Source organism: Thioalkalivibrio sp., from assembly GCF_041690275.1.
Lineage (GTDB): Bacteria > Pseudomonadota > Gammaproteobacteria > Ectothiorhodospirales > Ectothiorhodospiraceae > Thioalkalivibrio.
The window spans coordinates 22,785-68,277 of the sequence record NZ_JAWLHP010000005.1 but is presented as its reverse complement, the minus strand read 5'-3'; the positions used below and the strand labels follow the sequence as shown (position 1 = coordinate 68,277).

Annotated in this window: 44 protein-coding genes and 2 tRNA genes; 26 read left to right on the top strand and 20 right to left on the bottom strand. The window is 66.1% G+C overall.

Annotated elements, in window-relative coordinates:
- Positions 1 to 256: 256 nt before the first annotated feature.
- Entirely contained in the window at positions 257 to 1,012 is a 756-nt protein-coding gene (locus ACESMN_RS01740) for a class I SAM-dependent methyltransferase (RefSeq protein WP_373051861.1), read from the top strand.
- Between the two features lie 96 nt (positions 1,013 to 1,108).
- On the opposite strand, the gene ACESMN_RS01735 is transcribed toward ACESMN_RS01740, so the two are convergent.
- Both ACESMN_RS01735 and ACESMN_RS01730 read right to left on the bottom strand, forming a co-directional pair.
- Complete coding sequence (locus ACESMN_RS01735; protein WP_373051864.1) at positions 1,109 to 1,336, bottom strand: VIT1/CCC1 transporter family protein; 228 nt, start codon at positions 1,334 to 1,336, stop codon at positions 1,109 to 1,111.
- A gap of 3 nt (positions 1,337 to 1,339) precedes the next feature.
- On the bottom strand, positions 1,340 to 2,110 hold the full coding sequence (locus ACESMN_RS01730; RefSeq protein WP_373051860.1) for an SDR family NAD(P)-dependent oxidoreductase: 771 nt from the start codon (positions 2,108 to 2,110) through the stop codon (positions 1,340 to 1,342).
- Between the two features lie 390 nt (positions 2,111 to 2,500).
- Here ACESMN_RS01730 and ACESMN_RS01725 point away from each other — a divergent pair, with 390 nt between their 5' ends.
- The 4 genes from ACESMN_RS01725 to ligD (ACESMN_RS01710) all read left to right on the top strand — a co-directional run bounded on the left by ACESMN_RS01725 (position 2,501) and on the right by ligD (ACESMN_RS01710) (position 6,291).
- Positions 2,501 to 3,346: a ribonuclease HII gene (locus tag ACESMN_RS01725; RefSeq protein ID WP_373051859.1), complete on the top strand. Its 846-nt coding sequence runs from the start codon at positions 2,501 to 2,503 to the stop codon at positions 3,344 to 3,346.
- Positions 3,347 to 3,707: 361 nt separating this feature from the next.
- Complete coding sequence (locus ACESMN_RS01720) at positions 3,708 to 4,331, top strand: DNA polymerase ligase N-terminal domain-containing protein (RefSeq protein ID WP_373051858.1); 624 nt, start codon at positions 3,708 to 3,710, stop codon at positions 4,329 to 4,331.
- Positions 4,324 to 5,349, top strand: a complete 1,026-nt coding sequence (ligD, locus tag ACESMN_RS01715; protein WP_373051857.1) for a non-homologous end-joining DNA ligase — start codon at positions 4,324 to 4,326, stop codon at positions 5,347 to 5,349. Before ACESMN_RS01720 ends, ligD (ACESMN_RS01715) begins: the two co-directional genes overlap by 8 nt.
- A gap of 12 nt (positions 5,350 to 5,361) precedes the next feature.
- Positions 5,362 to 6,291, top strand: a complete 930-nt coding sequence (gene ligD, locus ACESMN_RS01710) for a non-homologous end-joining DNA ligase (RefSeq protein WP_373051856.1) — start codon at positions 5,362 to 5,364, stop codon at positions 6,289 to 6,291.
- A gap of 86 nt (positions 6,292 to 6,377) precedes the next feature.
- Here the strand turns inward: ligD (ACESMN_RS01710) and ACESMN_RS01705 are convergent, their stop codons facing one another.
- Entirely contained in the window at positions 6,378 to 7,541 is a 1,164-nt protein-coding gene (locus ACESMN_RS01705) for an acyl-CoA desaturase (protein WP_373051855.1), read from the bottom strand.
- Between ACESMN_RS01705 and ACESMN_RS01700 the strand changes: the two genes are divergently transcribed.
- From ACESMN_RS01700 to ilvD, 3 genes are all read left to right on the top strand, one after another.
- The gene (locus tag ACESMN_RS01700) at positions 7,528 to 8,544 is read left to right on the top strand and encodes an MBL fold metallo-hydrolase (RefSeq protein WP_373051854.1); all 1,017 of its coding nucleotides are present in this window, start codon (positions 7,528 to 7,530) and stop codon (positions 8,542 to 8,544) included. The two genes, ACESMN_RS01705 and ACESMN_RS01700, sit on opposite strands and share 14 nt — an antisense overlap.
- Positions 8,545 to 8,616: 72 nt before the next feature.
- Entirely contained in the window at positions 8,617 to 8,937 is a 321-nt protein-coding gene (gene hspQ, locus ACESMN_RS01695) for a heat shock protein HspQ (protein ID WP_373051853.1), read from the top strand.
- Between the two features lie 36 nt (positions 8,938 to 8,973).
- Positions 8,974 to 10,659, top strand: coding sequence for a dihydroxy-acid dehydratase (gene ilvD, locus ACESMN_RS01690; RefSeq protein WP_373051852.1), 1,686 nt, complete (start codon positions 8,974 to 8,976; stop codon positions 10,657 to 10,659).
- A gap of 48 nt (positions 10,660 to 10,707) precedes the next feature.
- On the opposite strand, the gene ACESMN_RS01685 is transcribed toward ilvD, so the two are convergent.
- The 10 genes from ACESMN_RS01685 to ACESMN_RS01640 all read right to left on the bottom strand — a co-directional run bounded on the left by ACESMN_RS01685 (position 10,708) and on the right by ACESMN_RS01640 (position 19,131).
- A complete protein-coding gene (locus ACESMN_RS01685) occupies positions 10,708 to 11,424 on the bottom strand; it encodes a DUF1461 domain-containing protein (protein WP_373051851.1) in 717 nt (238 codons plus the stop codon).
- A 35-nt stretch (positions 11,425 to 11,459) separates the two neighbouring features.
- Complete coding sequence (locus ACESMN_RS01680; RefSeq protein WP_373051850.1) at positions 11,460 to 12,416, bottom strand: transporter; 957 nt, start codon at positions 12,414 to 12,416, stop codon at positions 11,460 to 11,462.
- A 466-nt stretch (positions 12,417 to 12,882) separates the two neighbouring features.
- Positions 12,883 to 13,080, bottom strand: coding sequence for a hypothetical protein (locus ACESMN_RS01675; RefSeq protein WP_373051849.1), 198 nt, complete (start codon positions 13,078 to 13,080; stop codon positions 12,883 to 12,885).
- A gap of 239 nt (positions 13,081 to 13,319) precedes the next feature.
- Positions 13,320 to 14,387, bottom strand: coding sequence for a molybdenum ABC transporter ATP-binding protein (gene modC, locus ACESMN_RS01670; protein WP_373051848.1), 1,068 nt, complete (start codon positions 14,385 to 14,387; stop codon positions 13,320 to 13,322).
- Positions 14,388 to 14,400: 13 nt separating this feature from the next.
- Positions 14,401 to 15,081, bottom strand: coding sequence for a molybdate ABC transporter permease subunit (gene modB, locus ACESMN_RS01665; RefSeq protein ID WP_373051847.1), 681 nt, complete (start codon positions 15,079 to 15,081; stop codon positions 14,401 to 14,403).
- A gap of 38 nt (positions 15,082 to 15,119) precedes the next feature.
- A complete protein-coding gene (gene modA / locus ACESMN_RS01660; RefSeq protein WP_373051846.1) occupies positions 15,120 to 15,872 on the bottom strand; it encodes a molybdate ABC transporter substrate-binding protein in 753 nt (250 codons plus the stop codon).
- A gap of 44 nt (positions 15,873 to 15,916) precedes the next feature.
- Positions 15,917 to 16,738, bottom strand: a complete 822-nt coding sequence (locus tag ACESMN_RS01655; protein WP_373051845.1) for a TOBE domain-containing protein — start codon at positions 16,736 to 16,738, stop codon at positions 15,917 to 15,919.
- Between the two features lie 199 nt (positions 16,739 to 16,937).
- Positions 16,938 to 18,239 (bottom strand): MFS transporter, encoded by a 1,302-nt coding sequence (locus ACESMN_RS01650; RefSeq protein WP_373051863.1) that lies wholly within the window; start codon positions 18,237 to 18,239, stop codon positions 16,938 to 16,940.
- 230 nt (positions 18,240 to 18,469) lie between these two features.
- Positions 18,470 to 18,706 (bottom strand): hypothetical protein, encoded by a 237-nt coding sequence (locus ACESMN_RS01645; protein WP_373051844.1) that lies wholly within the window; start codon positions 18,704 to 18,706, stop codon positions 18,470 to 18,472.
- A gap of 348 nt (positions 18,707 to 19,054) precedes the next feature.
- Positions 19,055 to 19,131 (bottom strand) — tRNA-Val (locus ACESMN_RS01640).
- Positions 19,132 to 19,271: 140 nt separating this feature from the next.
- Here ACESMN_RS01640 and ACESMN_RS01635 point away from each other — a divergent pair.
- The 3 genes from ACESMN_RS01635 to ACESMN_RS01625 all read left to right on the top strand — a co-directional run bounded on the left by ACESMN_RS01635 (position 19,272) and on the right by ACESMN_RS01625 (position 23,285).
- On the top strand, positions 19,272 to 19,739 hold the full coding sequence (locus ACESMN_RS01635; protein ID WP_373051843.1) for a DUF2721 domain-containing protein: 468 nt from the start codon (positions 19,272 to 19,274) through the stop codon (positions 19,737 to 19,739).
- Between the two features lie 410 nt (positions 19,740 to 20,149).
- On the top strand, positions 20,150 to 21,307 hold the full coding sequence (locus tag ACESMN_RS01630; protein WP_373051842.1) for a ChaN family lipoprotein: 1,158 nt from the start codon (positions 20,150 to 20,152) through the stop codon (positions 21,305 to 21,307).
- Positions 21,308 to 21,311: 4 nt separating this feature from the next.
- Positions 21,312 to 23,285, top strand: a complete 1,974-nt coding sequence (locus ACESMN_RS01625) for a M1 family metallopeptidase (protein WP_373051841.1) — start codon at positions 21,312 to 21,314, stop codon at positions 23,283 to 23,285.
- Between the two features lie 79 nt (positions 23,286 to 23,364).
- On the opposite strand, the gene ACESMN_RS01620 is transcribed toward ACESMN_RS01625, so the two are convergent.
- Positions 23,365 to 24,294: a hypothetical protein gene (locus tag ACESMN_RS01620; protein WP_373051840.1), complete on the bottom strand. Its 930-nt coding sequence runs from the start codon at positions 24,292 to 24,294 to the stop codon at positions 23,365 to 23,367.
- 334 nt (positions 24,295 to 24,628) lie between these two features.
- Between ACESMN_RS01620 and ACESMN_RS01615 the strand changes: the two genes are divergently transcribed.
- From ACESMN_RS01615 to ACESMN_RS01590, 6 genes are all read left to right on the top strand, one after another.
- Positions 24,629 to 25,306, top strand: a complete 678-nt coding sequence (locus ACESMN_RS01615) for a cysteine hydrolase family protein (protein WP_373051839.1) — start codon at positions 24,629 to 24,631, stop codon at positions 25,304 to 25,306.
- A 93-nt stretch (positions 25,307 to 25,399) separates the two neighbouring features.
- Positions 25,400 to 26,701 (top strand): citrate synthase, encoded by a 1,302-nt coding sequence (locus ACESMN_RS01610; RefSeq protein WP_373051838.1) that lies wholly within the window; start codon positions 25,400 to 25,402, stop codon positions 26,699 to 26,701.
- A 90-nt stretch (positions 26,702 to 26,791) separates the two neighbouring features.
- A complete protein-coding gene (locus ACESMN_RS01605; RefSeq protein WP_373051837.1) occupies positions 26,792 to 26,995 on the top strand; it encodes a DUF2892 domain-containing protein in 204 nt (67 codons plus the stop codon).
- A gap of 165 nt (positions 26,996 to 27,160) precedes the next feature.
- Positions 27,161 to 27,883, top strand: a complete 723-nt coding sequence (locus tag ACESMN_RS01600) for an MBL fold metallo-hydrolase (protein ID WP_373051836.1) — start codon at positions 27,161 to 27,163, stop codon at positions 27,881 to 27,883.
- A 92-nt stretch (positions 27,884 to 27,975) separates the two neighbouring features.
- Positions 27,976 to 28,052, top strand: a tRNA-Arg gene (locus tag ACESMN_RS01595).
- Between the two features lie 335 nt (positions 28,053 to 28,387).
- Positions 28,388 to 28,807 (top strand): universal stress protein, encoded by a 420-nt coding sequence (locus ACESMN_RS01590; protein WP_373051835.1) that lies wholly within the window; start codon positions 28,388 to 28,390, stop codon positions 28,805 to 28,807.
- On the opposite strand, the gene ACESMN_RS01585 is transcribed toward ACESMN_RS01590, so the two are convergent.
- Positions 28,787 to 29,038: a hypothetical protein gene (locus ACESMN_RS01585; protein ID WP_373051834.1), complete on the bottom strand. Its 252-nt coding sequence runs from the start codon at positions 29,036 to 29,038 to the stop codon at positions 28,787 to 28,789. The genes ACESMN_RS01590 and ACESMN_RS01585 overlap by 21 nt on opposite strands.
- A gap of 295 nt (positions 29,039 to 29,333) precedes the next feature.
- On the opposite strand from ACESMN_RS01585, the gene putA reads away from it, so the two are divergent.
- The 3 genes from putA to ACESMN_RS01570 all read left to right on the top strand — a co-directional run bounded on the left by putA (position 29,334) and on the right by ACESMN_RS01570 (position 35,516).
- Complete coding sequence (putA, locus tag ACESMN_RS01580; protein ID WP_373051833.1) at positions 29,334 to 32,993, top strand: bifunctional proline dehydrogenase/L-glutamate gamma-semialdehyde dehydrogenase PutA; 3,660 nt, start codon at positions 29,334 to 29,336, stop codon at positions 32,991 to 32,993.
- 113 nt (positions 32,994 to 33,106) lie between these two features.
- Complete coding sequence (gene putP / locus ACESMN_RS01575; RefSeq protein ID WP_373051832.1) at positions 33,107 to 34,576, top strand: sodium/proline symporter PutP; 1,470 nt, start codon at positions 33,107 to 33,109, stop codon at positions 34,574 to 34,576.
- A 43-nt stretch (positions 34,577 to 34,619) separates the two neighbouring features.
- Positions 34,620 to 35,516: a DMT family transporter gene (locus ACESMN_RS01570; RefSeq protein ID WP_373051831.1), complete on the top strand. Its 897-nt coding sequence runs from the start codon at positions 34,620 to 34,622 to the stop codon at positions 35,514 to 35,516.
- A 142-nt stretch (positions 35,517 to 35,658) separates the two neighbouring features.
- Here ACESMN_RS01570 and proX read toward each other — a convergent pair whose 3' ends face one another.
- The 4 genes from proX to ACESMN_RS01550 form a co-directional block, all read right to left on the bottom strand.
- Positions 35,659 to 36,699: a glycine betaine/L-proline ABC transporter substrate-binding protein ProX gene (gene proX, locus ACESMN_RS01565; RefSeq protein WP_373051830.1), complete on the bottom strand. Its 1,041-nt coding sequence runs from the start codon at positions 36,697 to 36,699 to the stop codon at positions 35,659 to 35,661.
- 161 nt (positions 36,700 to 36,860) lie between these two features.
- Positions 36,861 to 37,757, bottom strand: coding sequence for an ABC transporter permease (locus ACESMN_RS01560; RefSeq protein ID WP_373051829.1), 897 nt, complete (start codon positions 37,755 to 37,757; stop codon positions 36,861 to 36,863).
- 93 nt (positions 37,758 to 37,850) lie between these two features.
- A complete protein-coding gene (locus ACESMN_RS01555) occupies positions 37,851 to 39,077 on the bottom strand; it encodes a glycine betaine/L-proline ABC transporter ATP-binding protein (RefSeq protein ID WP_373051828.1) in 1,227 nt (408 codons plus the stop codon).
- A 240-nt stretch (positions 39,078 to 39,317) separates the two neighbouring features.
- Entirely contained in the window at positions 39,318 to 39,749 is a 432-nt protein-coding gene (locus tag ACESMN_RS01550; RefSeq protein WP_373051827.1) for a CBS domain-containing protein, read from the bottom strand.
- 279 nt (positions 39,750 to 40,028) lie between these two features.
- Between ACESMN_RS01550 and ACESMN_RS01545 the strand changes: the two genes are divergently transcribed.
- On the top strand, positions 40,029 to 40,496 hold the full coding sequence (locus ACESMN_RS01545; protein WP_373051826.1) for a hemerythrin domain-containing protein: 468 nt from the start codon (positions 40,029 to 40,031) through the stop codon (positions 40,494 to 40,496).
- A 120-nt stretch (positions 40,497 to 40,616) separates the two neighbouring features.
- Here ACESMN_RS01545 and ACESMN_RS01540 read toward each other — a convergent pair whose 3' ends face one another.
- Positions 40,617 to 41,108 carry an LPXTG cell wall surface anchor family - like protein gene (locus ACESMN_RS01540; RefSeq protein ID WP_373051825.1) on the bottom strand — a complete coding sequence of 164 codons (492 nt, stop codon included), beginning with the start codon at positions 41,106 to 41,108 and terminating at the stop codon, positions 40,617 to 40,619.
- A 472-nt stretch (positions 41,109 to 41,580) separates the two neighbouring features.
- Here ACESMN_RS01540 and ACESMN_RS01535 point away from each other — a divergent pair, with 472 nt between their 5' ends.
- The 5 genes from ACESMN_RS01535 to ACESMN_RS01515 all read left to right on the top strand — a co-directional run bounded on the left by ACESMN_RS01535 (position 41,581) and on the right by ACESMN_RS01515 (position 45,375).
- Entirely contained in the window at positions 41,581 to 42,303 is a 723-nt protein-coding gene (locus ACESMN_RS01535) for a MotA/TolQ/ExbB proton channel family protein (RefSeq protein WP_373051824.1), read from the top strand.
- A 252-nt stretch (positions 42,304 to 42,555) separates the two neighbouring features.
- Positions 42,556 to 42,963, top strand: coding sequence for an ExbD/TolR family protein (locus ACESMN_RS01530; protein WP_373051823.1), 408 nt, complete (start codon positions 42,556 to 42,558; stop codon positions 42,961 to 42,963).
- The gene (locus ACESMN_RS01525) at positions 42,960 to 43,382 is read left to right on the top strand and encodes an ExbD/TolR family protein (RefSeq protein WP_373051822.1); all 423 of its coding nucleotides are present in this window, start codon (positions 42,960 to 42,962) and stop codon (positions 43,380 to 43,382) included. The genes ACESMN_RS01530 and ACESMN_RS01525 overlap by 4 nt, the downstream gene beginning before the upstream one ends.
- On the top strand, positions 43,379 to 44,821 hold the full coding sequence (locus ACESMN_RS01520; protein WP_373051821.1) for a TonB family protein: 1,443 nt from the start codon (positions 43,379 to 43,381) through the stop codon (positions 44,819 to 44,821). Before ACESMN_RS01525 ends, ACESMN_RS01520 begins: the two co-directional genes overlap by 4 nt.
- A 92-nt stretch (positions 44,822 to 44,913) precedes the next feature.
- Positions 44,914 to 45,375 (top strand): Tat pathway signal sequence domain protein, encoded by a 462-nt coding sequence (locus ACESMN_RS01515; RefSeq protein ID WP_373051820.1) that lies wholly within the window; start codon positions 44,914 to 44,916, stop codon positions 45,373 to 45,375.
- The last annotated feature ends 118 nt before the right edge of the window (positions 45,376 to 45,493 follow it).

Here is a 45,493-nt window from a genome sequence, read left to right as displayed (position 1 = left end):
CCAGGAACCCGACCACCCGAAAATGGTTGAAACGAAACCGGACCGCCCTCCCCGGCCTGGGCGCGATCGCCTCGTGACTCCCTGCACGGCAACGACCGCCCCAACTAGGGCAGACGAAAACCAATGGAAGCTGCACAATATCCGGCAGATGGGCGCTCGCAGCCACAAGGGGGCATTGGACCGCTTGCGGGGCGTATTGGAGCCTTGATTTCCGGACCAAGCATGGACCCTGATACGCAACAACGGAGGCCAGCGATTGGAGGAGCTCTCCCTTCTCGTCGATTTGCACCGGGACGGCAAACGCCAGGGGCCCGGCGGCGACGATGACACGCGCCTTGCCATCAGGCTGTCCGATCTGAATGCCGGAACAGGCCTAAGGATTGCCGATATCGGCTGCGGGACCGGCGCCTCCTCATTCGTGCTGGCGAGGGAACTCGACGCCTCGGTGACCGCTGTCGATTTCCTGCCGGACTTCCTCCACGACCTCGATATCGCCGCGGCACGGGAGAACCTCGACGAACGGATCCAGACGCTGGCCGCCACGATGCATGCACTTCCGTTCGAAGAACAATCCTTCGACGCGATCTGGTCGGAAGGCGCCATCTACAACATCGGCTTTGCGAACGGCATCAAGGCCTGGCGTCGCTTTCTGAAGCCGGATGGCATACTGGCCGTGTCCGAGCTGACATGGCTGACGCAAGAGAGGCCTGCCGAACTCGAGCAGCATTGGATCCAGGAATACCCCGAGGTGGATACGGCATCGGCCAAGATGGCGATCCTGGAGGCAAGTGGCTTCTCACCGATTGGATACTTCGCTCTTCAGCAACGATGCTGGCTGGACAACTACTATCGCCCCATGCAGGCCCGCTTCGCAGCGTTCCTGGCGCGCAACGGCAACTCGCAGGCTGCGGCAGCCATCGTGGCAGCAGAAGAACGCGAGATCGCACTCTATGAACGAAACTCGACGTTCGTCAGCTATGGCTATTATGTGGCGAGGAGGACCGCCGACTGAGCCGTAAACAACGGATCGACGGCAGACCCGATGATCCGGGTATAGGTGTGAGCATTTCCGGCGTCCAAGGGCCAAGCCCACCAATCCGTGTCCTGATCACAGGCCCGAGACGTCGGCCACCTGGCGGATGAGCGTGCCCACCAGATAGGCCGGCACCGCGGCTCCGCCGCCCACGGCGAGCGTCTCCGCCCCGGACCGCAGCATCCCCTCTCCCAGCACCCTTCCCTTCAGCAGACCGATGGCCAGGAAGGCGGCGGCCGTCGCGGCAATGCTCGCCATGAAGGCCACGCGGGTGGAGATCCCGGGTATCAGGAACGGTGCCAGCGGTTAGCGGGCGGTGTAGCCGCCATCGATTACCAGTTCACTGCCGGTAACGAACTTCGCCTCATCAGAGGCAAGGTAGACAATGCCGGCAGCAATGTCGTCCGGCTCGCCGACGTGGCCGATCGGGTGCTTCTCGTCGAGTTCACGGCGGAACGCCTCGACGCCTTGGGGTGACTCGCGCCCCAGGGCCTCGACCAGCGGTGTCCAGATATACCCCGGGTGCACCGAGTTCACGCGGATACCCTCCTTGGCATAGAGCAGGGCATCGGTCTTCGTCATCAGCCGCACCGCGCCCTTGGAGGCGTGATAGGGAGGCAGATCGGGCGCGCCAACGATACCGTAGATCGAGGACAGATTGACGATGCTCCCGCCGCCGGCGTTGCGCAAGTGCTTGATCCCGTGCTTGGTGCACAGAAAGACACCGCGCACGTTGACGGCGATGACCTGCTCCCATTCCTCCACCGTGACCTCGTCCGTGCCCTTGTTGACCCCGGAGATACCGGCATTGTTGATCACGACGTTGAGCCTGCCGAATTCATCGGCGACCTCGTCGAAGACCCGTTGTACCTCCTGCTCCTCGGCAACATCGAGATGCCAATAGCGGGCCTTGCCACCGGCGGTTGTGATGCGGTCCACAACCGCCGCGCCCTCTTCGTCCTGCAGGTCGGTCACCGCAACCGCAGCCCCTTCGCGGGCCAGCATCTCGCAAGTGGCGGCGCCGATACCCATTGCGCCTCCCGTTACGATCGCCACCTTGTCTTTCAAACGCGCCATATTCCGCACCTCTCCATTGACTGGTGATTTGTAGCCGTCAGGCTCGACCGGTCAGAATGGCGAGCACCGCGAGCTCATGACCCGCCGATGGCAGCCGGTGAGCACCGGGCCTGCAATGCCCCGTCCTCGAAGCCTTGAGCCGCTGCCGGTGCCGCTGCTGCCATAGTCCTGTCCCTGTCGTCATTGCCCTGATGACCTGACCCTGGAGTATAGAAGGCATGAAGAACCGTTTTGCCGGATCCACCCGTTCCTCGGATGCCTCCATGGGGCCCATTTGGCGGACGCCCTCTCAGGAGCCGATAATCCGCTGAAGCCATGCCTACCCGATCTCCCTTGCCTAACTGGCCGACCCTGAACCTCGAACGCAAGCTCGAGGGAAGGGTCTGTGGGGTGGACGAAGCGGGCTGCGCGCCGCTCGCCGGCCCGGTGGTGGCCGCGGCGGTGGTGCTGCCGCGAGGCGCGAAGCCCCGCCTGCTGCGAGGGTTGACCGACTCCAAGCTCCTTTCGGCCGGCGAGCGGGCCCGGTTCTTTGACATCATCCAACGTATAGCGGACGTCGGCGTCGGTCTGGCGAGCGTCGAAGAGATCGATCGGCATAACATCTTCCACGCGGACATGCTCGCGATGCGACGGGCGGTCGAATCGCTGGAAACCGCCCCCGACATCGCATTGGTGGACGGGCGCGGGGCGCCGTCGGTGGCCTGCGCGGCCATTCCGATCGTCAAGGGGGACCGGCGTTCGCTGTCCATCGCAGCCGCATCCGTGATCGCGAAGGTCGTCCGGGATCGTCTGATGCACGAGCTGGCCGGGCGCTATCCGGGCTATGGCTGGCAGAGCAACGTTGGCTACGGGACGGACGCCCATTACCTGGGGTTGCTGCGCAAAGGGCCCACCGAGCATCACCGACGCAGCTTTGCCCCGCTGACAACCCTCTTCGCGCCGGACGCCCCATCCCTTGCCCGGTTTCGTTTCGAGCCCCTCGCCGGGACGCCCGACCTGCGTGGACTTGAACTCCTGGAGCTGCGCCAGGACCTCCACGCCGTTTTCGACGCGAATGGCTACCATGTCGGCCAGGTCAAGAACCTGCGCAGTCGCTGGACATTCCAGGCGGTCGGATACCGCGATGACCGCGAGCCGGTCCACGGCGCCGGACCGTGCGCCGGCTGCCACGGCGAGCGCATGGAAGCGCCCGACCCACGCCTGTTGCAGCGCCTGATCGGGGCACTGTTCGCCTGAGGGGTCGGTCGCGGCGGGACCATCAGGCCCCGGCCGACGGGTCGGCATCGCCATCAAGTGGTCACAGCAACAGTCAGCGCCACGCGGCCAGCCGCGCCGGAAGGACGTTTGCCTTGCCGCCGCCCCGTCCGGAGCCCTGAAAATCCGCCTCGGTTTCCTATACTCCAGACAGGTGCCCGCTTCAGGACGATGCTTATCCGCGCCCTGTTTCCGTGTTGCATGTCCGCTGCCTGCAACGGCCCGATGGCGGTCCGGAATTCGTGAGGCAGTGCCCGGAACACCGCGCGGCGCCTCGCCTCTCACGCCATCGCGTGCACGACCAGGGCGATTCGGCGGCGGCCAACCCACTGGAGGACACGAGATGTCGAAACTCGAGGAGTACGAGAAGAAACGTGACCTCCGCAAGACGCCGGAACCGCGAGGCGCATCCGGCAGGTTCGACTGGGCCGACAAGCGACCGATCTTCGTGATCCAGGAGCACGATGCGTCCAGCCACCACTATGACTTCCGGCTCGAAGTGGAAGGGGTCCTCAAGTCCTGGTCGGTCCCGAAGGGACCCGCAACCGATCCGGACCAGAAACGTCTCGCCGTACCGACCGAAGACCACCCTCTGGATTACGCCGACTTCGAGGGCATCATCCCCGAGGGCGAATACGGGGCCGGCACGGTGATCGTCTGGGATCGCGGAAGCTATGAGAACCTGAAGGCGGGGAATGCGCAGGAGAACGGCAAGCCCGCCTCTGTCGCCGAGCAGATCGCGGATGGTCACGTGACCGTCCGGCTCGAGGGCCGGAAGATCTCGGGAGGCTATGCGCTGATCCGCACCGGCAGCGGCGACGACCTGCGCTGGCTGCTCGTGAAGATGGACGACAAGGAAGCCGACGCGCGGCGCAATCCCACGTCCACCGAGCCGGAGTCGGTCAAGACGGGGCGGACGCTCGCGGAAGTTCGCAAGGAGGCGCAGGAAAGGGACGACGATGACTGACCTCCTCGGGAACCTGTCGCAGGGGGACCGCGGAAGGGCCGCGGCGAAGTCGATGCCGGACTGGATGGATCCCATGCTCGCGAAGCTGACTCACGACCACTTCAGTGACGAGGACTGGATATACGAACGCAAGCTCGATGGCGAACGCGTCATCGCCTATGTGCATGACAACGGCAGGGTCAGCCTCCTGACGCGCAACCGAAAGAAAGCCAACGACAGCTACCCGGAAGTGCAGGAGGCGCTCGAGAAGCATGCGGCGGCTGGCTGCATCCTCGACGGCGAGATCGTCGCCTTCGGCAGCGACAACATCAGCGACTTCCAGCGCCTGCAGCCGCGCATGCATGCCTCGAGCCGCGAGGAGTCCCGCGCCAGCAACGTCAAGGTCCACTACCACGTGTTCGACTGCCTCTATGCCGGCGGCCACGACATCACCGGGTGCAGCCTTCAGGGACGCAAGAAGGTGCTCAAGGCGGCGGTGGACTGGAACGATCCGATCCGCTGGACGCCATACCGCAAGGCAAAGGGCATGGAGTATTACGAGGAATCCTGCGCCAAGGGGTGGGAAGGCCTGATCGCGAAGGACGCCACAGCCAGGTACGTGCACGGGCGCTCGGGCAAGTGGCTCAAGTTCAAGTGCGTCGCCCAGCAGGAGTTCGTGATTGGCGGCTACACGGAGCCGAAGGGCAGTCGCGTCGGCCTCGGCGCATTACTGCTGGGCTTCTACCGTGACGGAAACCTGGTCTACGCGGGTAAGGTCGGCACGGGCTTCGACGATGAGACCCTCGAAGACCTTCACTCCCGGCTGACGAAGCTCGAGCGAAAGACCTCGCCCTACGACGAGGGTGATCCGGAGAGGAAGGGGGTGCATTTCGTCACGCCGAAGCTCGTTTGCGAGGTGGCGTTCACCGAGTGGACGTCCGGCGAGGGACTTCGCCACCCCCGCTACCAGGGACTCAGGCGCGACAAGAAGGCCCGCGACGTCCGCAAGGAGCCCGAGGGCCAGGCGACGGGGCTTTAGGGGAGACGCGACGTGCGGATCGGCGGGCATGACATCGACATCTCGAGCCGGGACAAGGTCTTCTTCCCCGCCACGGGTCTGACCAAGGGCGACCTCGTCGACTATTACGCGACGGTCGCGGAAACGATGGTCCCCCACATGAAGCGCTACGGCGTAAGCATGGAACGTTACCCGGACGGTATCGATGGCAAGAGCTTCTTCCACAAGGACACGCCGGATTATTTCCCGGACTGGATCGAGACCGTGAACGTGCCCAAGCGCGAGGGCGGGAGCTTCAACGCCCCGATCGTGGACAGCAAGGCGGCGCTGGTCTACCTCGCCGACCAGGCCGTCCTGACCCCGCACCTCTACCTGTCCCGGGCGGTCGATCTCGAGCATCCCGACAAGATGATCTACGACCTCGACCCGCCCGAAGGCATCCAGGACTTCGACGCCGTGCGCCAGGCGGCCCTCGACATCCGCGGTGCCCTCAGGGAGGTCGACCTCGATGCCTGGGTCCAGACGACGGGCTCCAAGGGCTTCCATGTGGTGGTGCCGCTGGACCGCAGCGCGGAATTCGACGAGGTGCGCAAGTTCGCGCACGACGTCGCTCTGCTACTCGTGCGCCGCAACGAGCCGGCCTACACGCTGGAGGCCCGCAAGGCCAAGCGCAGGGGCCGGATCTTCCTGGACACGCTGCGAAACGCCTATGGGTCCAGCGCGGTCTCGCCCTACGGCGTGCGGGCCCGTGAGGGTGCGCCGGTGGCCACGCCGGTCACCTGGGACGAGGTTGCGCAGGGGGTCTCGCCGAGGGACTGGACGATCCAGAGCGTGCCCCGCCGGCTGGCACAGAAAGACGACCCCTGGGCCGACCTGCGGCGCCACGCAAGTTCCGTCACCCGTCGTCGCAAGCAACTCGACAAACTCCTCGAACGGGAGAAACCCGCCGAGGAAGAGGACTGAGTGGCGAGGTTGCCGGGGCGCCCGTCAGCCGACGGGCACCAGTCCCCCATCCAAGCCAGCATCCTGCAAACGACGGTGAAGCCGGATCACCCGGACACGGTGGGCGGCGACAGGCTGGAACGAACCCGATCGTTCAGCTCACCGGCCAGTACATGCAGACGGCGGCGCTGCATCTTCAGACGGTACTCGAGTTCCTTGAACGACGTCCGCAGTTCGGTCTTCAGCCAGCGGTCGTTCATTGCCTCACGGCCTGCCCGGACCTTTTGCGCCTGTACCTCCTGCCACTGGTTCACGGTCTCGCAAAAACGCTGATACTCCCGCTCCAGCGCACCGCGCCAGGTCTCGTGCAATCCGGGGGTCTCCGCGAGACGCTGGAGCCGGCGCAGTTCCACCGCGAGCCGCGCCCTCTGGATCCTGAACGCCGGGGTCCTGCGCCGATCGTAGGCCAGTCCGCACCAGGCACAGAGGTTGATCAGCCACTTCGAGGGGTCGTAATGCCACCACGCCACGCCATTGCGGTAGTCGGCCTGGAAGGCGTGGTGATAGTTGTGATACCCCTCGCCCCAGGTCAGCAACGCGACGGCCGGGTTGTCCACGGCCGTGTTCTCGTCGCTGTACGGGCGGCGGCCCCACAGGTGCGCCAGGGAATTGATGAAGAAGGTGAAGTGGTGGCTCAACGCAAGCCGCAGGGCACCGGCAAGCAGCAGCACGCCCACGACATCTCCCACCATCAGCCCCAGCGCCAGGGGCAGACCCAGATTCATCACCCACACCAGCGTCCAGTAATGCCGGTGCTGCCACATCACGATGGGATCCTTCTCCAGATCCTTCACGCGCGAGTAGTCGGCCTCGGTGGTAGGCCATTCGCGGAGCATCCAGCCGATGTGCGCGTGCCAGAACCCGCTCTTGATCGAATGCGGGTCCCGGGTCACATCATCCACGTAGCGATGATGGACGCGATGCCGCGCCACCCAGTTCAGGATGCTGTTCTGCAGCGCCATGCCACCGAAGATCGCCAACAGCCAGCGCAGCGGCGCCCGGGCCTTGAACGAATGGTGGGCCCAAAGCCGGTGATACCCGACCGTGATGCTCATCCCGGTGAGGACCACGAACAGGGCGAAGAAGGACCAGGCCCAGCCGCTGTAGCCATGCATCAGGCCCCACAGCGGCACGAGGATGAACGCGGCGAAATTGGCCAGCGCGAAGAAGATCACGTTGGACCAGACGATTGGGGGCTTGCTGGAAGGCATTTGGAATCCCTGTTGCATAGATGTGTTGACGGGCCGCTTCGCGACTCTCGGCACTGTGTCATTCCACCATATTTTCCTCGCCCGCGTGCAGACGGCGGTCGCGGGGCCACTCATGCGGGCCAAGGGCCCCGGGCCGGGCCCGGATGGTCAACTGGATCGTGACGACCTCCCCGCATTGCAATCCTCGATCGCCACGTGGAAAGCTGGGTGGAACGTGAAGATCGCTCTGCGGCTTCGCCAGGTCGCCGCCCACGTCACCGGCCATCACGGAATCGCCCGCATGAAACTCACCTTCCTCGGCACCCGCGGCTACATCGATGCCGCTACCGATCGGCACCGCCGCCACACTGCCACGCTGGTGGAATACCGCGGCAGACGGGTGATGATCGACTGTGGTGCGGACTGGCGGGACCGGTTCCAGGAGCACCATCCCCAGGCGATCGTCCTGACCCATGCCCATCCGGATCATGCCTGGGGGCTGAAGAGCGGCACGGCCCGCCCGGTTTACGCCTCCGCGCAGACCTGGGAGGCCATTGCGGATTACCCCCTCGAGGACAGGCACCTCGTCGAGCCGGGAAGGCCCGAGGAAATCCGGGGTATCACCTTCACCCTGTTTCCGGTGGAGCACTCCACGCGTTGTCCGGCCGGCGGTTACCGGATCGAGGCCGGGCGTGTAACGATTTTCTACGTGCCCGACGTGGTCTACATCCACGATCGGCAATCGGCTCTTTCCGGCTGCAAGCTCTATGTCGGCGACGGAGCCACGGTCGAACGATCCCTTGTCCGCAAGCCCGGAGACCGTCTCATCGGCCACACGCCGGTACGCACCCAGCTCACCTGGTGCCAGAAGGAAGGCGTTCCACGCGCCATTTTCACCCATCTTGGTTCCGAAATCGTCAAGGGCGGGGACGAGACCGCGATGGCCAGGATCGGGCCCCTGGCCGAGGAACGGGGCGTCGATGTGCGGCTCGCCTTTGACGGCATGGTGCAAGTGCTTCGCTGAAGACCCTTGCAGTACGAACCCAATTTCCGCATTTTGGTTCCACACCAAACACCAAGTCGGTACGAGGGGATCATGACCACGCGGACGCGCTTCACCGTTGGCGAACTGGTGCACCACACCCGGTTCGATTACCGCGGTGTGATCATCGACGTGGATCCGGTGTACGCGGGATCCGACGAATGGTACGAAAACGTGGCCAGGAGCCGCCCGCCCAAGGACCAGCCCTGGTATCACGTGCTGGTGGACGGGCACACGCACAGCACCTACGTGGCCGAGCGCCACCTGGAACCCGACATGCGGGGCGAGCAGATCGAGCACCCCGCCCTCGGCCAGTTCTTCGACCGGTTCCTGAATGGCCGCTACGTGCGCCGGAACGATCCCGGCGCGCACTGAGCCTCTCATTCGTGAACTGACCGCACCGGGAGCACCATGGCACCGCACAATCGCCGCAGCCGCATCGTGACCGAAGGCCCTCGCCGCAGCCCCAATCGCGCGATGCTGCGCGCGGTCGGTTTCGGCGACGATGACTTCGACAGGCCCATCGTGGGCATCGCCAATGCCCACAGCACCATCACGCCCTGCAATATCGGCATCGGCGCCCTCGCCGACCGTGCCGAGCAGGCCGTGCGCGAGGCCGGCGGGATGCCGCAGGTCTTCGGCACCATCACCATCTCCGACGGTATCTCCATGGGCACCCCCGGGATGAAGTATTCGCTGGTCTCGCGCGAGGTGATCGCTGACGCGATCGAGACCGTGGTGAATGGTCAGAGCATGGACGGCATCCTGGCCACCGGTGGCTGCGACAAGAACATGCCCGGGGCGATGATCGCGCTCGCCCGCATGAATGTCCCCGGCATCTTCGTCTACGGCGGCACCATCAAGCCGGGCCACTACAAGGGACAGGAGCTGACGATCGTCAGCGCCTTCGAGGCGGTCGGGCAACACGCTGCCGGCAAGCTCTCCGACGAGGATCTGCAGGGCGTCGAGCGCAACGCCTGCCCGGGCGCAGGATCCTGTGGCGGCATGTTCACCGCCAACACCATGTCCAGCGCCTTTGAGGCGATGGGCATGAGCCTGCCCGGCTCCTCCACCCAGGCGGCGGAGGATCCCGAGAAGAGCGACTCGGCGGCGCGCTCGGCCGAGGTCCTGCTGGAGGCGATCCACGCCAACCGGCGCCCACGCGACATCATGACCCGCCAGGCATTCGAGAATGCCCTCGCCGTGGTGATGGCGGTTGGCGGCTCCACCAACGCGGTGCTCCACCTGCTGGCCATCGCCCACTCCGCCGGAGTCCCACTGGATATCGACGACGTCGAGCGGATCCGACGCAAGGTCCCCGTGCTTTGCGACCTGAAGCCGTCCGGCCAATACGTGACCACCCGCTTCCATGCGGTGGGCGGCACCCCTCAGGTGATGAAGATCCTCCTCAATGCGGGGCTGCTGCACGGCGACTGCCTGACCATCAGCGGCCAGACCCTGGCCGAGACCCTCGCCGGCGTACCGGATGCACCGCCCCCGAACCAGACCATCATCCGCCCGATCAGCGAGCCGCTCTACGCCGAGGGGCACCTGGCCGTGCTCAAGGGCAATCTTGCCTCGGAGGGTGCGGTCGCCAAGATCACCGGCCTCAAGCGCACCGCGATATCCGGCCCGGCGCGCTGCTTCGACTCCGAAGAGGCCTGCCTGGACGCCATCCTTGCAGGCGAGATCCGGGCCGGCGACATCGTGGTCATCCGCTACGAGGGCCCGCGCGGCGGCCCGGGCATGCGCGAGATGCTGGCCCCCACGGCCGCCATCATCGGAGCCGGCCTTGGCGATTCCGTCGGCCTGATCACCGACGGGCGTTTCTCCGGGGGCACCTACGGCATGGTCGTCGGGCATGTGGCACCCGAGGCGGCCCGTGGTGGTGCGATTGCCCTGGTCCGGGATGGCGACACGGTCGAGATCGACGCCAGCGAGAATCGGCTCTGGCTGCACGTCGACGACAACGAACTGGAACGCCGCCGCTCTGCCTGGGAGCCTCCGGCGCCGCGCTTCGACCGCGGGATCCTGGGCAAGTATGCCCGCACCGTGGGTTCGGCCAGCCGCGGCGCGGTCACCGACGACTTTTCCTGACCGCCTGCGCGAGCCTGGGATAATGGCCTGGTTGTGGCGCAAGGAAGGTCAGGCTCTTCCGCCGACGCACCACGTCACCGTGCGTTGGCAGGCGCCGTAGATCAGCATGAACAGCAGCACCGACGGCACTGCCCAGGCCACGGCGATGGCACCGAAGAGGTTCGGCGCCTGCATCAGCGTGGTCATCAGCGAATCCTGGTAGTAGAAGAACCACTGCTCGCCCGCCGGGAACGCCCACTCGTGCAGCAGATAGAACAGGCGCTTCGGACCGAGGAGGAACACCAGCAGGGTGGTCCCGGCCGCCACCAGCAACAGGGTCGGCGCCACCACGCGCAGAGAGGCCAGCGGCACCCCTCCGGCGCAGCGCGACCACAGGATCAGGGGCAGCAGGAGCATCAGCCCCCAGCTGAGCCAGTCGAAGCCCGTGAACAGCCGCGCCACGGACTTCAGATGGATGATCTCGGCCTCGTGCAACATCGCGACGCTGCGCCCGTCCGGCAAGCTGTACTCAATCGCATCCAGGCCCTGGCCGCCGTCGTGGATCGCCATTCGGATCTCGCGGAACAGCGCCCGGTGCTGAGCCGCATCCGTTTGCTCGAAGCCTTCCCGGAAGCGGTTCTGCGATCCGTAGTATTCGATGGTCTGTTCGATGTCGAGGAGGTGATAAAAGACCGGGTACCCGTAATCGAGATGCCGCAGCGCCAGGCCGGAGAGCCACAGGCTGGTGACCAGCACGGCCAGCACCAGGGCACTGGCGGTGAACACGCGCAGCGCCGGCCCCCAATGCCACGTGTCGCGCTTCACAGGCGCCAGAACATCTGCAGCCAGAACCTGTCGCCCTCCGCCCTGTTGCGGGCACCGGTTTCACGCTGCCACTTGCCGACGATGCCCCAGCCATCGCCCCGGTAGGCCACCTGCGGACCAATGGCGAAGACCCGCAGCCGCCGACCGTCCTCCGCGACCTGTTCGCCCCGGAGTTTGTCGTCGGTCAATTGATACTGGACGTAGCCGTTGACGCCCGCCAGCCAACGCGAACCGAAGCGCCGGTTCAGCGAATAATCCGCTCCCGACTCGACCCCGGAACGGTACCGCGTGTCCGGATTTCTGGCATTCACGGTGAGATTAACGCGCAGATTGGCGTCAAAGTGCTCTGCGAACGGGCGCGTCAGGGAATAGTAGAATGTCCCGGCAAAATGGTTGCGGCCGGGGTTGAATGCCCGAGTGGTGGAATAAGCGCCCGTCGGCAGGGTCAGATCGAGCCCCGCAATCACGTGCGAGTGGGGACGTTTCCAGCCCAGCATGATGCCCGTCGTGGTATCACCAAGCCCCCGCCGACCGTCGCCGAACGGCCCAACCTCCAGATCGCCATCGATGAACGGCTGTGCCAGCAGCCATGCCGGCCTGCCGCCAAGGATCTGCGTATCGAGGACCCCGAGATAGCGCAGCGTGTGCGCCCGCACGTCCAGCTGAAAATCCGGGACGGCATCACGGCCGTCGCCATCCACTGCGCGATCCGCCGTGTAGTAGAGGTTGTACAGATAGAGATGGTGTCCCGGCGGCGGCAGCACACCGGTTGCGACGGTGTTGAGTCCATACGGATAGACGCTGCCACCGCCTTCTGTCGCACCGGCCGAGGTAAAGGGCGCCAGTCCGATCACGAGCCCGAGCAGAAACCGACGGCGCGCCCGTCCCAGGACCCGGAGCAGAACCGTCAGGCCGGCAGCGGCAATCACGAGGTCCCGCCAAATGGACAGCAACCAGCCGATCCAACCGCAATCGCCAGCCACACCACCGGAATGACCAGCAGAAGCGCTACCGGTACGACAGCCACGGCAGGCACGATTGATCCGCCGGGCCTGTCGGCCGCACCCGCGCCTCGGGGCGGCAGGCTCCCGAGGCGCAGCAATGCCTGCAAGCCAGACAGCGTGACAACCAGTGGCGCCGCGAACTGGACCGGCGCGGAGTGCTGCGGGTGGAAGGCAATGGCTGTCGACGCCCAGGCCAACGCGAGCATCACGCCGATCACCCGGCCGGACGGTGGCGTGGGCCGCACCACGGCGACCCACTAAACCAGAACCGAGGTTCGCCGCCCCAGGCCAACGAAGCCAGAGCGCCGCCGAGCCAACGCGCACCGCCTCCGAGGCCCCCGAGCACCCTCCTGCGCATGCAACCCAATCCGCCTTTTCGAGTCATCACCGCATCCTGCCATACCCGGGTACCGCATCACATCTTACGCGGGCCAGGCTCGCCACCAAACACCATCACCGCGAGCCACAACAGCAGCATCATCACAGGAATCATCAAACCTGCCAACAGCGCCTTCCGATCCCGAAGCCCCTGTCGCCGGCTCCTTATCAACATTGACACGGTCAACAGGATCAACAGCGCACCCAAAACAATCAGGGGAAGCTTTGTGCTCATCAGTCAATCACCGCTGACCTGCGCTCTATCAGGGGAGACCCAAATGGCCACGACAAATGGTCTCGATATCGCGCCGCCAAAACACCTCATCGAGTTATTGTCAAATCTGTAGACTCGGTCATGGCGTAGCCTTCCTTTTGTTGGCTGTGATCTTGCGAGACCAGCCAGCAGGATACGCCACCCTTCCTACCCCCCCGTACACCAGATCTGAGGTTAACTCCGGAAGAGCACACCCGGGATTAGGTAATCGCGACGCTCTTTACCAGCGCATACACATCGGTCCCGGGCTGCAGCGCCAGGTGTGCGAGGGAGCGTCTGGTGATACGCGACAGCAGGGTCGAATCCCCGACAGCGAGGCGGACGAGCACGTGCCCGGGATGGGGGTCGTCCGATACGTCCAGGACTCGCGCGGGAACGCAGTTGAGGACGCTCGAATCCCGGGGCCGTGTCAGGTGGATCGCGACATCGCGCGCCATGATGCGCACGCGCACTCGTACGGAACGCTGAAGATGCTCCCGCGAGACCACGAGCTTGCCCCCGTCGAATTCGAGTTCGGTCAGGTGATGCCGGTCGTCGTGACCGGTCACGCGTGCCTCGATCACGGCCGCCGCTCCCTCCGCGTGCGCGAGCGGCAGGTCTCTGCGGGTGATCAACTCGCGCAACGCGCCCTCGGCACGGACGGCCCCGTCTTCCATGAACAGCATGTGGTCCGCCAACCGGGACACCTCGTCGATCGCGTGGCTCACATAGAGGACGGGAACGGAGAGTTCGTCATGCAGGCGTTCGAGATACGGCAGGATCTCGGCCTTGCTGATCGCGTCCAGCGCAGCAAGCGGCTCGTCCATCAACAGCACGCGCGGACTGGTGAGCAGGGCCCGGCCCATGGCCACGCGCTGGCGTTGTCCGCCCGAGATCTCGGTGACCCGGCGTTGCAACAGCGTTTCCAGGCCCAGCAGTCTCGTGACTTCCTCGGGCTGTACAACCCGTTCCGCCGCTGGGATCCGCCGGTAGCCGTAGCGCAGGTTGCCCTCTACGGACAGGTGCGGAAACAGCTGTCCCTCCTGAAACACGTATCCCAGGGGGCGCTGGTGCGCCGGGGTGAACCGGTCTGCGTCCTGCCAGGTCTCCCCGTTGACCACCAGGCGGCCGCGGACCGAGCGTTCGAGCCCTGCCACACATCGCAACAGCGTGGTCTTGCCGCAGCCGGAGCGTCCGAACAGGGCCGTCACACCGCGCCCAGGGACCTCGGTGTCAATCGTCAGGCGGAAGCCGGGCCGCTCCAGGTCAAGCCGCAGTTCGATCGTCAAAGTGGGGCCTTCCTCACGGCATCACCATCTTGATACGCCCATTGATCGCATAGAGGACGAACAGCATCAGGAACGAGAGCGCGAGCAGCAATCCCGAGAGCACATGGGCGGATGCATAGTCGACCGCTTCAACATGGTCGTAGATCGCGATGGACACGACCTGGGTTTCCCCAGGAATATTCCCCCCGATCATCAGCACGACCCCGAACTCTCCGACCGTGTGGGCGAAACCCAGCGTGATCGCGGTGAGCAAGCCACGCCGCGACAGCGGGATCACCACCGTGAAGAAGCGGTCCCAGGGTCCGGCCCGCAGGCAGGCGGCAGCCTCCAGGGCTCCGGTGCCGATGCCCGCGAATGCGTTCTGCAACGGTTGCACCACGAACGGCAGCGAGTAGACCACCGAACCGATCACCAGGCCCGTGAACGTGAATGCCAGCGAAGGGCCTCCCAGCGCCTGGATCGGCCCCTGCGAGCCCAGCAGGATCAGGATGTAGAAACCGATGACCGTCGGCGGCAGCACCAGGGGAAGGGCCACGACCGACTCCACCGCCAGCTTGAAGCGCGACCGCGTGCGCGCCAGCCAGAGGGCGAGCGGCGTTCCCAGGATCAGCAGAACCACCGTCGTCACCGCGGCCAGTTTCAGCGTGAGCCACAGGGCGGCCATGTCCTGCGGACTGATCCACTGGTGCAGCATGCCCGCGGATGCCTATCGAACGAGATCCTGGGTGACCCTCACAGACGATAGCCGTCCGCTTCGATCACCGCGTGCGCCGCGTCACTGGTTCGGACCCAATCCAGAAACGCACGCGCGGCCTCCGGATTTCGCGCAGCGGCGAGGAGCACCACCTCCTGCACGATCGGCGGATAGCTGTCGGCTTCCGGAATCCAACGCGACCCGGCGGCATCCTTCTGACGTTCGTGTGTGATGACCTGGGACAGAGCCACCAACCCGACCTCTGCGTTCCCCGTGGTGACGAAACTGAAGGCCTGACCGATGCTCTGCCCGGTCACGAGCCGGCCCGGCCCGGGATCAATGCCGAGTGCTTTCATCACTGCCTCGGCCGCGGCACCATAGGGGGCCACCCGCGGATTGGCGATCGCGAGGTGACCATAGTCCCCGCTCTTCAGAAACGCTGCGCCGTCTTCCGGGACCACTGCGGGATCCGGACTCCACAGCGCCAATACCCCTTCGGCATAGACGAAGCGGCTGTCGGCCACCGCATGGCCGCTCGCGACCAGATCCCCGGTCCGCTGATCATCGGCAGAGAAGAAGATGTCGAAGGGGGCCCCCTGACTGATCTGGGCGAAGTGCTTTCCCGATGAGCCGCTGCTGATCGCGAAAGGGACCCCGTTCTCCGGGGCGTAGGCCTCCGCAAGACGTTCCAGCGTCGCGGTGAAGTTGGCGGCAACGGCAATCCGCAATTCGGTGGCAGCCGCCGGCGCGGTCGCCAGCAGAAGCATGCAGGCAAGAATCAGACGTCTCATCTCCGGGTTGCTCCGTCAGGGAAGGTGGGTGTCTTCGAGACGATTCAGTCAGAGACGGCGAGGATCACGTGCGGGGCCTTGACCAGCGCGCAGGCGCGCCCACCCTCCTCAAGCCACCCCTCGTTCACCGCGTCCATGGTCACGATGGACGTGAGTGTCCGCCCGGCGGAGAGGTCAAGCTTAACCTCGGCGTTCACTGCCCCCGGCTGGATCCGGCTCACGGTTCCACAGAGCCGGTTGCGGGCGCTGTAGCGCATCCCGTCGACCGCCTCCGCCTCGCACAGGATCACGAAGGAGGCCTTGATCAGCACCTGCACCTCGCGCCCCATCCGCAGCAGGTCCAGGGAATGCGCCGCCTCGTGCGTGATCACGGCAGAGATCTCGATGCCGTCACCGATATCGACGGTGATCACGTCGTTGACGGCCCCCTCGGTGAAGCGGACAACCCTGCCCTGAAACTGGTTGCGTGCCGACGTACGCATGGTCAATCTCCGCATGAAGTTCCAGCCGTCGGGGGCATCCTTCCGGCCCAGGCGTTCCAGGTTCTGACGCATCAGGTCCATGAAGCGCTGGTACTCATGTTCCGCAGCCCGGTACTGGCGAATCACCCGTTTTCCGTACTCGGTCAGCCGCGTGCCGCCGCCGTGCCGGCCGCCGACCTGCCGGATCAGCAGGGGCTCGTCCGCAAGGTTGTTCATTGCGTCGATCGAGTCCCAGGCGGCCTTGTAGCTCATGCCCATCGCGCGGGCGGCCGCCGAGATCGAGCCCGTGGCCTCGACCTGCTCCAGCAGCTCGATGCGTCCCAGCCCCAGGAAGCCCTTGCCCTCCACATTCAGCCAAAACCGGCCATCGACGTGTGTCTTCACGATGTGTCCCTCTGAGCTGAGTCGTTATATAGCGCGGAATATAACGGTAAGCAAGCGACCGCCTTGGTTTCCGGTTTCCGTGGAAAGGGAACACGTGGAAAGGGGACAGATTTATGAGTCTGTTCCCGGAACCCTCTTATGACGCTCCCGGGGAAGGCTGCAAGGAGATGCGTGTGCTGTCCCCGGAAATACCTGCCCTTCAATGCGCCCGAGCGGGAAGACGGACCCGCAGGGTGGCGACGAAGGCGGCAAGGAAGAGCAGCAGGCAGAACAGGATCGCATTCGCCAGTCCCAGCCAGAGTTGCAGCAGGCCGATTCCCATCAGGCCGAAGATCGCCGCGCCCTTGGTGGCCAGTCCCCAGAAGCCGAACCAGCGTCCGGCCTCGCTCCCCGGCACCATCAACGCCACCAGCACGCGTCCAGCCGATTGCGCCGAACCCAGGCACAGCCCCGCCATGGCCCCAACCCCCAGAAAGACCTGCTGGGGTTGAATCGGCCGCTGCAGCAATCCGGTCAGCTGCTCCGACAGCCAGGGCGTCAGAAACAGGCCGAGCACCGCGAGCGCCCAGCACACGAGCGTAAACCGGAAGATGCGCAACGGCCCCGCGCGGTCCTGCAGCCACCCGAAGGCCAGCGCACCGATCGCGGCAGTCACTTGCGTCACGATGAACATCGCGACACGGGTCGACTCGTCCCAGCGAATGACCTGCGAACCGTAGATGAAGGTGAACGAGATCACGATGTAGATCCCGGCCATCATGAAGAACACGGAGATGAACAGGTCCCGCAGGTCGGGACGCTGCCGAAGCGTGGCCAGGCTTCGGCCAACGCGGCGTAACCCCATGGTCAGCTGGAGACGGCCCTGAACCGCGCGTCGGGGCCCGCGTTCCCGGAGCAGGCTAAAGGTGGGAAGCGCGGCCACCAGAAAAAACGCCGCGGCCAGCGGCCCGACCCACCGGATTCGTTCGAAATTGTCGGCCGACACGTCCCCCAGTAGCGCCAGTGCGAAGGCCGTCGCGATCAGCCCGCCAACATAGCCGAGCGCCCATCCGAACCCCGAGATCCAGCCCAGGCGTTCCGGGGGACCGAGATCGGGCAGAAAACTCGCAATAAAGGTCTCGCCGAGCGCGTATCCGAAATTGGAGATCACGATCAGCACCATGCCGAGCACGATCAGGCCCGGCTCGACGAGGTACAGAGCCGCCGTCGTGAACACCGTCAACAGCCAGGAGACGAGAAGGAAACGCTTGCGGGAACGGGTGGCGTCCATCACCGAACCCGCCACCGGAGCCGCGATCAGGACCATCAGATAGCTGACCGCAAGGGCCAGGCTCCACAGCAGATTGCCGAGACGATAGTCCGGCGCGTCAGCGACGATGACCCGCGTGAACAGGTCGCCGAAGACGACGGTGATGATCAGGAGCGTGTAGGCCTGGTTCGCGAAATCGAACATCGCCCAGCCGAACACCTCGCGCTTACGCACCTGCTTTACGACGCTAATGGATCGCTCCTGATTCTGGTGACTCGGCCCGAACGCCCGGAAGGGCCATTGGAGATCACCGCGAATCAACGCGGTGCACCCGGATCGTCACGGTCGGCGACTGTCGCTGATAGCGGGCAAGTCGATGCCGCCCGTACGTAACGTGCGTGTCGGACGGTGGGCGGTCATCGATGGCTTATCCCGGTGGCCGGTGCGCTGTGCGGACGCCGATCACGGGTCTGCGGAACGGTCTACTTGGTCAGGGCGTCCAGTGCCTTTTGCTTGTCGACCGATTCCACCGCCTGCTGCGTGTCGACCGACTCGTAGGCCTTCTTTACGTCCTGCTTCATGACCGCTTCGGTCGCCTTTTGCTGGTCCACCGACTCAATGGCCTTGCCCTGGTCCACGGCTTCGTTGAGCTGGCCGAAGTCCACGGCGACGACGGTGTTCGCGGTCATAAGCAAAAGAAGAAACAACAATATGCGCATCGGAGGCTTCCTCTGATCAGGTTTGTCAAGCGAGGGAAGCATAAACCGCTTTGTCGCGCTGCGCGAGTCCGGTTTCCGAGCTTTCGTTTCCCGGGACAGGACACCGATATCCGTGTCTGCGGTGCTCGCCACGCACCTTCGCGTGGTTCCGCTCCCCGGGAATGAACCCGGCGCCATCCGGGCCGTTGCTCACCTTCTGATGACCCCGCAGAGCACTCGGGCGGCGGAGAAACGGGTGTACTGTCCCCCTCAAACACGCGTATTGGCTGCACGGCACACCATGCTGTGCCCAGAAAAGAAAACAGCCGCCTGCGTTTTGCGCCAAGCGGCTGTTTTTTCATCTTTATTTGGTAGGCGCGATTGGACTCGAACCAACGACCCCCACCATGTCAAGGTGGTGCTCTAACCAGCTGAGCTACGCGCCTGTCGCGTTCGGAGCGCGTATTGTACCGGCTTATCAAGGGGTGTCAAAAGGAATTCAAGCGATTGAAACTCGGTACGTGCGCAGGGATGCTACGCAAGGCTCAACCCCGCCCTGCTCCTCCCCGGTAACAGGCCATTGCGCATGCAGACCCTCCCCTCGATCATGGACATCTCCCAGGCCATCCAGTTGTCCGTCGCGCCCGTCTTCCTTTTGGTCGGCATCGCGGGGTTCATCAACGCCTTCGTCTCGCGGCTCTCGCGGGTGGTGGATCGCAGCCGCCATCTCGAGGAAGTGCTCCGCGATGCCGATGGCGAGGTCCGGGAGCGTGCCCTGCGCGAACTCTGCATACTCGATCGCCGAGCGCGGCTCGTCTACGTCGGGATCACGCTGGGAATCGCCACTGCGCTGCTGGTCTGCGTCCTGATCGTCACGATGTTCGTGGAGGCCTTGCTCGGAGCCAGTCACGCGATCCTGATCGGCGGCCTGTTCATCGCAGCAATGTTCTTCCTGATCGGGACGCTGGCCTCCTTCCTGCGCGAGGTCTTCCTGGCCATCACCAGCCTTACCGTCGGGCGCTCACGGAAGCTCGGCGTCGACCCCGAGAGCTGAACGGACGCAAGAACGGCCGGACCCAAAATCCTTGCGCTTTGGGAATGACCCGCCCTATGCTCTTGTGGACAAAAAAACCGACAAGGGGAGGGGTTTGGATGGAATACGGAAACGTGATCGTCTGGCTCACCGGCGCCGCACTGGGCGCCTCCGTTCTGGTCATCATCGGGCTCCTGATCTTTCTGATCTACAAGGCCATGCAGACGCCCTCCTCCTGACCCCCGGCCGCCCGAGGCCTTCGCTGGCGGGAGCCATGAGGCTCCGGCGGCAACACCGGCCCTGAGAGCGGACCGGCCCGGAGCGAACGAACCGGGAGCGCACCACGGACTCCGGGACCCCTGCAGGAGTCCGATGAACTTTCCCTGGCACACGGGAATCCCAAGCGCATTGCCCGCCTTCCGGAGCCAACGATGAAAGGTCTTTGTTGCCGGCGATCCTGCGTCCTCTCTGCATCCCTGCTTCTAGCCGCCCTGCTGTCGGGTACCGCCGGTGCCGAGTGCATCTCGCCGGGAGAATGGCGCGACAGCACCGGTCAGCAACTCTCGCCCGATCAACTGTTCCAGGATCTCGCCGAGGCCGAGGTGGTACTGCTCGGCGAGCGCCACGACCGCATGGAGCACCACCGCTGGCAGCTCCACACGCTCGCCGCGCTGCATGCATACCGCCCCGACATGGTCATCGGGCTCGAAATGCTCCCGCGCTCGGCACAGCCGGCCCTCGACGCCTGGGTTGCAGGCGAGCTGGACGAGAGCGCCTTCGTGGAACAGAGCAACTGGGGACAGGCGTGGGGCTTTGATGTCCGGCTCTACCTGCCGATCCTGCACTTTGCGCGGATGCACCGCATCCCGCTGCTGGCGATCAACCTTGAACAGCCGCTGATCGCCCGCATCATGCGCGAGGGCTGGGAGACGGTCCCACCAGAGGCGCGGTACCACATCACGCCACCCACGCCGGCGAGCGAGGGCTATCGTGATTATCTGGGCGCCGTGTTCGCCGAGCATCCAACCGGTGCGGACGAAGGGGACGGATTCGAACGCTTCGTATCCGGGCAGTTGATCTGGGACCGGGCAATGGCTGCCGGGCTCGTTGCAGCGGTCGCCGATGATCGACTCGCCGTGGGAGTGATGGGCTCTGGGCACCTCGAATACAGCCATGGCGTCCCGCACCAGTTGCGTGATCTCGGAATCACCGACGCGCGAGTCCTGCTTCCATGGCAGGCTGACCCCGCGTGTACGGAGGCGCCTCCTTCGGGCATGGCTGATGCGTTCTTCGCGCTTGCGGACGGTGACCGTCACGAGCCGCCCCGTCCACTGCTGCTCGGCGTGCGCATCGAGGACGATCCTGCGGGCGTGCGGGTCCGGTCCGTGATGGAGGATTCGGTCGCGGCCGCGACCGGCCTGGAGGCCGACGACGTCATCACCAGCGCGTCCGGGAGCGAGACCCAGGTGCCGGGCGATCTCCAGGCCGTCGTTCGCCGCCAGCAGCCCGGCAACGTGATGCCTCTCACGGTCTTGCGGGACGGCGAAGAGATGGAACTGCTCGCCCGTTTCCCTGCGATGGGGGACTGAACCCGTGATCAGGGACCGGTATCCCGAGACACTGCTCCCGCGGATCGCGCTCGGCGTCCTGCTGCTCCTTCCCCTTCCCGCGGTGGCCGATCCTCTCTGGAAGATGAGCCTCGACCTGGATCCCGCCACCGGAACGCTGCAGGGCGAGCTGCGACTGCCGCTGACGGCTGGTTCCCATTCGTTCACGCTCCTCGACGATCTTGACCTCAGGGCAGTCGAGGCCGCCGGCAGGCCCCTCGATGCCATTTCGGTCGAGCCAGGTCAGTACCGGCTCGACGTGCCCGCAGCAGCGGCCGGTGAGATCCGGCTAAGCTGGGGCGGCAGACTGCCCGACGCAGATCCGCAACGCAGCCGCCTCTTCCTGACCCCCGAGGGTGGCTTCCTGCCCGAGGGTCCCGGTTGGTACCCCCGCTTCGAACAGGAGGCCTTCGCGTTGCGGCTCGAGGGCCGAACTCCACCGGGTCAGCGCTTCGTTGCCACGGGGTCGCTGTCCGCCTCCCCGCGCAATGACGATCGCGGCTATGCCGCCGTCTACGAGCACCCAGGCACCGATGCCATCACCGTGGCCACCGGCCCCTGGGAGGAACGCGAGCGGCTCGTCGACGGGGTCCGGGTCCGCACGCTGTTCCCGGCACAGCTCGACCGGGCCCATGCCGAGAACTACCTCGACCACTCCGCCAACTACCTGCCGCTGTTCGTCGATCGCGCCGGTCCCTACCCCTATCAGAGCTTCACCGTCGCGGCCTCGCCAATGCCCGTGGGCTTCGCCTTCGCCGGCTTCACCCTGCTCGGCGAGCGGGTGATCCCGCTGCCCTTCATCCCGCGCACGTCATTGGCTCACGAGCTGATGCACAACTGGTGGGGCACCGGGGTGCGCATCGACTACGAGAGCGGGAACTGGTCCGAAGGACTGACCACCTATATGGCGGACTACCATCTCGACGAGCAGCGCGGAGACGCGGCGGACACGCGACGCCGCTGGCTGCTGGACCTCGCGTGGCTCCCCGAGGAACTCGACCGCCCGCTGGTGACCTTTCAGGGCGGCAACCAGGGTGCCAACCGCATTGTCGGCTACAACCGCGGGGCGATGCTGTTCCGCATGCTCGAGGAGCGCATCGGCAGCGAGGCCTTCGCATCCGGCGCGCGCCTGCTGAATGAACGGCACGTGTTCGGCGTGGCGAGCTGGAACGACGTCGTTCGCGCCTTCAGCGATGCCGCGGACGAGGAGCTGCACGCCTTCTTCGAACCCTGGCTCGAGCGCCCTCGCCTGCCCGAACTCGCCCTGCACTCCGTCGCCGCAAGCGAGGAGCAGGGCCGCTGGTGGGTCAATGGGAGCCTGGAACAGGCGCAGGACGAGCCCCCGTGGCCACTGCGCGTACCGCTGGAGATCGAGACCGAATCGGGCGTGGAGCGGCACGTCGTCACGCTGGACGATCGGCGCACCGATTTCCGGGTCGCGCTGCAGGAAAGACCGGTTGCGCTCAGCGCCGATCCGCACCACGAGGTGTTGCGGCGCCTGCCGGATCCACCCCCCGTCCTGCGCACGGTGAGCCTGGACCCCGATACCCGTCTGATCGCGATGCAGGATGGACTGGAGCCCTTTGCCCGCGCGGTACTGGGCTTCGCGCCCGAGCGGGCCGAAGACTTCGATCCGGACACCCCGCTGCTGGTGATGGGCAGCACGTCGGATGTCATCCGCTGGCTGGACCGCGCCGGAGCGCCCCGGCCGCCCGATGACCTTGCACAAAGTGGCCATGCCCGCATGTGGACGCTGCCGGGCACCCGCACGGCCGTCGTCAGCACGGACGATGCGGCCGGCCTGAACAATATCGCCCGGACGTTGCGCCACCATGGTCACCGAAGCTACCTGGTTCAGGATGCCGATGGACGCACCGAGGAGGTCGGCGTGTGGGAGAGCGAGAGCGATCCGCTGCGGGTGGAGCTTGTGTCCGCGTCGGTCCCGGCATCGAAGCGCTGAATCGGTTATCCGGGGGAGGTGTTTCCTTCAGCCCTTTCCCGTCTTCGTCGGGAGAGAACGGCCAGCGATCATTGGTCGCTCAGGGTTGCCCAGTGACGGGGTTGGTCCCGAACAGCACCTCCTCGGAGCGGACCACGCCGGAGATCACGCGGGCCGCGAGCAACTCCCGCTGCGTGGGGTACCACGCGTCGCCATGCTCCGCCTGGAAGAGGCGGCGCAGGAAGGATGGCGTCACGCCCTGGCTCCGGAAGTGCTGCAGATCCCGCTGCTGCTCCAGCCACATGTTCGAATGGGGCTCCAGACCTCCGAACGGGACTGCATACTGATGGAACCCGAGCCGCGCCTCGTCCGCAAGATACCGGTTGCGCCCGGAGATAAAGGCGGTCGCACAGGCGGAGTGACACCCGTCGAAGGAGTAGGTGTTGAGCTGATGCTCAGCGATGACCCGAGCGACACCTCGCCCGGAGGAGATCCACCCACCGGGGCTGTCCAGGATGATGCCATGGATCTCGGGCTCCGATGCCAGTGCCTTGCGCAGATCCCGCGCCACCCGGTAACCGAGGTGGCCCTGGAGACGGATCAACGAGCCGTCGCCCACGCGCTCGAGCGTGTAGTCCGCGTAGCGGTCCGGTCCGAGCGCAATGGCCACGATGTCCCGGTAGATCGCGGCGCCGCTCAGGGCCGTGAGCGCCGTTACGCCCAGGCTCAGCACGAGTACCGCGCGGCTGGCGACCGGCCAGAGACGCCGGCGCTGCTGGACAACCCAGCGGCCGGCGGAGCGCCAGACACCGACGATCTGCCACGGGTAGACCACGCCGTACACAATACCGACGTGCAGCAGCGCGATGCGGGCCATGAACTGTGGGTCTTCATCCAGCGACATCGACACGAGCACGCGCTCCACGCCCGGACTCAGTGCCAGCAGCACCAGATTCAACGCAACGAAGTTGACCCAGAACGCGATCGGCAGACTCAGCTCGCCGTGCCAGTGTCGAATGACGTAGCTCACGTTCCCCTCTTCCCACGCTATCGCGGTCGATCGGCAAGCCGGACGCCTCCGGGCGCGGGCGGGAAGCGCCGCTGTACCGGTTGGCGGGTGACCGCGTATCATCTTCCGGCACCGACTCGACTGGTGCAATCCACCTGAAGATCGTGCGCCATGCGCCCGGGATCTTCGTCTTCGCCTGCGGGAGAGGAGTGAGGGTAAGGGGACGATCACCTCGATTCGCGACCGATCCACCGATCCCGGAGTGACATGCATCGCAATGATCGCTTGCCGGCCGGACCATCCCGTGGCACACGGCAGGCAGGAACGCTCGATGGACCGCGACGCGGGAGATGCCATGAACTGGAAGACGGATTACCGCTCATTCTATTACGCCGGCGCGCCCGAGCCCGAGGATCCCGATCTCGATCCGGCACAGACCGCGCTGTTGTGCATCGATGTACAGGACTATGGCCTGGACCTGCCTGAAGATCCGGCGCAGCGGGCGCTGTGGGAACCCTTTCAGCTGCGGATGCGGCAGACGGTCCTGCCCGGTCTTCGCGTGCTCCAGGATGCCTTCAGGGACAAGCAAATGGATGTGCTGCACGCACGTATTGCCTGTCTGCTGGAAGACGGGCGCGACCGCTCGCTCAGCCAGAAGAAGCCGGGGTGGAACAACCTGCTGATGCCGCTCGACTCGCAGGCATCGCAGATCATGCCGGAGGTGGCACCGCGCCCGGGCGAGATCGTGATGACGAAGACCACCGACAGCGCGCTGACCGGGACCAATCTGCGTCTGACCCTGCACAACATGGGCATCCGCAACGTCGTGGTGGCCGGCATCTACACCGACCAGTGCATCTCCTCCACCGTACGCAGCCTGGCGGACGAGAGCTTCAACGTGCTGGTGGTCGAGGACTGCTGTGCGGCCGGCACCATGGAACTGCACCGGCACGAGCTGGAGGTGATCAACATGATCTATTGTCACGTGATGTCCAGCCGCGAGTTGGCTGGACTTCTCGGCCTGGAGCTATGACGCACTCTTGTGCGGTGCACTAAAAAACGGATTACACTCGCAAGACGCGGTACCCCTGTTGGACTTCAGAACGCACGAGGCGCGAGGAGCCCTATGACATCCAAGACCGTAACGCTAACCGACAACAGCACAGGCAAGTCCATCGAGCTGCCCGTGAACGTGGGCAGCCATGGGCCCGACTGCATCGACATCCGGACCCTGTACAAGGAACTCGGCTACTTCACCTACGATCCCGGATTCCTGTCAACGGCGAGCTGCAGCAGCGCCCTCACCTTCATCGACGGTGACAAGGGCACTCTGCTCTACCGTGGCTACCCGATCGAACAGCTCGCACAGCACAGCACCTATCTCGAGGTGTGCTATCTACTGCTGAACGGCGAACTGCCGTCTTCGGACGAGCTGCACGGCTTCTCGCAGATCATGAAGGAACACTCGATGCTGCACGAGGCGGTGCGGGGGTTCTACGACGGCTTCCGGCACGACGCCCACCCGATGGCGATCATGGTCGGCGTGGTTGGCGCGCTCTCCGCCTTCTACCACGACTCCAGCGACGTCCATAACCCGGAGCACCGCAAGATCGCGGCGCACCGACTGATCTCGAAGATGCCCACGATCGCCGCGTGGTCCTACAAGTACGCGAACGGCCAGCCGTTCATGTATCCGAAGAACCGGCTGTCCTACACCGGCAACTTCCTCGCGATGATGTTCGGTGTCCCCACCGCCACCTACGAACCCGACCCCATCTTCGTCCGGGCGCTGGACCTGATCCTGGTCCTGCATGCCGACCACGAACAGAACGCCTCCACCTCCACGGTGCGTCTGTCCGGCAGTTCGGAGGCCAACCCCTTCGCGGCCATCTCCGCCGGCATCGCCTCGCTCTGGGGCCCGCTGCACGGCGGCGCGAACGAGAAGGTCGTGATGATGCTCGAGGACATCGTGCACAGCGGCAAGAAGGTCGAGGACTTCGTTGCGCGCGCCAAGGACAAGGACGACCCGTTCCGCCTGATGGGCTTCGGCCACCGCGTCTACAAGAATTACGACCCCCGCGCGAAGATCATTCGCGAAACCGCCCACAAGATGCTCTCGGAGATCGGCGGCGGTGCGAACCAGCCGCTGTTCGACGTCGCGATGAAGCTGGAGGAGATCGCGATGGAGGACGATTACTTCGTCGAGCGCAAGCTTTATCCAAACGTCGACTTCTACTCCGGAATCATCCTGCGCGCGATGGGGATTCCGTTGAACATGTTCACCGTGATCTTCGCGCTGGCCCGCACGGTCGGCTGGATCTCTCACTGGAACGAGATGATGCAGGATCCGGAGTCGCGCATCGGCCGGCCGCGGCAGCTCTACACCGGCCACCAGGCGCGCGACTATATACGGATCGAGGACCGCTGAGGCATCCATGCAAGGCGTCCGGTTAACCTTGCGCCGCGGCGCGGCATCAGCGTAGATTAGAGTAACTTAATATAGAACGGAGAAACGAAGATGAGCATTGACCAAATGGTACTCGCGGGCGCCGGCATTGTCGTGCTGCTCAGCGCCCTGCTGGCCTGGCTGGTCAGCCCGGCCTGGCTCCTGCTGACCGCCTTTGTGGGCATCAACCTCGTCCAGTCGGCCTTCACCGGCTTCTGCCCCCTGGCGATCATCCTGAAGAAGGTCGGCGTCAACCCGGGCCAGGCCTTCAGCTGAGACCCCTGATCCAGTCCACAGTCCAGGGCCCGCCGGGCGCACGTGCGGCGGGCCCCTTCCGTTGGGGGCGACGCATCGCCAGCCGCGGCCGATCCTTGCGTCACCCTTCGGATTCGGCGACCCTCGAGTCCGAACCCATCCCCGGGGCCGGGTGTCCCATTCCATATGCCTGAATCCGTATCCGCGCTGCCCTATCGCATCCGCGCCCTCGAACTCGGGCCGATGGAGAACTTTGTCTACGTGATCGAGGACGTGTCCAGTGGCCGCGCCGCCGTGGTGGACCCGGCCTGGGAACCGGAAGCGATCGTACGCCTCGCCGAACAACGCGGCCTGGAGATCACGGACCTGCTGCTGACGCACAGCCACCACGACCACATCAACGGCATCGAACGCGTGCTGGAGGACGCCCCGAATGCCCGGGTGCACCTGCTCAAGCCCGAGGCCGACTTCTGGGGAGGCACCCTGACGCGGCCGCAGCTTCATCACGGCGGCGACCAACTCGTGCTGGGCGACACCGAGATCCGCTTCCTGCACACGCCGGGCCACACGCCGGGTTCGGCCTGCCTTCACCTGCCTGCTGGCGACGATCTGATCACCGGCGACACCCTCTTCGTCTTCGGCTGCGGCCGCTGTGATCTGGCGGGCGGCGATCCCGAGCAGATGTTTCACACCCTCAGGGACCTGCGAACCGGCCTGCCCCGTCAGACCCGTATCCACCCGGGACACAACTACGCGGAAAAGCCCAGCTCCACGCTCGAGGAAGAGGTCCAGGGCAACCCCTTCATGCACTTCCGCGACCTGGGGCGTTTCGTGCACTATCGGATGCACGAGCACGACCGTACCCGGAGTTCGCCCTACGGCCCGGTGCCGCCTCACGAGGGGCACTGAGGCGCCTGTCCGTGTCGAACCGGGGTCGGGAAACCGAGCCACGGGGCTTGCATCCATCCCCTCAGAACCAGATAATGCGCGACTGCAACAGGGCGCCCGTAGCTCAGCTGGATAGAGTACCTGGCTACGAACCAGGTGGTCGGAGGTTCGAATCCTTCCGGGCGCGCCAATCAAGAAAAGGATCAGAAGCTTATGGCCTCTGATCCTTTTTTTGTGCATTGATCCACCCCCGTGGGAGCGGCCTCTGGCCGCGATGGTCCCGGGTACCGGACTCGCCGCTGATCGCGGCTGGAAGCCGCTCCTACCACCCACCATGCCCTGTCCTCGTGGGAGCGGGCTCTGGCCTTGTTAACCAATATTCTGGCATTGTGGAGGAGCCTGCACGGGATGTGGGTGCCGAATCGTGTCCCTCGCGTAGCGCTCGGCCGCTGCGGACCGGCCGGGAATCGCGCAAAGAGTGCAAGGGCCCTTTGCGCTAATGCATCGAACCAGGAGGAAACACCGATGTTCGACAAGATCATGATTCCAGTCGATCTCAAGCACATCGACGGCATGCAGAAGAGTCTGGAGGTCACCGCAGGGCTGGCCAAGCAGTATGACGCCACCGTCCACTACGTCACCGTTGCCGGACGCGTGCCCAATCGGGCGGCCAGGACGCCCGAGGAACTTGCCCGTCACCTCGCGGACTTTGCCCGCCAGCAGGGAGAGGAATATGGCATCAAGACCGACTCCCGGACCATGGACAGTACCGACGTGACCATCGAACTGGATGACAAGCTCGTCCAGGCCCAGAAGGAGATCGGGGCCGATCTGGTGGTGATGGCATCCCACATCCCCGGGGTCGCGGACCGGCTGCACCTGATCAGTTCCAACGCCGGGGAACTCGCCCAGCGGCTGCCGGTGTCAGTCTTCATCCTGCGCTGAGTCGGCAGCAGACGCCGCGCTGCCAGCCACCAGGCGGTCGGGAAACCGGCCGCGACCGACCCAAGCCGTCCGGCGCGCGCGGCCTGCTTGCAGGAAAGGCCAGTTGCGGACGTTCAACCCGTATGCGCAGACCACCAGGGTCGGGTTCCGGTCCAACGCCAACGCGCCCTGGTAGAACCCGGCGATATCATGCTCGGCCTCCCGATGCTGCGCGATCTCCTCCGGATTCATCAGACCCCAGCCGGGGCGAACGGTGTCATCCGCACCCGCCGGGGCTACGGCACCGAGTGCGAGGGCCCCACCGACCAGTGTCCATACCACCATCCTCCGGTTCCAACGACGTCTATTCACGGCGTGTCTCCTCGATTGATCTACAGTCGACCCGAGCCCCGCTCCGGGTTCGGTGCCATAAAGATGGCGGTTTCTGCTGCAATCACGCTGAAATCCCTCCTCCATTCTCCACCGCAGACCGGGAGCGAACCGTACCGACTTTTCCGGAAGCACTGGGGTCCGGGAGGATACAGCGATGAGTGAGACGACAGGTTCCGATTGCCGGCAGCGGATCCGCGCTTGCCTTTCGGCCTCCGAGACCGACCTGCTGGCGGACCTGGTGGACCGCCTGCAGCTGGATGCGGCGGCACGGCAGGCGATTGCCGTCACCGGAACGCAGCTTGTGCAGCGCGTGCGCACCGAGACCGCCCCCTCGATGATGGAGAGCTTTCTCGCCGAATACGGGCTTTCCACTGCGGAGGGCGTCGGGTTGATGTGCCTGGCCGAGGCCCTGCTGCGGGTGCCGGATGCCGAGACCATTGACGAGTTGATCCATGACAAGATCGAGCCTTCCGACTGGGGAGCCCATCTCGGGCACTCGTCGTCCCCGCTGGTGAATGCATCGACCTGGGCCCTGATGCTCACCGGCAAGGTTCTCAAGGACGACCCGCAGAAACCCGTCGCAGCCCTGCGCGGCCTCATCCGGCGCATGGGCGAACCCGTCGTGCGTACCGCGGTGGGTCAGTCGATGAAGCTGCTGGCCCGGCAGTTCGTGCTCGCTGAGACCATCGAACAGGGCCTGCGCAATGCCCGTGAGCGCGAGCGCCAGGGCTACACCTACTCGTACGATATGCTCGGCGAGGCGGCGCGCACCGATGCCGATGCAAGGCGATACCACGCTGCCTATGCCGAGGCGATTGGTGCCATTGCGCGCCAGGCCAAGGCCGATGTGCGCTCGAGCCCGGGCATCTCGGTGAAGCTCTCGGCCCTGCATCCGCGCTACGAGACGACCCATGCGTCCACGGTCATGGCCCACCTCGTGCCACGCGCGCGGGAGCTCGTCCGCCAGGCGGCCCGTGCCGGCATCGGTTTCAACATCGATGCCGAGGAGCAGGACCGTCTCGAACTGTCTCTGGATGTCATCGAGGCGCTGCTGGATGACCCGCAACTGGCCGACTGGGACGGCTTCGGTGTGGTGGTGCAGGCCTACGGCCGCCGGGCCGCGCCGGTGATCGAGGCCCTGTACGAACTGGCCGGGCGGCTGGATCGCCGCATGATGGTCCGGCTGGTCAAGGGGGCTTACTGGGATACCGAGATCAAGCTGGCCCAGGAACTGGGCGTGGAGCACTTCCCGGTATTCACGCGCAAGGTGAGCACCGATGTCAGCTACATGGCGTGCGCTCGCATGCTCCTGGAACGGCGCGACCGCATCTACCCGCAGTTCGCGACCCACAACGCCCATACCTGCGCGGCTGTACTGGCTATGGCCGGCGACGACCCGGACAGCTTCGAATTCCAGCGCCTGCACGGCATGGGTGAGTCGCTGCACGCCAGCGTGCGCGACGGGCACGGCGCGCACTGCCGCATCTACGCGCCGGTGGGGGCACATCGCGACCTGCTCGCCTATCTGGTGCGCCGACTGCTTGAGAACGGCGCCAACAGTTCCTTCGTCAACCAGGTGGTCGATACCAGCATCACTCCTGCCGAGATCGCCCGCGATCCGGTAGGCGAGCTGCGGGCCCTGGGTGGCGCGGTGAGCAATCCGGCCATTCGTCAGCCAATCGATCTGTTCGCGCCGCAGCGACGCAATTCCCGCGGCTACCGCATCCAGGAACCCGCCTCCAGCGGGCCGCTGATCGCCGCACGCGATGCCTTCGCGGACGCCCATTGGGAGGCCGGCCCGATGCTTGCAAGCGCCGGCCCACCGGCGGGCGCGGAGCGCGTCGCGGTGGCGCCGGCCGATCCCGCCCGGATCGTGGGCACGGTCCACGATGCAACCGCGGACGAGGTTGCCTGCGCCCTGGAGGCGGCGCAGGCCGGTTTCGCGGACTGGTCGGCGCGGCCGGTCGCAGAACGCTCCGCCATCCTGCGGCGGGTCGCCGATCTCTACGAGGAAGACGTTGCGGAGCTGATCGCCATCGCCAGCCGCGAGGCCGGCAAGACCCTCCAGGACGGCATCGCCGAGGTCCGCGAGGCGGTGGATTTCCTGCGCTACTACGCCGCCGAGGCCGACCGACTGGAAGCGGACGATCCGCATCACGGACGCGGCGTGTTCGTGTGCATCAGCCCGTGGAACTTCCCGCTGGCGATCTTCACCGGCCAGATCGCTGCCGCCCTGGCGATGGGCAACGCGGTATTGGCGAAGCCTGCGGAGCAGACACCGCTGATCGCCGCCCGGGCGGTCGAGCTGATGCGGCGGGCGGGATTGCCGGAGGCGGCACTGCAGCTGTTGCCCGGGGATGGCCCCGGTGTCGGCGGCCCACTGACGGCCGATCCACGCATCGCCGGGGTCTGCTTCACGGGGTCGACCGAGGTCGCGCAGATCATCCATCGCAGCCTTGCCGGGAATGCGGGACCGGACGCCGTACTGATCGCCGAGACCGGCGGGCTCAATGCCATGATCGTCGACAGTACGGCCCTGACCGAACAGGCGGTGCGTGACATCCTGCTCTCGGCCTTCCAGTCCGCGGGTCAACGCTGTTCCGCCCTGCGCATGCTGTATGTCCAGGAGGAGGCCGAGGAGCGGTTGCTGGAGATGCTGCAGGGGGCGATGGATGCCCTGGTCATCGGGGATCCGTGGCAGACCGACACCGATGTGTCGCCGGTGATCGACGCGGCGGCCGAGGAGGATATCGCAGGCTACGTCCATGCGCAGGCGCGGGCCGGGAGGCTGATCAAGGCGCTGCCGGTGCCCGCGACCGGCCGTTTCGTGGCACCGGCGCTGGTTCGGGTCGACGGCATCGACGACCTCGAGCGCGAGGTCTTCGGACCCGTGCTGCACGTGGCCCGCTTCCGGGCGCGCGACCTCGATCGCGTGGTGGATGCCATCAACGCCCGCGGCTACGGCCTCACCTTCGGACTGCATACGCGCATCGATGACCGCGTGCAGCAGGTCGTGGACCGTATCCGGGCCGGCAACATCTACGTGAACCGCAACCAGATCGGCGCCGTCGTCGGCTCCCAGCCCTTTGGCGGCGAGGGCTTGTCCGGGACCGGTCCCAAGGCCGGCGGACCGCTGTACCTCACGCGCTTCGGACGCCGGGTCACACCACCGGCCCCGACGCAGGCACCGCAGGACCCGGTCATCCGCGCAACGGCCTTGCAGTCAGCGATCGAGCGCCTGGATGGGCGCAACTGGGCGGCGCGCACGGACCGCGTCGATGTGCTGCGACGGTCCCTGCCCGGACGCGAGGGCCTGCTGCATCAGGCCCTCGCGGCAGCAACGGCCTTCGACACGGAACCGCAGACCCTGCCAGGCCCGACCGGCGAGAGCAACCGCCTCGGCCTGCATCCGAAGGGCCTGGTGCTGTGCCTGGGGGCCGGCATCGAAGCCGCAATGGCCCAGGCGGTGCAGGCCCTGAGAGCGGGCTGCCCGGTGGTCATCGCCGCGCCGCGTGCGCAGGCTGCGGCACAACCCCTGATCGATGCCGGGGCTCCCGTGACGGGGCTGGACGGCACAGTCGCGACCGATGCCCTCACCGGCATGACCGGGGTGTTGGCGGTCGCGGCTGCCGGTCCCGAAGCCTGGACCCGCGCCCTGCGCATCGCCCTCGCAGGGCGGCCGGGGCCCATCGTGCCGCTGGAGACCACGTTGATCGCGCCGGAACGCTACGTGGTCGAGCGCCACCTGTGCATCGACACCACGGCGGCGGGTGGCAACGCCAGCCTGCTCGCGGCTGCCGACCAGGCGCCCTGACTTGCCGGCGGAAGTGGATGCCACTAGTGTGTTTTCCTGGGTGGAGGGTGCCTGTTGCATGACTCCCGACTCATTCACACACGCGCTGCAGGCCCCTTTCAAGGAATTCCCTCATGAACATGCCCTTGCCAACGCTCGCCACCTTTGCCGCCTACCTGGCAGCGATGCTGGCCCTCGGAATCATCGCCTACCGCAGCACGACCAATCTCTCGGATTATGTGCTCGGCGGGCGCAGCCTCGGCCCGGGGGTCGCGGCGCTCAGTGCCGGGGCGTCGGACATGAGCGGCTGGCTGCTGCTGGGCCTGCCCGGTGCAGTCTACGTCTCCGGGCTGAGCGAACTCTGGATCGGGGTGGGTCTGGTCGTGGGTGCCTTCCTCAACTGGGTGTTCGTCGCCGGGCGGCTCCGCCGCTTCACCGCCCTCGCGCATGACTCCCTCACCATCCCGGACTTCCTCGAACACCGCTTCGAGGACCGCACCCGGCTGCTGCGCATCATCTCCGCAGTGGTCATCCTGGTGTTCTTCACCCTTTACATCTCGGCGGGTCTGGTCGGCGGTGGCCTGCTGTTCCAGAGCTCCTTCGGGATGGAATACCAGACCGCAGTCTGGGTCGGTGCCATCGTGATCATCAGCTACACCTTCCTGGGCGGCTTTCTCGCGGTCAGCTGGACCGATTTCGCGCAGGGCATCCTGATGTTCCTGACACTGCTGGTCGTGCCCATGTTCGTGGTCGTGCTGGTCGGCGGCTGGGGCAGCGTCCAGAGCGAGGTGGTCAGTGTCGACCCGAGCCACACGGCGATCCTCCAGGGCATGACCTTCATGGGCATGATCTCCCTGCTGGCCTGGGGTCTCGGCTATTTCGGTCAGCCGCACATCCTCGCGCGCTTCATGGCCCTGCGCTCCGAGCGGGACGTCCCGCGCGCCACCCTGATCGGCATGAGCTGGATGGTGCTGGCACTGGCCGGTGCCGTCGCGACGGGTTATCTGGGAATCGCCTACTTCGCCGATGCGCCGCTCGCCGATGGCGAGACCGTGCTCATTGAGCTGATCCGGGCGCTGTTCAATCCCTGGGTGGCCGGCGTGCTGATGGCCGCAATCCTCGCCGCCATCATGAGCACCATCGACTCGCAGCTGATCGTCTCGGCCAGTGCCATCACCAATGACTTCTATCGCGGCATGGTGCGCAGCAACGCCGGCGCGGCGGAACTGGTCTGGATCAGCCGGGCGGCGGTCATCGGCGTCTCGGTCATCGCCCTGCTTCTGGCGATGGATCCCGAGGCCGGGGTCCTGGACCTGGTGTCCTACGCCTGGGGTGGCTTTGGCGCGGCCTTCGGGCCGGTGATCATCCTGTCCCTCTACTGGTCGCGCATGAACCGCAACGGCGCCCTGGCCGGCATGGTGGTGGGTGCGCTGACGGTCATCGTCTGGAAGGAGCTGTCCGGCGGTGTCTTCGATGTCTACGAACTGCTTCCGGGTTTCATTTTTGCAACCGTCGCGATCGTCGTGGTCAGCCAGCTGACGGGCCGTCCCCCGGTCGAGGTCGAGCAGCAGTTCGCGCAGTCCCGCCGCTTGACCGCGGAATAATCGCGAGCGCAGGGACCTTGCCGGCCTGCAGGCAGCCGATGCGGTGACCCGCCAGGGGCTTGCCTATGCCTATGCCGGCGCGGCGGTGCTGCTGTGGTCGACGGTTGCGTCGGCGTTCAAGCTGTCGCTGCAGTATCTGGACCCGCTCCAGCTCCTGCTCTTCTCGAATGCCGTATCGGTCCTGGTCCTGTTCACGGTTCTCGCGGTACAGGGGCGCATTGACCGTCTGCGCGAGCAGACCGCAACTGCATGGTGGCGTCTTGCGGGGCTGGGGGTGCTCAACCCCTTCCTCTATTACATCGTACTGTTCCAGGCCTACGACCTGTTGCCGGCGCAGCAGGCGCAGGCCCTCAACTACACCTGGGCCATCACCCTGGCGATCCTGTCCATCCCGCTGCTGGGACAGCGGATCGGCACGAGAGGGTTTATCGCACTGCTGGTCAGTTACGCGGGCGTGGTGGTGATCGCCACGGAGGGCCGCCCGCTGGACATGGCGTTCACCAGCCTTCCGGGAGTCCTGCTGGCGCTGGGCAGCACCATCATCTGGGCGCTGTACTGGATCTACAACACGCGCCACCGGGGAGACCCGGTCGCTGCACTGCTGATCGGCTTTGCCTTCAGCCTGCCGCTGGTGCTGATCACCACCCTGCTGTTCTCGGAACTGACCTGGCCGAGCTGGCAGGGCTGGCTGGGGGCGGCCTGGGTGGGCACCTTCGAGATGGGACTGGCCTTCGTCTTCTGGCTGCACGCCCTGCGATTGTCCGCGACCACGGCCCGGGTCGGCAACCTGATCTTCCTGGCCCCGTTCCTGTCGCTGGTGTTCATCCATTTCCTGGTCGGCGAAACCGTCCTGCCGGCTACGCTGCTCGGTCTGGTGCTCATCATCGCCGGGAACGTGGTCCAGCAGTGGCGGCCGCCCCGCCGCGCCCATGATGGTTGAGAACCCCGACCAGCCCGAGCGGAAGCGCCTCCGGGCGGCGGCGCGCCGGCGCAGGCCGCACGACGCCACCGCGTCTGCAGGGCCCAAAAAAGAAGAGCCCCGGGCACGATCGCCCGGAGCTCTTTGCAGGACTCGGGGTTACTCAGTCCGCTGCTGCGCGAGCGGCCTCGAGCCAGCCATCGACGGTTTCACGATTGGCCTCGATCCATTCCTGAGCCAGGGGCCGGACCATCGGATCGGAGAGATCCTCCGCGTCCATCCGCTGGTCCACCTCGCTGACCCAGACCAGCGGGAGCGAGACCTGGCGGAACAGTTCCGCGGCCGCCGGATTGTCCTCGAGGAAGTCGTTGTTCGCGGCGACCTGGATATCCGCCGCCACGTATCCCATGTAGATCGGATCCGTCACCGCACCAGCGATGTCCTCGGCAAGCTCCGCCTCGTCCTCGACGATCCCGGGCGCGTTGATCCACATCACGTCCTCACCGGGCACCAACGACAGCAACCAGGCACTCGGGCCCCAGGTGTAGTACAGCGCGGAGTCTCCCGCCTCGATGCGCGACAGGGCCTCGGCAAAGTTCGCCGCGTAACCGGCATCCACGTGGTTCACGAAGTCGTGCAGCTCGAACTTGTCGAGCATTGCGTTGATCCCCTCGTGGCAACCCCATCCCGGCGGGCACCCGAAGAGATCGGCCTTGCCGTCGCCGGTCGCATCGAAGGCGGCGCGCACTTCTTCGCGCTTGAAGTCGTCGATTCCGGTAATGCCGAATTCCTCGACCGATGCCTTGTCGGCCAGGTATCCCTGGATGCCACAGGCCGGGCAGTGGGCATCAAACAGGGTGGCCTCATCGCCGAAGTTTTCGGGCAGTTGCGGCTCGTGCAGTGGGAACCAGCCGTTCGGCCAGTAATGGGCGTCCCCTTCGGAGATGGCAAGATAGGCCACCGGGTTGGACAGCGAGATGGGGTTCTGCACGTCGTAGCCCAATTCCTCGAGCAGTTCGACAAACACCCAGCTGACCGGGACTGCCGAGGTCCACGACGCCACTGCCGGCTGGACCGTGACGCCTTCGCCGGGATGCTCGTCCGCTGCCGCTACGCCGATGTTCATGGCGGTGGCGAGGGTCAGGGCGCCGGCCGCCGCGAGTACGCCCACACCGCGGGCTTTGCGTTGTTCTGGTTGCATCATTGGGTTCTCCATTATTGTGCGAATCTGACGGTTTCCGCTGTACCTCCTGGGGAGGCATGACACGCGGCCCGGAACGGGCGCGTTCTCCGGATGGACTCAGCGGTGGTAATCACCTCCTTGCAGCGGGTGGTTGTTGGATTGCGGGCTCCGGGATCCGGCCTTCAGTCGCGGTCGCCCACGCCCGGTGCCTTCTCCCCGAACCCCTGGGTGATCCGGTCCAGCACCATCGCCAGAAGCACGATGCCGATACCTCCGACAAAGGCCTGGCCGATGTTCAGCCGCTCGAGGCCTGCGTACACCTCCAGCCCAAGCCCGCCGGCACCGATGATGGCCGCGATGACCACCATCGACAGCGACAGCATGATGGTCTGGTTCAACCCGGCCATGATCGTCGGCATCGCCAGCGGGAACTGCACCTTCCACAGGATCTGGCGTTTCGTGGAACCGAAGGCCAGCGCCGCCTCGATGAACTCCGAATTTACGTGGCGGATGCCCAGATTGGTCAGGCGGATCACGGGCGGCATCGCGAACACGATGGTCGCGATCAGTCCGGGCACGTTGCCGATGCTGAACAGCATCACCGCCGGCACCAGATACACGAAGGGCGGCGTGGTCTGCATGATGTCGAGCACCGGGCGCATGAAGGCGTAGAACCGGTCGCTGCGCGAACTCAGGATCCCCAGTGGAAGACCGAGCAGTACGCAGAAGAAGACCGCGGTCACGACCAGCGACAGGGTGATGATCATCTGGTCCCACACGCCCATGAAGCCGATCAGCGCGAAGGCGACCACGCCGAAGACGCCCACCCGCCAGGAGGCGGCCCACCAGCCGAGGATGAAGGTCGCCAGCATGAAGATCCCCGGCGGCACCGAATCCAGGGCCCACTGCACGCCATTCATCACGCCTCGCACCGGCGGACTGATGTAGGTGCGGGAGAAGTCCCGGAATGTGGCGACGATCCAGTTCACGCCGTCCGTGATGGCCTGGCGTATCGGCAGGTCGATGAACCCGAACGGGTCGTTCATTAACGCGTGCAGGAATTCAAACAGTTCACCCATGCGATGGCTGCCTATGGTCTGCTGAATGATCGGCGTCGAATACCGACGGCGGCGTCCGGATCGCGGCTACGCTGAAGCCCCCGGTCGCGGTTTTCAGGATATCTGCCCGCGCTTTTCGAGGATCCCGTTGATCAGCTCAGGGTCGTCGATCAGCCCGAGGACACGCCCGTCCCCGTTGGTCACCACCACGGGCAGGGTTGACACGAGACGACTGCGCAGGATCTGGCGCAGAACCGTGTCCTCGCCACAGGTCAGCGCCACACCGGTTCGTCCCGACGCCGCCGGGCGCGCGTCCTCATCCTCGAGGACCTCCTCGAGACGCCGCACGGGCACATCCTGTTCATCCATCTGCACATCGTGCAGGCGCCCATCCCGGTCCATTCCGTAACGGACGTGCGGGAGGTCCTTCCTGTGAAGATATGAAATCCCGTCGCGCTCGCCCGCCGACAGGAACTCGTCGCTGTCCAGCGGCATGGCGATGGTGGAGGCCGTGATCACGCCCGTGGGATCGGCGTGCTCCACGAACTTGGCCACATACTCGGTGCGCGGGTTGACCAGGATCTGCTCGGGGCTGCCGATCTGCACGATCTGCCCGTCCTCCATGATCGCGATGTGGTCGCCGATGCGCATCGCCTCGTCGAGATCGTGGGTGATGAACAGGATGGTCCGGTGCAGCTCCCGCTGTATTCGCGTCAGTTCCTGCTGCATGTCGACCTTGATCAGCGGGTCCAGCGCCGAGAAGGGCTCGTCCATCAGCAGCACCTCGGCGTCGGTCGCCAAGCCCCGGGCGAGCCCGACACGCTGTTGCATGCCACCGGAGAGCTCGGAGGGATAGCTCCGGCCCCACGGACCCAGTCCGACCATGTCGAGCACGCGCTGCGCCGCCTCCCGCCGCTGCCGCCGGTGGCGCCCCTGGATCTCCAGTCCGTACCCGACGTTGGAGAGCACGGTGCGGTGCGGGAGCAGGGCAAAGTGCTGGAACACCATGCTCATGTTCTCCTTGCGCAACGCGCGCAGCCCCTCCTCGTCGAGTTCGGTGATGTCCAGCTCCCCGCGCTCCGGATGCTTGAAGAAGATATGGCCTGCGGTGGGGTCGATGATGCGGTTGATGCACCGGATAAGCGTCGACTTGCCGCATCCGGACAGACCCATGATTGCGAAGACTTCGCCTTGCTGGATGTCGAAGCTGGCCTTGTTCACACCGACCGTCTGCCCGGTCAGTTCGCGGATCTCGTCCTTGGTCTTGTTTTCTTCGAGGAGCGGGATTGCGGATTCGGGATCGGACCCGAAGATCTTGGTCACGTTCTCTGCACGGATCACGCTACAAGCATCCTCTGTTGCCTGACAGGTACGCCACATGGCCCGCGCTCGGGACAGGACGCGCTGATACCCTAACACATGTCCTGCGGAGGGCCCGCCGGATACCCTCCCGGATGGTATCTCTGCGCGTTGCCACTCCCGTGGGTTGGCGCGGCTCCGGGCGATGCCTGCACCGGCGTCCCCCGCGGATAAACCCGGGCGAACTGCCGGGGAATGCGGGCTCCTCCCGGCAGCGGAGGGCTACAGCTCGTCGGGGCTCTCGAAGTCCTCGGCGTCGGGTTCCACCGCCTCGGACTGTTCCATCAGGGTGATCGCCACACCCAGGAAGTCGGAGTCGGTCACGATCCCGCGCAGCTCCCCCTCGCGGGTGACCGGCAGGCAGCTGCGCTTGCGGCGAACCATCAGCAGCGCGGCATGCCGTACGTTTTCGCGTTCGTCGACGGTTTCGGGATCCCGGATCATGATCTCCCGCACCACGCGGGCTTCGCCATTGCCGGCCACCAGCACGTCGGTCTGGGACACAAGACCGACCAGGGTGCCGGCCCCGTCCAGCACCGGCAGGTGTCGGATCTTGTTGGCGGCCATTGCCCGCCGGACCTCCTCGACGGTTGACTCGGGGCGCATGACCACCAGGTTCTGTCTCGGTGTCATGATGTCACTGACATCCAGCATGTCTTCAGGCCTCCATGGGCTGTGGATTCATTCTTTGCGCGGGGACGTCGCTACGTCTTGATGTGTGTCACAGATGTCGCCGACGCAGGATGCTATCCGGGCACGCGGGGCGCTCGATGCCGATGGAGCGCAGGCGGGCGCCCCGCGTCCATCGAGCAACCGCAGGCTGGCCAGGGGTCTGACGAAGTGCATCGTGCCGAGGGTGCACGGGGAATCCGGAGACCGCGGTCGCCGCGGCGGGTCGAGTTGCTATCATCGCAGTTTTGGCGGAGGAAACCCATGGCCGACGATCGCCCCGAACTTGAGATGCTGCACCGGGAACACGAACGGGCACTGGCCCTTTCCGAGCGGATCGCGGCCCTGGCCGCCGAGGGAAGCGACGCCAGCCGCGCCGAGGGCATCCGGCTGGTCAGGGACTACTACGCGCAGGAGCTGGAGGCACACCTTCAGCACGAAGAGCAGACGATGTTCGCCCCCCTGCTCAAGCGCGACAAGACCCATTTCGCCCTGTGCATGCGGCTCGGAAAGGACCACGGGGCGCTCCGGGCCCTCGCCACCGGCATGCACGCGGATACCCCTGCGGACGACCTGGACGCCTTTGCCCGGATACTGCGCGACCACACGCGGCTCGAGGACGAGGAATTCCTGCCCCTGGTGGCCTCCCTGTTTACGCCCGAGGAGTTCGCGGCGGTGCTGAATTTCACCCCGCTGCCCACCGCCGCCACCGGGACCGGCAGCGGTCACTGAACGCCCGCGCCGCCGAATGGCTCAGCCGGCGACCCTGGCCACACGAGTCCGCGAATGGACGCTCCAGCGCCCGCGAAGACCGCTGATGGGCCCTTGCGTCCCTGCGGGTTCTGCAGCCCCTCAACGGAACGGCGACATCGGCGGCAGGCTCTCCGGCCGCGTCATCCGGTCCATGTCCACCGAGATTCGGCTCATGGAGTCCGACATCACGCCGGACGCCCGCGTCATGCGGCCGGTCGAATCGTCCATGCCCCGGATGTCGATCGCCATCCCCCGAATGCTGATGGTCATGTCGTGCATGTCCGTCTGAATCCCGTGCATGTCCCGCGCCAGCAGCTCGGTGCGCACGCGGACCCGGCCCAGGTCATCGAGGATGCTGGCCTGGCCCTGCACCATGCTGTCCGCCATCCGGTCCATGTCGCCGACCATGTACTCCATGTCGCCGGTCATGGATGACACCTCCCGACCCATCTGGCCGACGGCCTCCGTCATCGCGCTCATGTCCCGGCCCATCTGGTACATGAACAGCCCCATTCCCGCGAAGGCAAGCGCCGCACCGGCCAGTACCACGCCGATGCCGACCACCCGGGCCATCCGGCCCATCCGGGTCATCCCCCCCTGCGGCATGTTTGTGGATGATGCCACCGTCGCCCCCGCTCCAACGCGCCGACCGGAGTCTGTCCGAGGCGCCGGCGCGCGCCGTCCCCGAAGACACCGGGCCACCTCTTCGCCATCCCGGGAGGATAGTCCATCCGGCGTGCGGGCGTTCCACGGTCGCCTGTCTCGCGCTGCTCCTGGCGCAATCCGCGACCCGGGGTGCCACAGGGGCCTGCAGGCACCGGCCTGCCCATTTGTTGGTCCCGGCCGTTACCCATAAACTTGCCGTCGATCCGTCCGGGCAGCGCCTGTAGCGCGGGGGCCACAACCGTCGCGATACACGCCGCCCCGCGCAATGCACCCCCTCCCGCGCTTGCCGGGCAGGTCCGGGGCGGGCACGCGGCGCCGATCCCGGCCGTCGTTCCCGGCCCTTCTCGCGCCGGCGCCACAAGGGCGCGGTCTTGCACGCTGACAAGCGAGGTTTGTGATGTTCGATCAGTTCACCGCACTGGCCTGGGACCGGGATCGGTTGCTCACCTTCCTGGAGCTGGGCGGTCCCGTGGTCGTTATCCTCCTGGGGATGTCGGTGCTGGCACTCACCATCATCCTGACAAAGATGGCGCATTTCTCCAGCGTGCGCGTCGGCCACCGGCGCACGGCGGAGAAGGCCCTCGCCCTGTACCGCGACGGCAGGCTGCACGAAGCGATCACACGCGCGGAACGCTCGCCCGATCCCGCGTCACAGCTTCTCGCCCGGGGCCTGCGCGGCGTTCGTCTGGGCCTGCCCGAACCCAGGGTGCGCGATGAGATGGTCCGTTACGGCAACGTGGCGCTGCAGGGCCTGCGCAGCGGGTTCCGGCCACTGGAGGTCATCGCTTCCCTGGCCCCCCTGCTGGGCCTGTTCGGTACCGTGCTGGGAATGATCAAGGCCTTTCAGGCCCTGGAACTGGCGGGCACTCAGGTGGACGCCGCGGTGCTGTCCGGGGGTATCTGGGAGGCCCTGCTGACCACCGCGGTGGGCCTCGCAGTCGCAATCCCGGTGGTCGCATTGCTGAACTGGCTGGAGGCACGCGTGGAGCGCCTGGGCCACCGCATGGATGACCTGGTGACCCGGGTATTCACGGACGACCTGTCCCGCGGATCCGTGCGCAGCAGGCCTGGACCACCGCCCACGGACGAGGTGCTCGCCGATGCCAACGCCGGCCGCTAGCACGCCGCGCATTTCTCCTCTCCCCGGCAAGCGCAGGGGCCTTCATGGGACGAAGCATATTCACGTCTTGTCCGTGGCCTTCCGGGTCTTCCGTGGCGCACATCTTCATCCTCGGGGGTCGCCGCCGCGCGCCATGACAGTTAGCCTGAACCTCGCGCTCAGCGCGCACGGAATACTCCCTTCCCGCTTGCGCGGGAGGGTTGGGGAGCGCGGGCGATACGTGACCGATCTTCCTCCTCTGGGGCGGCGCGCATGGCCATGATCGTCAAAGGGACTCGCCGGCGCGCATTGATCGGGTTGACTCCACTGATCGACGTCGTCTTCATCCTGCTGGTCTTCTTCATGCTGGCCTCCAGCTTCGTGGACTGGCGTGCCATCGAGCTCGCGGCGCCGTCTGCCGACACCGCCGGGGCGGGCGGCTCGGTCGAAGGCGCCCTGCTGGTGGAGCTGCGTGCCGACGGTCTGCGGTTCGCAGGGGAATCGCTCCCGCTAGCCACCATCATCGAACGGGTGGCCGCCAGGGTGGCCGCCGCGCCGGGCACCGCGGTCCTGGTAAAACCCGCGCCCGGCGTAAGCCTCCAGCGCTCCGTGGCCGTGCTCGACCGACTGGCGGAGACCGGCGCGGTCAACCTTTCCCTGGTCCGGGACGCGCAACCGTGATCGGCGACGGCCGCTTCTTCCGCCGCCAGCAACGGGTCCCGGACGAGGATGCCCGTGTGCTGCCGCTGATCAACATCGTGTTTCTGCTGCTGATCTTCTTCCTGATCACTGGACACCTGAGCATCCAGGCGCCCTTCGAACTCGAGCCGGTGCAGTCCGCGAGTGGCAGCCATCCGCACACCGACGACCTGACCGTCTTCATGGGGGCGGACGGCCGTCTCGCGATCGAAGGAGAATCAGTAACTCTGCCAGAGCTGGAGGTCCTGGTCGGCAACCGGCCAACCGCCTCCGGCGACGGTCCGGGTGTCCGTCTGCAGGCCGACGGGCGCACGGAGGCCATCCGAGTCGTCGAGGTGATGGAGCGGCTGCGCGCGTCGGGAATCGAAAGACTGGAACTGCTGACCCTCCCCGACCGATGACCGGCCCCAGCCTTCGACACTGGCTGACGGGCCTGGTCTTCGCATTGCTGGCACACCTGGCCCTCGCCGCAATCCTGATGAGCCTGCTGCAAGAGCAATCGCGGGAGGCGGCCTCCGGCGACCCCGCCGGCCTCGAGGTCACGCTGTTTCCCGGGTTTCGCGAGGCCATCCAGGCGATCGCGCCCGAGGACCCGACCGCGCCGGGAGGCGCTGCCGTGCCGGCTCCGCCCGCCCCGGTGCCGTCTGTGGATCCCCCGCCCGAGGCAGCGCCGGCGGCTACGGCCAGCCCCGTGCCCGTCCCGGAACCAGCCCCGCAGGTCGCGGTGGAGGCCGCGCCGTCGCTGGCGCCTCGGGAGGTCTCCCCCACCCGCGAGACGGAGTCCGTCGCCGAGCTGGTGGGGGCGAGTCCGGCACCGGAACCATCGCCGCCGGCAACCGCCGCAACACCCCACCTCCCCACCACCGACACTACGTTGACCCTCCAACCGTCCGCGGCACAACACCTGCCAGCCCGGCCCGCCGGCGGATCCTCCACCGCGCCGCTCGAGACGCTCCCCGCGCTCGAGCCTCAACTCGCAGTCCAGCCGCGGCCCACCGCATCCGAGGCCTCCCTGTCCCCGTCGCCGGTCGAGACGGCCGCCGCCGTGGAGCCGGAACTCGGGGCCGCACCGATGGTACCGGAGCCTGCGCTGGCGCCACCCGCCTTTCCCGTCGAGTCGGTCACAGCGAACGAGCCGGAGTCCGCGGACGAGCCGTTGCCAGCGGCTGCGTCCGCGGCTGCCGAGCCTCCGTTGGAATCACTGCCGGCGGAACCCGTGCAAACCACCGCGGCTGCGGATATCGCGGAGGCCGCCGTCGCGGCTGACGTACCCGTCAGGGCGGCATCGCCGGTGACCGCGGATCCGGTGCCGCTCGCGGCAGCTCCAATAGGCGCGCGGGAATCCGCCGCCGTGATGCCCCCGACCGCCAACACGGAAACGATTCCGTCTTTCGAAGGCGCCCAGCTGGCGCCGCAGACCGTGACCGGCGCCCGGGAGATCTCGCCCCCGACCGAGACCGCGGCAGAGGTCGCGCCCGCTCGCGACGCGGGCGCGGTACCGGATCAACCCGCGCAGGAACCCGCCCCGGAGACGCGTGAGGTCGCGGGAGCCGAGGAGCGGTATTTTGCGGCGCTCAGGGACTGGCTGGACCGGCACAAGGACTACCCGCGCATCGCCCAGCGACGCGGTGAGGAAGGTACCGTATGGCTCGCATTCACGCTGAACCGCCACGGCATGGTGGTGAACCACGCGATCGTGCGAAGCTCCGGCCACACGTTACTGGACAACACCGTCGAGCACCTGATCCGACGCGCGCAGCCGCTGCCGGCGATCCCGCCGGAGTTGGGGACCAACCTGCTCGAGGTGAGGGTTCCGATAGAATTCCGTCTCGAGCGCTGACCCGAAACGAAACCGAATGCGCCAAGGACCAACCGGCGTCCCGCCCGTTTCACCGCATCGACCTGAACATCCAACGAGCAAGGAGAACACTCATGCGTCCTGCCATTGCGTCACACCGCTCCTTCCGCCTCGGCCGTGGCATCTTCCCGCTGCTGCTGATCGTCCTCTGGGCGCTCGCTCCGGCCCCCGGGCTCGCCCAGGATGCCGGATCCCTGAACATCCAGCTGAACAAGCTGGAGCCGGACGGCGACGCCTGCCGCGCCTACATCGTGCTCGAGAACCGCGGCGCGCAGTCCTTCGAGGCGCTGCGGCTCGACCTGGTGATGTTCGACACCGACGGCGTGATCGCCCGGCGGCTGGCGGTGGACGCTGCCCCCCTGGCGGCGGGCCGGACCAGCGTCCGGGTATTCGCCATCAGCGGCCTCGCCTGCGGGGACATCGGGCGTGTGCTGCTGAACGATGTGCTCAACTGCGCGGATGCCGATGGCGAGATCCGGGACTGCATGGAGCGGATCACGCCCGAGAGCATCGCCGACGTGCCGTTCATCAAGTAGACCGCGCGAGACAGTCGACCCGCCCGGCCCCCGAGGACATCCGTAGGAGCGGCTTCCAGCCGCGATGCGGCGTTGTGGTGAGTGCCCACGGCCATCGCGGCCAGAGGCCGCTCCCACA

Excerpts from the sequence above, each read along its gene's own strand:
- ACESMN_RS01730 (WP_373051860.1), bottom strand. The coding sequence starts at position 2,110 with ATGGCGCGTTTGAAAGACAAGGTGGCGATCGTAACGGGAGGCGCAATG.
- ACESMN_RS01720 (WP_373051858.1), top strand. The coding sequence starts at position 3,708 with ATGTCGAAACTCGAGGAGTACGAGAAGAAACGTGACCTCCGCAAGACG.
- ligD (WP_373051857.1), top strand. The coding sequence starts at position 4,324 with ATGACTGACCTCCTCGGGAACCTGTCGCAGGGGGACCGCGGAAGGGCC.
- ACESMN_RS01705 (WP_373051855.1), bottom strand. The coding sequence starts at position 7,541 with ATGCCTTCCAGCAAGCCCCCAATCGTCTGGTCCAACGTGATCTTCTTC.
- hspQ (WP_373051853.1), top strand. The coding sequence starts at position 8,617 with ATGACCACGCGGACGCGCTTCACCGTTGGCGAACTGGTGCACCACACC.
- ilvD (WP_373051852.1), top strand. The coding sequence starts at position 8,974 with ATGGCACCGCACAATCGCCGCAGCCGCATCGTGACCGAAGGCCCTCGC.
- ACESMN_RS01675 (WP_373051849.1), bottom strand. The coding sequence starts at position 13,080 with ATGAGCACAAAGCTTCCCCTGATTGTTTTGGGTGCGCTGTTGATCCTG.
- modB (WP_373051847.1), bottom strand. The coding sequence starts at position 15,081 with ATGCTGCACCAGTGGATCAGTCCGCAGGACATGGCCGCCCTGTGGCTC.
- modA (WP_373051846.1), bottom strand. The coding sequence starts at position 15,872 with ATGAGACGTCTGATTCTTGCCTGCATGCTTCTGCTGGCGACCGCGCCG.
- ACESMN_RS01645 (WP_373051844.1), bottom strand. The coding sequence starts at position 18,706 with ATGCGCATATTGTTGTTTCTTCTTTTGCTTATGACCGCGAACACCGTC.
- ACESMN_RS01635 (WP_373051843.1), top strand. The coding sequence starts at position 19,272 with ATGCAGACCCTCCCCTCGATCATGGACATCTCCCAGGCCATCCAGTTG.
- ACESMN_RS01630 (WP_373051842.1), top strand. The coding sequence starts at position 20,150 with ATGAAAGGTCTTTGTTGCCGGCGATCCTGCGTCCTCTCTGCATCCCTG.
- ACESMN_RS01615 (WP_373051839.1), top strand. The coding sequence starts at position 24,629 with ATGAACTGGAAGACGGATTACCGCTCATTCTATTACGCCGGCGCGCCC.
- ACESMN_RS01610 (WP_373051838.1), top strand. The coding sequence starts at position 25,400 with ATGACATCCAAGACCGTAACGCTAACCGACAACAGCACAGGCAAGTCC.
- ACESMN_RS01605 (WP_373051837.1), top strand. The coding sequence starts at position 26,792 with ATGAGCATTGACCAAATGGTACTCGCGGGCGCCGGCATTGTCGTGCTG.
- ACESMN_RS01600 (WP_373051836.1), top strand. The coding sequence starts at position 27,161 with ATGCCTGAATCCGTATCCGCGCTGCCCTATCGCATCCGCGCCCTCGAA.
- ACESMN_RS01590 (WP_373051835.1), top strand. The coding sequence starts at position 28,388 with ATGTTCGACAAGATCATGATTCCAGTCGATCTCAAGCACATCGACGGC.
- ACESMN_RS01585 (WP_373051834.1), bottom strand. The coding sequence starts at position 29,038 with ATGAATCCGGAGGAGATCGCGCAGCATCGGGAGGCCGAGCATGATATC.
- putA (WP_373051833.1), top strand. The coding sequence starts at position 29,334 with ATGAGTGAGACGACAGGTTCCGATTGCCGGCAGCGGATCCGCGCTTGC.
- putP (WP_373051832.1), top strand. The coding sequence starts at position 33,107 with ATGAACATGCCCTTGCCAACGCTCGCCACCTTTGCCGCCTACCTGGCA.
- proX (WP_373051830.1), bottom strand. The coding sequence starts at position 36,699 with ATGATGCAACCAGAACAACGCAAAGCCCGCGGTGTGGGCGTACTCGCG.
- ACESMN_RS01560 (WP_373051829.1), bottom strand. The coding sequence starts at position 37,757 with ATGGGTGAACTGTTTGAATTCCTGCACGCGTTAATGAACGACCCGTTC.
- ACESMN_RS01550 (WP_373051827.1), bottom strand. The coding sequence starts at position 39,749 with ATGCTGGATGTCAGTGACATCATGACACCGAGACAGAACCTGGTGGTC.
- ACESMN_RS01545 (WP_373051826.1), top strand. The coding sequence starts at position 40,029 with ATGGCCGACGATCGCCCCGAACTTGAGATGCTGCACCGGGAACACGAA.
- ACESMN_RS01540 (WP_373051825.1), bottom strand. The coding sequence starts at position 41,108 with ATGACCCGGATGGGCCGGATGGCCCGGGTGGTCGGCATCGGCGTGGTA.
- ACESMN_RS01535 (WP_373051824.1), top strand. The coding sequence starts at position 41,581 with ATGTTCGATCAGTTCACCGCACTGGCCTGGGACCGGGATCGGTTGCTC.
- ACESMN_RS01530 (WP_373051823.1), top strand. The coding sequence starts at position 42,556 with ATGGCCATGATCGTCAAAGGGACTCGCCGGCGCGCATTGATCGGGTTG.
- ACESMN_RS01520 (WP_373051821.1), top strand. The coding sequence starts at position 43,379 with ATGACCGGCCCCAGCCTTCGACACTGGCTGACGGGCCTGGTCTTCGCA.
- ACESMN_RS01515 (WP_373051820.1), top strand. The coding sequence starts at position 44,914 with ATGCGTCCTGCCATTGCGTCACACCGCTCCTTCCGCCTCGGCCGTGGC.